This is a genomic window from Hwanghaeella sp. 1Z406 (assembly GCF_048892425.1).
Taxonomy (GTDB): domain Bacteria; phylum Pseudomonadota; class Alphaproteobacteria; order UBA8366; family Aestuariispiraceae; genus Pacificispira.
Map to the genome: position 1 here is coordinate 1 of NZ_JBLZHU010000013.1, position 56754 is coordinate 56754.

Sequence of the window (56754 nt, forward strand, 5' to 3'; positions counted from 1 at the left end):
CCGCGCGAAACAGCCCATTCGCCTCTTCCACCGTATAGGCCCGAAAGTAACGGTCATTCTCAAACTCGACTTTCATTTTCCGGCCCTTTCGTATCGTATTTTCAGGTGGTGTTTAGGACACAACAGGTGCTTTCGCTGAACCAAAAAGAGAGGTGATAGAGCAACCATCCTTAACGGCTATTGTGAGGAATCGCGGGCAAAGCGCCCGCCTTTGAGAATGAGTTCTTCGGCAAAACCGCATTCACTCGTTCTCATGAGTTCAGGCTGATCTAATTTTCTTCCAAACTCGCCGACAGTAACCATGAAATCAGAAAAGTCCGCACCCTCTGCTTGGCGGCGCTTAAATATTTTGTACGTTATATTTTGAGTCTTGAAGAAAGCGCGTTCTTCAAATTCACCACCATATTTTGGAAAGTTCTCATAGGGTAAGTAATAACTAATTTGTACATATACCTTCTTATTTTTTATTTTTATAATGCCGCGCTCTTCAAAGCGTTTTAGGTCATCTCCGTAAGACTCCTTCACAAGTTCCCAAGCCTCATCTGAGAGATCGCCTCGCATCAAATGTATATCATCTATACTTTGCGGAGATACTCTGAAAAGATCTATGCATGCAGGGCGAAACTTCACAAAGGGGACATTGTAAATAATCCATTGAACAGAGAAATATCCTGAAACAAGAATGGTGCCGAGGATCAGTAAGAACCCTGCGCGCCCAATATCTGTTTCAGGATACAGTCTCATAGAATACAGCCTGTCTTAATCCCGGTCCGTCCAAACGAATGCTTCCGGTTCCAGTTTGCCCTCTTTAATTTTAAAGGTGGCCGTCAAATCTTGCTGCCATATGGCGGAATTGCGGTCTTTCTGAGGGGGGCTGAGATTGTTATCCAGCCTTCAGCGGTTCTTGAGGACGTCGACCAACTCATAGGGCGTCTTGCGGGGGCCGCCGATGAAGTCGGGAACTTCCCAGCCTGCGCATTCATACATCCAAGCCAAATTTTTTGGATGCTCGCATCTTTTAGAGGATTTCCCCCAATAGGCATCCAGGTCCTGGATCAGGATATCCAATCCGCCTGAAAGTTCGATAATACGATCAATAAAATCCGGTTCGCCGCCTAACATGGTATAGAAATCCAGATCCGTGCAGATTCCCCAGCTTTCCTCCCGTGAGAACATGAAGCCGCCTGCGCCCATAGAAATGAAGAGTTCTTGAGAATAGGCAATTTCTGCATTTATGGAGCCTGGGGGCGTCGCGATGGCCCCAATGTTTGAGCCCCGTGAGAAAACAGGCATATGGAGGACTTCGTCAATTCCCCGCTCAATCAAGGCAATCCAAAGGGGACGCATAACATCCCAAACATCTGAAGCCTCATTATCTTCGAAAAACACATAATGTTGCGGCAAATCACTTGGCACGCCTGGCGGGGATTCGCTTAGCATAGATTCGTAGGCACAGCTGCTGATCGCAATGCATTTCCAGTCTGGATTGTTAAAGAAGGGCAGTAGGGCATCATTCTTGGTGAACAGCCGCGATTGATGCTGCGGCACGAATATCCGCTCTTTGGCCGCCCGAAACAGCCCATCCGCCTCTTCCACAGTATAGGCGCGAAAGTAACGATCATCCTGAAAGCCAACTTTCATTTCTGTGCCCTTTCATATCGAAATTTCAAATGATGGGTGGTGCGACCATTCCAGGAGATTTGAATCTCGTTGGTGGGTCTGCCGTCGCCAGAGAATTCCCGCGCCGTAATTTTTATGCCATTGCTGGCCTCAAATCGCTTCAAAGGCTGCCCGGTTTCCTTATCTGTGCCGTCTACAATTTCGTCCAAGTGGCCGCCGTGATCCAGCACAAAGTCCCGCATGTCTGCGTACATTTCTGTCGTCGGATTGTTTTTTACACTTTTCGTTACATTGTTTGTTGTCCGATGTGAACCCGATTCCGTGGAGAGGTTTGCATCTTCTGAAATCATTCTCCCAATTGCACGGTGTGATTCCGGGGGTAGTTTTCGGACGAATTTTGTATAGCGGTCCACTACTTTTTTAGGGGCGCCGGATACATCAAGATTATACGGATTTCCATCATCATCCTTCATATTCAGGATGGTGCCCTGCGGCAGGGTGTCGGATTGGTCTTCGGATGGGGGCAGGGTGCCCATATCCTTGTGCTTGCTGCCATCCGGGAAGGTCAGCGTATAGCCACCCAGTGTTTCCTCTGACTGGTCGGGGCGGCCTTTGGGGATTTGATCCAGATCTGGCGCGTCGGCGGGTGATTGGGTTTGATTGGGCAGCGGGTCTGCCGGCGTAACGCTGGTCTGGCCGCCGGTAATGGCATCCCAGGCGTCTTTTATGGCGCGGTCGCCAGCTCTGCCATATTTATCGCCGAGTTGTTGGCCAATTTCATAAGCCGCGATTCCGGCAGCAGCACCTGGGAGTCCTGGAACTGGAACCGCTGCCTGCGCAACTTGCCCCCCAGTCTCTGAAGATTTCGGGATCAGGCCGAGGTGTTCGGCGACGCCTTTGGCAAAGGCATTGCGGGCCTCTGGTGTGGAGGGCGCGCTGGTATTCGGGTTTTGCGGCAGGGTGGAGTTGTTTCCCGCTGTCCGGCCTGCTGATGCCTGGCTGGGCGACGCAGCGTTTCCAGCCTGGTCTGCCCGTCCTGAAGGCGCGCTGGCCTTGGCGGAAAGCGGGGTGGCCTGCATCGGGCCTGGCGCCTTATGCGGGCCGGGCGGCAGCACGCGCTCTTTTTCTACTTGCAGCGTTTTCAGGTCGACAGCCGGATGATCGTTGCGACCCCAACTGCCAGGCTGATAGCGACCGGGATAGCTAATCTGCCACAGTTTCATGACGCCATCGCGATAGGCATCATCCTTGTGTTCCGGATGCCAATAGCGTCGGTCCTGCATCGTGTCCTTCATGAAATCATCAATTTGGGCCTGAGCGGACGCACCGGGTTGGGGTGACGGTTTTTGACGCGCGCGAATGCGCTCAATTGAGGCCTGGATCGGGTCTTCGGCGGTCGATGGCGGGTGTTGCGTCGTGTCGATGGTCTTGGGACCCTGGGTCGGGGCTTTTCCGGTGCTCGCATATTGAATGACGGGTGGGTTCGGCTCCGGGATCGCAATTTTCGCCCGACCATTCAGTATATCGTCGGGGATTTCTTCACGACGTACAAAGCGTCCCAAGCTTGGCACATATCGGTAGCCGTATACAGGTTTGACCCGGGCGACCAGATCATCGACGGACGCACGTGGGAGTGAGTTTTTGAAGGAGGCCATGCTATTTATTCCCTTTTTGTTCCTTTGTGATTACGTAAAAAAGGCGGAATTCCGCCTGTTTCAAGAATACCCTCAGTTTGTGAAGATAATCCTTTTGGTTGCTCTTATTATTTCTATAAACCTATACTATATTTTTTGTCAAGTTATAAAAAGAACATAAAGAATATAAATCATGTTTGGCTGATGCGAATACCGAAATACATGGCGATGAAGGCCAGGATACCGACCAGCAGCACCAGGGCGACAATAACCAGAATATTGGGGCCGGATTTACCAGAACCAGCGGAATTGCCGCCGCCCAGTTCCAGTTCAATTGCCGCGATCCGGTCACGGATTTTTTGCGCCGCATCGTCTTTCTGATCCTTCATGGCGCGCAGCATCATTTGCAGACGCTGTAGTTCTTGTTCTGCGGATTTGCGCGACCGTGCCATGGTAAGCCTATCTGTGTCATGGTTTTGGATATTTCGACCGTTTAGCGTATCAGCCCTTGGGCCCTAATTGAAAGGGATTGGATGTCATTCAGGGTTAGTATCCTGTCCCGCCCGTACCTATACCCCCTTACCAAGGCGCATTGCCGTGATATATCTGTTTCCGATAAACTGTGCACGAAGATGTGTTGAGGGAGGACATTGATCAAATGCAAGGTGATATATCCGCTTCGGAAGCAGCGTTTCGCGCTAAGGCGCAGCAGGATGGATTTTGTGATCCGATACAGAAAATGGTGGAGGCGGATCGATTCAACGCGCCCCACAGCCATGACGAGACATTGTTTCTGTTCATTCAGGCCGGTCAGTTGACAGTGGACAAACCCGAGGGTCCAGTGGTCGCGACGCCTGGCAACACCATCACCGTCGCGGCCGGGCTGGAACACACCGAACTGGCCGGGCCGGATGGCGCGACGATTCTGGTTACGCGGCGCTGATACTCATCCGCCAGCCGGGTTGCCTATCTATCACCGCGCGAACACATCTTCCGGGGAAATCGGGATATTCAGAACATGGCCGGACTGGTTCTGATAGGCGTCGATTTCCACCCGATACACGGTTTTGATTGTCTGTGCCGTCAGCACCTCTTGCGGGTCACCATGACAGTGCAGCGCCCCCTCCATCAGCAGGGCGATAGAGTCGCATTGCCGTGACGCCAGGTTCAGATCATGGATCGCAGCCAGAATGATCGCGTCATTATCCTGTGCATAGGATCGCAAAACCGCCAGGACGGACAGCTGGTGGTGCAGATCCAACGCACTGGTCGGTTCATCCAGGATAACCACACGCGGTCTGCGCATCAGCCGCTGCGCCAACAGCACGATCTGCTGTTGCCCGCCCGACAGCGTCGCGATGGAACGGTCCGCAAAATCCGAAATCATGAAATGTGCCATCACTTGTGTCGCGGCGTTCAGGTCTTGGTCGGAAATGCGCCAACCCAGTGTTTCCCGACGCCCCAGCAGCAGTACTTCCAGCACGGTCAGACGTGACGAAACGCCATGAGTCTGGGGAAGATAGCTTACTGATGCGGTATCCAGGGGTGCATCGTCCAGCCGGATCGCACCCCCATAGGGCAATTGCCCGGCAATCGCGGCCAGCAGGGTTGTCTTACCCGTGCCATTGGGTCCGACCAGGGCGGTCATCGTGCCGCCATACAGGGTCAGATCAAGGGGGGATATAATGCACCGCCCCGCCCGTGCAACGGTTAAGGCCTGAAGCGCTAGATGGGTCATTTGCCTGCTCCCTTATGGCTCAGGATGACGGCCATCAGCATCGGTATGCCGGCAATGGCGGTGATAATGCCAACCGGAATGGCCGTGCCGGGCGACAGCATTTTGCCCAACACCGATGCGCTGATTAGGATGATGCTGCCGGTAATTGCCGATAGGGGGATGGCATAGCGATGATCCTCCCCAATCACGGCGCGGCTGACATGGGGGGCGATCAAACCGACAAAACCGATGGTCCCAACGAAACAAACCGCAGCGGAGGTCAACAAGGCGACAATGATAAATGTGCGCTGGCGCATAGCCTGCAGGTTCAATCCCAGGCTGGCGGCATTTGCATCGCCCAGCCGCATCGCGGTCAGGTTCCAGATATCCCGCAGGACAAAGGGAAGGCAGATCACCAGGATCAGGCCACTGACCGATACACTGGTCCAGTTGGCCTTCAGCAAGGTCCCAAACAGCCAGAAAACGATCTGCTGTAAGACCTCCGGCGACGCCATGAATTGCAGCAGCGATTGCAGCGATTGGAAGAAAAACAGGACGGCTATGCCAGACAGGACCAGCATTTCCGGTGTCGCCCCGCGCCAGATGGCTATGACATAGATGATCGCACAAGCAACCAGTGTCATGATAAAGGCGCTGATCGGGATGACCAGAAAGGAAGGCAGCGGTATCCAGCCGCCATACATAATGGCCAGCGCCGCCCCAAATCCAGCGGAGGCTGAGAATCCTAATGTGAAAGGGCTGGCCAGGGGATTGGCCAATATGGTCTGCATCTGCAGCCCGGCAATCCCAAGGCAGGCCCCCACAATGACCCCCATCACGGTCTGGGGCATTCTGATCTGCCACAGGATGGTTGCGGCGGTGCGGTCTTCCCCCGCTGGTCCCGCCATAAAGGCCTGTGACAGATCAGCCAATGACATGCCCGACGGACCCGTCAACAGATCCAACAGGACTAGTGCGGCCAGAACGAGGATCGCCATCAGGATCAGCACGATCCTGCGACCCTCCGCACGGGCATAGCGCGTGCGAATGCTGGTGTCGGACATGTCGTTTCGCCCTATTTCTTCGCCGGATCCAGGGCCAGGACATAGACGCCCTGGGCTTCAATCGGCAGCCATGCCTTATAATAGGCCTTGATTTCCGCATCCGGATCGACATCCGCAAAGGCGTCTGGATACAGTGCCTTGGCGATATAACGGCCATAGATGAAATCTGACAGGGTGCGTGCTCCCCCATGGTAAATGGCATAGACATTGCCGGATTTTGCAGCCGGCAGATCGGTCCAGCCGGGGCGGGTCAGATAGGCCTGCATCCGCTGACGGGCTAAGGCCGGATCAGCAGAAAATCCCACCTGGACGGATTGGTCCTGATTGATCCATTCGGACCCGGCCAGCAGAATGATGTCAGGTTGCTGGGCCAGGACATATTCCGGGTTCAGGGGACCCCAGTTTTCGATTTGCCCCTTGGCGATGTTGTTCCCGCCCAGCCCTTCGATAACGCCGCCCCACATGCCATTGCCATAGCTGTTGCCGATCGTCTGCGGTCCCTTTTGTGCCAGTTCGACATAGACTTTTTTATCGGACGGGCCTGCTTTCGAAACACGGGCCATTGTATCCTGATAGGCAGTCTCATACAGGGCAGCCAGGGCGTCGGACCGGTCTTTCGTGCCCATCAAGGCCCCTAATGCATGGGTGGATGCCAGATGCTTCTCCAGTGTCTGGGCGTTATAGTCGATCACGACAACTGGAATTCCCGCCTGGTCAAACTGATCCACATTCTGTCCCAGGGCTTTCCAGGACCATGCCGAAAGGATCAGCAGATCGGGTTTCAGGGATATGACTTTCTCAACCGAAAAATCTCCGGTTTCCGTGTCGCCGATATCGGGAATCTCCGCAATTTGGGGCATTGCTTTCAAATAGGCTTCATATTGCTTTGGGCGCCAGTCTTTCCAGGGGCTTCGGGACAGACCGACCACCTTATCGATGGCCCCTGGGCCGGTGATCGCCAGGAAATCTTCATAATAGAAACCCAGTACGACGCGCTTGGCCGGTTCGGGCAATGTGACGGTGCGCCCCAGCACATCAACGGTGCTGACCTGTGCCTGTGCGGCGGAAAGGGGGATAAGCATAACAACGAGCAACGCGGCCCAGCCACGCAATGTGTTTAGGAAGTTCATCGGAAGTCTCCATCAAAATCCAGCCTGCGCCTGAAAACGCGCGGGCCGGACAATCAAACGGGATGGGCCGAAATCGGGCCCGATTTACAGTGTTTGATTGCGCGGTGGAGGACCCCGTGGGGAGGCATTGGTATAAACCGCCTGCCAGGACATATCGTCCGGTGCGGCAAAGAAAATGCGCGCGGTAACGGAAAGCGCGCAGGCTTCAAACAGGTCAGATGGCTGTGGCAGCGCCGCGACGGAAACATTGCGACAGAAATCACATTGCCCCTTGTTGATCTTGACCGGGCCTTGCGTGTCCCCGCCTGCGATACACAGGACAGGAATGGAACCATCCGGCGCGACATAGCCCCCAAGGTCGACAGACCCGTTTGCCGCGGTCAGTGCAAATGTGTTCTGTGCAAAGACAGCGGGATGATGAACAATCGACACGACCAACAGCGACAGCACGCAAAAAATGCGCAGCACTCTGTCTATAGGGCGGGATATTGATGTCATCGATCACTCTTCGTTGCGGCAAAAAGCCCTAGCATAAAGACCGCAGACACCAAAAGGATATAGTGTCGCAGAAGCAATTCTCTAGACGGCTTGTCTGGCATCCAACAGGCCTGTTTCCGACAGTATGGTTTCCCCGTCCAGAGCCAAACAGGTGTCGACCAGATCACAGGATGCCCCGCAATCTGTTACTTTCCGCCCCAGTTCTTCGCGGGTGATGGGCAGAGTTACGGCGGGCACATCGCATGTTTCAGTCTGTAAGGTCCGACCAGAGCGCAGTGTTACTGTGATGGTTTCAACCGTGGTTGGCCCAAATTCACCTGGATCGCCGGGGGGCAGATCATAGGCATCAATTTCAACCAGCTGCGCCAGCCTCTGGCGGTCAGGCTGGTTAAAGCGATGGGGATGGAAATCCTCAGGCGTGACATGGCCCGTCAACAGGCCAACGACCGTACAGTAGCTGACCGAAAACCGCGCCTCCGCCTCATTTTGCGGTACGTCAAAACAGGCGACGCGATAAAAGGGTTCGGGCAGGCGCACTTGAATGCCGATAATTGGGTCATCGTTCGGCACGTCGCGATGCAGCCGCTCCGCACCCAGGATGGCCCGATGCGTGTAGGAGCAACTGGGCCAAAGTTTTCGCGCCACGGGAAAAATGCGCACGGCGTGACCCAACGCCATAGTCTGCATCATCTCAGCAAAGGGAACCGACCCCGCTGCCCCATAGAGATCCATAAAGCCCTGAGGGGCGTCCCAAATCTGTGTGTTGGCTGTGGCATCTGCTTGCGCCAATAGGGCGGCGCGCAGCCCATTCTCCGCGGCCAGTCCGATATGAAACGCCTTGGTATCGGACCCGAATTGACGCTTAAGGCCAGAGGAGGAACTGGTTGCCAGAGCCATGGCGTTGGACATTTGCTGCTGCGTCAGACCCAAAGCACGGGAGGCTGCTGCCGCTGTGCCAATCGGGTCCAATGTCGCACTGGCATGCCAGCCCTTGTCATAATGCCCAAATCCAAGGGCTCGGCCCATCCAGACAATGGTTTCATAGCCAACAATCCAGGCGTTACAAATCTGATTGAGGGAAAGCGGCAGGACCTGCGCCAGACTGAACAGGGCCGCAAAGAGCGCCGCGCTGGGATGGGTGGAGGCAGGGAATTCATAATCATCAAAATCGATGGCATGGGCCCGCACACCATTCAAAAATGTTGCACCCAACAGGGACAGTTTTTCATTGCCCCCAATGGCAAGGACGGGGCCGTGTTCCTGGCCAAAGAGCAGCGCCTCTCGCGCCGCAGTGGGTTGTTGCTCGCGCGCGCCTACGATCATACAGGCCAGTGTATCGATCAGGCTGATGCGCGCGGCCTCATAGGCCTCCGGCGTGGTTGTCAGAACCGGTTGGCTGGCCCAGTCGGCGACTGTGTCAGAAAAACTTTGTAATGGGGATTCCATCGTGTTGGCCTAAAATTGAACCGTTGCGGACATGGCCAGCGCGCCATCCTGACGCCTGGCCCACAAGTCTATCCCGTCTGTTGAGCGACGCCCTTCCAGATGAAATGAGGCTGAGCCAGAGATCGGGGCACTACCCCGAAAGGAAAAGCGCTTCGGGCTTTTCTGCATTTCAGTACGGGCAAGGTCGACCAGTAAGGTTGCAGTCAGCGGCCCGTGAAACACCAATCCCTCATAGCCTTCAACCTGGCGGGCATAGTCCACATCATAGTGGATGCGGTGACCATTGAAGGTCAGCGCAGAATAGCGAAACAGCATCACTTCGGTTGGGGTGATAACTTGAGAGAATTCTGGATTGTCTGGCGCTGGCGCAGGTTGTGGCGTTGGCGCATCCGGCGCTGGATCTTCGCGGTAAACGATGTCCTGCTCTTCCGTCAGGGCGCATTGATCATTCTGGATGATTTCATGCGCGACCGTCACAAAGCACAGGGATCCGGATCGCCCGGATTTCTCTGTGATTGATTTGATGGTGGACCGCTTTACAGCGGCCTGTCCCAATATCAGGGGGTGGTGAAAGGTCAAGCGCCCCCCGGCCCACATGCGCCGGGGCAGGCTGACCGGCGGCAGGAAGCCCCCCTTCTTCGGATGCGCATCGCGGCCCAACTCACTCGCCCGCTTGGCCTCCAGAAAATACAGCCAATGCCATAGGGGCGGCAAGAGGTCGCCATCCTTTAAGGAAGGTTCTCGGTCTAAGGTCGCCTGCATGAATTGCGCCGGCTGCGCCCGCAGAACATCACCCGCCTCCTGGCTTCGCCCAATCCAGTCTTGTAAATCCATGTCAACTGCCATCCCGGAATGCCTCTTTCAGGCCGCAGTCTATCTGTTAATTAGGGGCAATCAATCACGGTTAAAATCCAATTTCATGGATCTTCAGTCAGTCCCATAAATCAGCCTAAACCGTCTGGCAGCCCAACGCACAGGCATCGACCTTTACCGCGAGGCTATATCGAATATGATTGGTGGTCAGGGAAGATAAATGCCTCTGACGGTAGCCCAAGAACGTTTGAATTCTAGGCTGGTTTTAATGCGACTTGACCCCTGTGCCTCGTCCAACAACACTGATTTCATCTGACGGTAGACAAGATGCGAAGGAATGTGGATATGACGACAGAACTCCAGATCGTTCCTGCGCGACGCGGTCGTGCCGTTCGTCTGGACAAGGGACAGGCAATCCAAATCATCAATACCCATGGTCAGCAGGTCGTCGATACCTGGTGCTTCAATGCCGCTGACCTGTCGGAGTTCATGTCGATGGAGCACCTGCATACCAGTCTGCAGAGCATTTTCCCCAGTAAGGGCGATGGTCTTGCGACGAACCGACGTCGGCCGATCCTGATACTGGAGGAGGATACCTCGCCGGGGCGCCATGACACGATTGTCGCTGCCTGTGACGTTCATCGTTATACCATGTTGGGGTGCCGCGACTATCACGACAACTGCACTGACAACCTGCATGCCGCTCTTGGTCAAATGAACCTGAAAGTGCCCGACTGCCCGGCCCCATTGAACCTGTGGATGAACATTCCTGTCGGCCCTGATGGCAAGATCGTCTGGGGAGAGCCGCTCAGCGAACCTGGGGACTACGTTACGTTGCGCGCCGCGATCGATTGCATTGTGGTTATGTCAACCTGCCCACAGGACATGATCCCAATCAACGGCGCTGCGTGCCAGCCGACCGAGATTCATTATCGGCTGTTGGATTGATTAGAGCAAATCCCGAGCAAACGGAATCGTTTGCGATGACGTATTTGCCGAAAAAATAAGTGGTTAGAGTATCATGTGTGAGCTCATGCGAGCGCATGATGCTCTAGCCGATAGTCCCACAATTTCATGCATTTTTTCGATGCTCTACACCCCATCAAACATCCAGATTGGCGACCTTCAGGGCGTTTTCCTGGATGAAGTCGCGGCGGGGTTCGACGATGTCGCCCATCAGGGTGGAAAACACGGTGTCGGCGTCGTCGCCATGGGCGACCTTGACCTGCAACAGGGTGCGGGCTTCGGGGTCCAGGGTGGTTTCCCACAATTGATCGGGATTCATTTCCCCCAGGCCCTTATAGCGCTGGATCGACAGGCCTTTGCGGCCGGTCTGGACGATCTTGTCGATCAGGCTGATGGGCCCGTCGATGCGGAAGGTTTCGTCCTTGATCTGCAGGGTGGCCCCGGTGCTGCCATAGACTTCCTGCAGATGCCCGGCCATGCCGTCCAGTTTACGGGCTTCGCCGCTGCGCTGTAATTCCGGGCTGACATTGATTTTTTCGGTCACGCCGCGATTGATGCGGGTGAAGGTATAGCCGTCTTCTTCCGTCGCGATGCCGGTCCAGCCCCTGGCATGTTCATCGGCCAGACGGTTCAGCACTTTGGCGATAAATTCTGCGGCATTCTGGGCGGTTTCCAGATTCTGCTGCACGGTCGCGCTCATCGCCCCACAGATTGCCAGTTGTTCGATCACCTGGGCACTGCCACAGGACCGCGCCAGCGGTTCGATGAAATGTTTCGCATCCCGGGCCTGATCGGCAATGGCGCGCAGATCTTCACCGCCGCGCTGGGCCCCATTGGCATCGGTCAGAATGGCATCGGTCAGGCCGTTCCCGGTCAGATACGCCTCCAGCGCCTTGTCATTTTTCATATAGTGCAGCTTGCGCTCACCCTTTTTGACCAGATACAGAGGCGGTTGGGCGATATACAAAAAGCCCGCATCCACCAGGCTGCGCATCTGGCGATAAAAGAAGGTCAGCAACAAAGTCCGGATGTGACTGCCGTCGACATCCGCATCGGTCATGATGATGATCTTGTGATAGCGCGCCTTTTCAAAATTGAAATCATCCTTGCCAATGCCGGTGCCCAGCGCGGTGATCAGCGTGCCGATTTCCTGGCTGGACAGCATCTTGTCAAAACGGGCGCGCTCTACATTCAGGATTTTCCCTTTCAGCGGCAGGATCGCCTGATTTTTGCGATTGCGCCCTTGCTTTGCAGAGCCACCAGCGCTGTCACCCTCGACCAGGAACAATTCAGATTTGGCAGGGTCGCGCTCCTGACAATCGGCCAGTTTGCCGGGCAGGGAGGCGATGTCTAAGACACCCTTGCGGCGGGTCAGTTCGCGCGCCTTGCGGGCGGCCTCGCGGGCGGCGGCGGCTTCCACAACCTTTTGAACAATGCGGCGCGCTTCGGCAGGGTTTTCCCCGAACCATTCCGACAATTTGTCATTCACGACCGCTTCCACCACAGGACGGACTTCGGAGGAGACGAGCTTGTCCTTGGTCTGGCTGGAGAATTTCGGGTCAGGTACCTTTACGGACAGGACACAGGTCAGGCCTTCGCGCGCATCGTCCCCCGACATGGAGACTTTCTCTTTCTTGCCGATCCCGCTTTCCCCGGCATAGGCGTTGATCTGGCGGGTCAGCGCGCCGCGGAAACCGGCCAGATGGGTGCCCCCATCCCGCTGGGGGATGTTATTGGTGAAACACAGCATGTTTTCGTGATAGCTGTCATTCCACTGCATCGCGCATTCAACGGTCAGGCCGTCTTTCTCACCCGTGATGAAAATCGGATCGCCATGCAGGCTTTGGCGGGATCGGTCCAGCCATTTCACAAAAGCCTTCACGCCGCCGTCATAGTGCAGATTGACGATCTTCTTATCGGCAGAGCGGGAATCCGTCAGTTCGATATTGACGCCGGAATTCAGGAAGGCCAGTTCCCGCAGCCGGTGTTCCAGCGTGCCGAAATCAAATTCGACCATGGTGAAGGTTTCCTGCGACGGCATGAAGGTGATCTGTGTCCCCTTCGCACCACCACTGGGCCCGACAATCTTCAGCGGCTCCACGGCATCGCCATGCTCAAAGCGCATGCGATAGATATTGCCGCCGCGCTTGATTTCCAGTTCCAGCCAGGAAGACAGGGCGTTCACCACGGAAACGCCAACCCCATGCAGACCGCCCGATACTTTATAGGAATTCTGGTCGAACTTCCCGCCTGCATGCAACTGGGTCATGATGACCTCTGCCGCCGAAATGCCTTCGGTCGGGTGCAGTTCGGTGGGGATGCCGCGACCATTATCCGACACGGTGACGGATCCATCACCATTCAGGGCGACCTTGACGATATCGCAATGACCCGCCAGCGCCTCGTCAATCGCATTGTCGACGACTTCATAGACCATATGATGCAGCCCGGTGCCGTCATCGGTGTCCCCGATATACATGCCCGGCCGTTTGCGCACGGCTTCCAGGCCCTTCAGGACCTTGATGGAGTCTGCGCCATAGGCGTCGTTTTCGCGTTGGACGTCTGTTTGATCGTCGCTCATATCGGTCTTACCTTATTATTTATCATCAACTCAGTCACAATTCGATGGGGCGGACCTGTGCCGCCTCCACCGCGAAATACTGGGCCTGATCCCCAAAGGTGCCAAAGACGTTCTGATCCGTCCCTGTAATCCAGGCCTGTAAGCCCAACCCCAAAATCGTTTCAAACAAAGCATCGCGCCGGGCCTCATCCAGATGTGCGGCCACTTCGTCCAGCAACAGGACCGGTCCTGCACCCCGTTCCGCCCCTTGCAGGCGCGCATGGGCCAGGACAATGGCGATCAACAGGGCTTTCTGCTCCCCGGTTGAACACTGTCCGGCGGGCAGTCCTTTATCCCGATGCGTCACCGCCAGATCGGATCGGTGTGGCCCAATCGCCGCCCCGCCGGTTTCTGCATCACGCCCGCGCCCCTGATGCAAGGCGGCTGCAAAGCGTTCCTCTGCTTCCAGTGCAGACGTTCCAGACAGCCAGGCTTCGACATCCCCCTGAACCGCTAGGTCAGCCCCTGGGAAGGGACCTTCTGCACGGGCACAGGCACGGGCCAAACGATCTGTCAGGCTCAGCCGGGCCGCGGCAATCGCGATCCCCCGCTCAACCATCTGCGATTCCAGTGCACCCAGCCAGGCGGTGTCTGCACCGCCATCTTTCAACAGGCGCGCCCGTTGGCGCAGGGCCTTGTCATAGGCATTGACCCGACCGGCATGGGCTGGGTCAAAGCCGTAAATCAAACGATCCAGGAAGCGACGGCGTTCACCGGCAGATTCCTGAAACAGGCGATCCATCTGGGGCGTCAACCAGACAACGGATAAATGTTCGCCCAGGGCGGCCTGACTGCGTTCCGCCTCTCCATCGATGCGGACCAGTCTGCGTTCCCCTTCCGGGTCTCGCCCGGTGCCCAATTCCACAGGGCCAAAGGGGGTTTCGACAGTGCCCGCCACGGCCCAGGCGGCTCCCGAAACGGGGGGGCTGTCTGGATCAATGCGATCCATTTCCCCGGTTTTGGCGCGCCGCAAACCGCGCCCGGGGGTCAGCATCGACAAGGCCTCTAACAGGTTTGTCTTGCCCGCCCCGTTGGGTCCGGTCAGCACGACCGGGCGCGCATCAGGATTCAGCGCCACCGCCTGATAGTTCCGAAACGCGCTGAGACGCAGCCGCCGAATTCTAAGCGCAGGGGCGGCCGATGATGCGTCGAATGGTTTCTTCGCTGCGGCCATTGTGCTCACGGGTGCAATCACACTCGCATCGGCATGAGGACATACAACGCGCCAGGGTCTTCCGCATCGCGCACGATGGTCGGTGACGCTGCATCGGCAAGATGGAATTCCGCCTGGCTGCTTTCGATTTGATCGGCGATATCCATCAGATACCGGGCATTGAAGCCGATTTCGATGGATTCCTTGTCGTAATCCACCTGCAGTTCTTCGATAGCGGTACCATTCTCCTGGCTCGACGCGCTCAGGGTAACCTGACCTGAATCGATGCTAAGCTTGATGGCGCGCAGTTTTTCGGTCGCAATGGTCGACACGCGGTCTACCGCGCGAGAGAAGGTCTCGCGATCCACTTTCAGGATCTTGTCATTGCCGGTGGGAATGACCCGTTCGTAATCCGGGAAGGTGCCATCAATCAATTTAGATATCAGCACCGCACCATCAAATTCGAAGCGGACTTTTGTTTCGGACAGGGAAATCGTGATCGCCCCATCTGCTTCTTCAATCAGCTTGCGCAATTCCGCGACGGTCTTGCGGGGGATGATGACGCCGGGCATCGTCTCCGCCCCTTCAGGCAGATCGATTTCAACCCGGGCCAGGCGATGGCCATCGGTGGCAACCGCGCGCAGCTTCGGATCGCCCTCTGTGACCGCATGGACATAGATACCGTTCAGATAATAGCGGGTTTCTTCTGTCGAAATTGCAAAGCGCGTACGATCGATCAGGGTGCGCATCGCCCCGGAATCCAGATCGAAACTATGGGGCATATCGCCCCCTGTCATGACCGGGAAATCTTCTGTCGGCAGGGTCTGCAAGGTGAACCGTGACCGTCCAGACGACAGGACCAGGCGATCCCCGCCACCGCTGGCATCCAGATCAACCTGCGCCCCTTCCGGCAGTTTGCGAACGATGTCATACAACGTATGCGCAGGCGCAGTGATCGACCCGGGAGAGGAAACCTCAGCAACCGTTTTCTCAACGATGGAGATATCCATATCCGTGGCATTCAGGCTCAGCATGCCGTCTTTGGCCTCAACCAGAACATTGGCGAGGATCGGAATGGTATTGCGGCGCTCAACGACACTTTGGACGTGGTTTAATGCGCGAAGCAGCGCGGCCCGTTCGATGGTCAGTTTCATGGCTTAAATGATCATTTCCGTGGTTGTTGTCCGATTATGCGCTGTGCAGGGTTAAGAAGCCCTTTCATACAGGCACGCTCCCAAAACTCTCTCTTGCTTCCCATGCCCCGTTGCAAAAAGCGCTTTGAAAAAAGCCTTCCCAGAACGGGATGAAATTCTCGTGCTTCGGATGATCCAGGCTGAATCGCATCGCCGGATTCCGCCCGTCGAACAAGGAAATCCTGCATGTCTGCGCAGACTGTCCGACCGGGATGGGACTATAGCATGCATGCCCGATAACGCCCGCTTTTTTTGCAGAATCAGGGCGCGCCATCACAGATTTCGCGATAAATTTCCGGCGTCACCACAAGTATTTGAAATTACGTCAGTTTTTTGAGTGATCTACAAGATATAGTGGATCGTCTGAGGCAACAGCGGATTGGTGTTTCGTCGCCCAAAAGGATGAAAAATCACCCGATTCGCGAATCACCCTTCCAGCATGCGACGCAGCAGTTCCACATCTTCTGCAAAACTGTGGTCTGATTGGCGCAGTTCATCGACCTTTTTAACGGCATGCATGACGGTCGTATGATCGCGACCCCCGAATTTGCGTCCAATTTCGGGCAGGGACCGCGCGGTCAATTGCTTTGCCAGATACATCGCCACTTGACGGGGCCTTGCGACAGCACGGCTGCGGCGTGCGGAATGCATCTCAGAAATCTTTATGTTGAAATGTTCTGCGACCCGCTTCTGGATTTCTTCTATCGTGGCTTTGCGATCATTGGCGCGCAACAGGTCATGCAGAACCTCCTGAGCGTTTTCCAGATTGATCGGGCGACCTACCAGATTGGCATAGGCGACCAGACGGTTCAGCGCGCCTTCCAATTCGCGTACATTCGATGTGATGCGATGGGCCAGGAACTCCAGAACCTTGATGGGCACGTCGACATGCATCTGGTCGGCCTTGGACTGAAGAATGCCCAGGCGCAATTCATAGGTGGTGCTGTGAATCTCCGCGACCAGCCCCCAACCCAAACGGGATTTCATGCGGTCTTCGATGCCATCCAGCTCTGCGGGAGATTTATCGGCGGAAATGACGACCTGCCGGTTCTGATCCACCAGTGCATTGAAGGTATGGAAGAATTCTTCCTGGGTGTTCTCTTTGCCGGCGATAAACTGGACATCGTCAATCATCAGGACATCAACGGACCGGAACAGCTCCTTGAACGCCATTGTGTCCTTGTAGCGCAAGGCCCGGATGAACTGGTACATGAATTTCTCGGCGGACAGATACAGCACCCGCTTTTGCGGGGCATTGGCGCGGATCTGCCCGGCAATGGCATGCATCAGATGGGTTTTGCCCAGACCCACACCGCCAAACAGGAACAGCGGGTTGAACGGGACATTAGGGGCCTCTGCCACCCGGCGGGCGGCGGCAAAGGCCAATTCATTGGGCTTGCCAACAATAAAGGTTCCAAATGTGAATCGCGGATCGACCGGCGCACACAGATTGGCGGTGGCAACAGCCTCCAGATCGACAGTCTGGTCTCCCGCCTCGGCGGCGACGGCGTCCAGCGCGACGTCTTCCTGGGCCGGGCGTTGACGGGCCTGCCGGACGGAAACGGATTTGACTTCAGAATTTTCAGATGACCACAGCGCAACCAGCCGGGCACCATATTGCGATTCAATCCAGTTGCGCATGAATCGTGTGGGGACGGACAAATGCACCGTCCCATTTTCCACAGCCTCCAGCGTCAAGGGCTTAAGCCAGCTTTTATAGGCGTTTTCCCCAAACTCTTCGCGCAATCCGGCTCGAACGCGCGCCCATTGTTCATTTGTTTTTAAATCCATAAACTTCTGTCCAACCCCCAAAAAATCACGCTGGGGCCAAAGCCCGCAGAATTATGGCCGTTGTCATAACCGCACCGCATCTGAAACTTCCTTCCGCATCTGCCTGCGCAGTGCATGGGACCATCAGACATACGGCATTGCCGCGACGCGAACTCATTTCCTGCCCCTTTCCGTCTGGGATATGTCTTTCGACATAAACCGGACCGGACCATCATCGCCCCTCAGCGATGATGTCACACCGATATGGGGTCAACATCACCCAGACTTGGCTGGCTGGAAGAGACAAAAGGACATCAGTTAGAAGTGCACGGCACATCTTACGAATATTGCCTTTCATCCCAACAAGAAATTTCACCAAACAAGTGAAACCCTTGCCAAAACTCAGCAAGCCACACTAAAACGAGGCCCATAGGAAGTATTATTCCGGCACGTCATAGCCGAAAAAGACGGTATTTCTTACGTTCCCTGGAATTTACCTATCAAATACATGACAGGCATCCCGTTTTTCTGGCGTTAGGTGGGGTTGACCAACCTCATCTGAAGCAATCTTACGCATCCGAATTTGGTCGATCAAGCGAACAACTTACCCGATTCGGAAAATAAATCGGTTGACTCTAAATGGCTTGTTTCCTGGACGTGTGATACAAATACTGATCTTGGGTATTGAAGTGGTAAAAACTGTTTCGAGTCTGCTACATGCGAACCAGAAAATGACAATTCGATGAAATTGCGTGGAGGCGGGTCGGAAATATCGCACTGCACTCTGTGACAGAAGTGCGACAATGAAAAACCGCCATCTATAAAACAAATGGCGGTCTTTCATATCGGCTATTGAGATAGGGCGCGCGCTAACGCCACCCTAAACGAGAATATTAAGCGCTGACGGCTTTCACGCGCTGGGCCAGGCGGCTGAGCTTCCGATTGACGGTGCTCTTGTGCATGATGCCTTTGGACACGCCCCGATGCAGTTCGGGCATTGCCACTTTCAACGCTTCCGTCGCCGCAGCACGGTCACCGCTGACAATCGCTTCCTCAACGCGACGCACATAGGTGCGAATGCGATTGCGACGCGCGGTGTTCAGATCGGTCCGCTTCTTGGTCTGGCGGATGCGCTTCAGCGCGGATTTATGATTCGCCATTGTCTTACATCTCTTATTTCATAGGCCACCCGGAATGCCGGGGGCACGGTGTTGGATCGGCGGCGCTTATACGGAGCAAAAAGGCCCCCGTCAACCCCAACCGAGCGAAAGTCGGTGTTTCTTCTTTATTATCGCTGGGCGTCCCGGATCAGCGGTTGGTCCATTTGGGGGTGCGCTTTTCCGCAAAGGCTGCCATGCCTTCCTTCTGATCGTCGGTGGCGAAGGTTGAATGGAACACGCGGCGTTCGAACCGGATGCCTTCCGCCAGCGTGGTTTCATAGGACCGGTTGACGCATTCCTTGGCCATCAGGACGACAGGGCGCGACAGATTGGCAATCTTACCGGCAGTCTTAAGGGCATCGCCCAGCAGCTCTTCTGCGGGGACAACCCGGCTGACCAATCCAGCGCGTTCTGCCTCTTCCGCGTCCATCAGGCGACCCGTCAGGCACATTTCCATGGCCTTCGATTTGCCGACAAAGCGCGTCAGGCGCTGTGTGCCACCAGCGCCGGGGATCGTGCCGATCGTGATTTCCGGTTGTCCGAATTTTGCGGTGTCGGCGGCGATGATGAAATCGCACATCATGGCCAGTTCACAGCCCCCGCCCAGGGCATAGCCTGCGACCGCGGCGATCACGGGTTTGCGACAGGTCGTCACGCGCTCCCAGCCTTCGGTAATGAAGTTCTGCAGGTAGACATCCATAAAGGATTTACCGGCCATTTCCTTGATATCGGCGCCTGCGGCAAAGGCCTTTTCCGACCCGGTCAGGACGATGGCACCAATGGCGTCGTCCGCTTCCATGTCGTCCAATGCGCGGCCCAGCTCCTTGATCAAGGTCGCGCACAGCGCGTTCAAAGCTTTGGGTCGGTTTAATGTGATGATACCGACAGCGTCCTTCTTTTCTGTCAGAATTTGCTCGTAACCCATCTTCCATTCCCCTTAGTTTGTTCCGTTTCGGTCCGACGCGGTGCCGGTCCAAAGTCATTCCTGGTGGCGCGTTCAGTCTCTTCCAACGCGGTCAACGATGTCCGGGGCATCCTATTCCGGGACCAACGTAAACCGCACATTCAGCGCCCCATCGGCGCCAAAAAAATCGATTACCAGACGCTCCCCTTCGCGATGATAATGCGTTGCATCCAGTGATTTCCACCCCAATTCAGGCAAGGTCTTGATGTAGAAGTCTGTCACGGTATTCCGACTGGTATTGCCATAGGCGATCGCTTCAACAATCCGACCGGAAGGCGAATCGAAAACCACGGCCCCTTCCGCCACCGGTGTCAGCATCGGGGCCAGGGGCAGGTCCTCTGACCCTTCAATAAAGGCCTGTGCGCCAGCGGATGTGCTGCCAGCCAGCCCGATGACGATACCCCCAACAATGCTGGGCCCCAACCCCAAAGAGGTTAGTCCCAGAAAAGCCAAGAATGCGCCCCGCGCCATTGTCTGTTTGACAAAATTCATGGGACGTTTGCTATCCGGTTTTTTTGCGTCACACAATGCTGATATAGATCGGCTTGATTTCACGGCAAAAATTTACTGTGTCTAGCGTTGATGGCGGGGGCAATAATAGCTGGATCGCCCAGATTGGACGATGCGGATCATGGTGCCATCACAGTCTGGACGACGACACAGATCTCCCTCCCTGTCATAAGCATCCCAGGAATGTTGGAAATATCCCAATTCGCCCGTCGCCTGAACATAGTCCCGCAGAGACGATCCGCCTGCGGCAATGGCAGCGGTCAAAACATCCTTTACGGCGGGCACCAAGCGTTCTGCGCGCTGGCCTACGATGGTATGGGCGGAACGTTTCGGGCTGATGCCTGCACGCCACAATGCCTCGCAGACATAAATATTGCCTAAACCGGCGACCAGACGCTGATCCAACAGGGCAGCTTTGATCGGCGTGCGTTTGCCCCGAATGGCGTCTGAAAATTGCCTGGCGTTGAAGGCTTCTGATAGGGGTTCCGGTCCCAGATTCATAAGGTGCGGGCTGGTGGCCTCTCCCCCCGGTGGGATCAGGTCCATATATCCAAAGCGCCGGGCATCATTATAGGTGACCCGCGCACCCGATTCCATTTCGGCGATCAGATGGTCGTGTTTTTCGCCCAGGGCCCAACCGGAATTGTGGCCTGCTTGACCACTGGTGGCCTGACCATTGGTGGCAAGCCCGCCCGGACCAACGGTGAATCGCCCGGACATGCCCAGATGCACCAGCCAGGTCCAGCCATCTTCCAGTCGGATCAGAATATATTTTGCACGGCGGTCGATGGCGGTTATGCGGCGTCCTTCCAACCGGTCCTGAAAGCCCGCAGGGAAGGGAAATCTAAGGTCCGCGCGGCGTTGATCGACCCGTGACAGGCGCAACCCGACCATGGCGGGGCGCAACCCGCGACATACTGTTTCGACCTCTGGAAGCTCTGGCATGGCAGATATGCTTTGATTACTGGTTTCTCAGCGCTATTGTCTGGCTCATCATGACAGAAAAGACCAGCGATAACGCAAGCTTCGGCTACAGAACAGTAAACCCAGAGGAAAAGCCCGGCCTGGTTCAGGGGGTGTTTTCCTCTGTGGCAGGGCGCTATGACCTGATGAACGACCTGATGTCCGGGGGTGTTCATCGGCTGTGGAAGGCGTCTCTGATCGATCAATTGCGCCCGCGGACCGGTCAACACCTGCTGGATGTTGCCGGGGGAACGGGGGACATCGCCTTCCGTTTCCTGGAAGCGGGCGGGTCGCGCGTCACCGTCTGTGATCTGACGGAAAATATGGTTCGCGTCGGGCGCGATCGTGCCATCGACAAGGCCCTTTTAACGTCGCTGGACTGGACCGTTGGCGATGCCCAACGCCTGCCAATCGCGGAGTCCAGTGTGGATGCCTATACAATTGCTTTTGGCCTGCGCAACGTGACGGATATCGACTCAGCCCTCAGCGAGGCCTATCGCGTGCTGCGACCAGGCGGGCGGTTTTTGTGCCTGGAATTCAGCCAGGTTGCGCTGCCGGTCCTGGATAAGGTTTATGACACGTATTCCTTCAAGGTTTTGCCAGCGTTGGGGAAATGGGTCGCCAAGGATGAGGAAAGCTATCGTTATCTGGCCGAATCCATCCGTCGTTTCCCGCCGCAAGACGCCCTGTGCGATAAAATGCGAAATGTCGGGTTCCAGACGGTCACCTATCGCAATCTATCGGGCGGCATTGCGGCTATTCATCAGGGGTGGCGTATCTAAACAATGTTGACGGGTCTCTTACACCTTGGTCGATTGGTGGGTATCGCGCGCAGCCTGGCCCGCCATGATGCGCTGTGGCCGCTGGAACAGGTCAGCCGCCGGTTTGCGCCTCTGCGTGCCTGCGTTTGGCTGTTGCGGGTTATGTTCCGGCGCAAGCGTCCGGGTCGCCCCGGCGAACGCCTTGCTGCCGCCTTTGCGGATCTGGGACCCAGCTACGTCAAATTAGGTCAGGCCCTGTCGGTGCGTGCGGATCTGGTGGGCGAGGACGTGGCCCGGGATTTGGAATTGTTACAGGACGGGCTGGATCCTTTCCCAACCGATCAGGCGATTGCGACCATCGAAGAAACCCTGGCAATGCCATTGATGCAGGCCTTTGCGCAGTTTGACCGGGATCCGGTCGCCGCAGCCTCCATCGCGCAGGTCCATTTCGCGGTAACGCCTGATGGGCGGGATGTCGCAGTCAAGGTCCTGCGGCCCGGTATTGTCGACAAGCTGGATCGCGACGTTGGCCTGTTTCGGTTTCTGGCGAAAATGGCGGAGCGGATTTACCCCCCGATCCGCCGCCTGAAGCCCGTCGCTGTCGTAAATACCTTTGAAGAATGGATCCGGGTCGAACTGGATTTGCGCCTGGAAGGGGCGGCGGCGGCCGAACTGAAAGAGAACTGCGAAGGCGACGAAGGATTCCATGTCGTCGATGTGGATTGGGAACGCACCGGCCAGCGCGTGCTGACGACAGAGCGCATTCGTGGAATTAACATTGATGATGTCGATGCCCTGCGCGCCGCCGGTCATGATGTTGATGATATCCTGGCCCGGTCATCGCGGATTTTCTTTCTGCAGGTTTTCCGGGATGGTTATTTCCATGCGGATATGCATCCCGGAAACATGTTCATTGATGAAAATGGGCGCCTGTGTCCCGTGGATTTCGGGATTATGGGGCGTGTAACCCGGCGGCAGCGGATATTCATGGCCGATACGCTGGTTGGGTTCCTCAGCCGCGATTATCGCCGCGTTGCCGATGCGCATTTTGAAATCGGCTATGTCCCGCCAACGCAATCGCGCGATCTGTTCACCCAGGCCCTGCGCGCGATTGGGGAACCTGTTCTGGATAAATCGTTAAACGAGATTTCCGTTGGCCGATTGCTGGAGCAATTGTTCCGCACCACAGAGCGGTTCGATATGCCCACCCAGCCCGATCTGTTGCTGTTACAGAAAACCATGCTGGTGGCCGAAGGCGTCGGGCGCACCCTGAACCCCACCTTGAATATGTGGCTGCTGGCCAGGCCCTTGATCGAGGAATGGATGATCGTCAATCGCGGACCGGAAGCACGGATCACCGACACGCTGCGCGACACGATGGAGACGCTGGAGCGCCTGCCACGCACCCTGCAAAAGGCGGAAGAGACTCTGGATCGGTTGGCCAAGAACGGTATGAACCCCGATGGCAGTCTGCGCGAGCCTCAAGGTGCCAGCACCAATATCAAGCTGTGGGGGCCGGTTGTCATTATCGCCCTGTTGGCTGCGATTGCCGTGAATTTGGCGGGGTGAATTGCCAATAGTCCGGCGCTTTTGCGGTCCCAGCACACTCTTGTGGTGCGCCTCGGATTAATCTACATAGAGATTCTGTTTTTTAATCGGTCCGGGAAGAGAAGATGGCGGCGCAACACCGCATTGTCTTAATCGTATCAGGGGGCATCGCAGCGTATAAATCGCTGGAATTGATCCGACGCCTAAAGGAACAGGACATTGCTGTGCGCTGTGTTCTGACCCGGGGCGGCGCACAATTCGTCACCCCGCTATCTCTGGCGGCGCTGAGTGAAGACAAGGTCTATCAGGACCTGTTCTCCCTGACCGATGAACAGGAAATGGGCCATATCCAGCTTTCCAGACAAGCGGACTTGATCGTCGTTTCCCCCGCCAGTGCGGATATATTGGCGAAAATGGCCGCCGGGCTGGCTGATGATTTGGCAACCACGGTCCTGTTGGCGACGGATAAGCCGGTCATGGTGGCCCCTGCGATGAATGTGCGCATGTGGGATCATCCGGCCACTCAGGCCAATCTGGCGACACTAAAAGCGCGCGGTGTTTCAGTGATTGGCCCGGATGAAGGGCCCATGGCCTGTGGTGAATTCGGCTTTGGTCGGTTATCGGAACCAGCGGACATCGTCACCGCCATTCAGGCGGCCCTGTCTCCTGATAAGGATTTACCGCTGAAGGGGCGCAAGGCGCTTGTCACGGCCGGGCCGACGCATGAACCGATTGACCCCGTGCGCTATATCGCCAATCGGTCTTCCGGCAAGCAAGGGCATGCGATTGCAACGGCCCTTGCGGCCCAGGGGGCATCGGTCACCCTGGTCAGCGGCCCGACGCATTTGCCCGATCCCCCTGGCGTTTCCACGATTAGGGTGGAAAGCGCGCGGGATATGCTGGCGGCCTGTCAGTCTGCGCTGCCGGTGGATGTAGCGATTTTTGCCGCAGCCGTTGCGGATTGGCGGATCGCAACTGAATCAGATCTGAAATTGAAGAAGCAGGAAGGCGCGGAGTGTCCAACGCTGACCCTGACAGAAAATCCCGATATTTTAAAGACAATCGCCCAGTCACCCTCCAATCGACCGGCGCTTGTGGTCGGCTTTGCAGCAGAAACCGGATCGGTTGTTGAAAAAGCTGTCGCAAAGCGCGCCCGAAAGGGCTGTGACTGGATTCTGGCAAATGATGTATCGCCCGGAACCGGCACATTCGGGGGCGATGACAATACCATCCATTTCATCACGTCATCGGGCACGGAAGATTGGCCGGCGCAGAGCAAGCCAGCGGTGGCGGTCGCTTTGGCGGGTCGCATTGCCGATTACTTTCGGTCTGATGCCGGATCAAAAAATAAAAAGTGAGACAGTCCATATGAGTGCAAAGCCAATAAGCACAAAAATTGATGTTTCGGTTCAGCGTCTGCCCCATGGGGCGGATTTACCGCTGCCTGCCTATGGCAGTGTGGAGGCGGCAGGCTGTGACCTGTTGGCCGCCATCACGGAGACAAAAATCCTGGCACCGGGCGACAGCGCGATCATTCCGACCGGATTAAAATTCGCCCTGCCGCCTGGCTATGAGGCGCAGGTGCGGCCCCGATCAGGATTGGCTGCAAAATTTGGGGTGACCGTGCTGAACACACCCGGCACGGTCGACAGCGACTATCGGGGCGAAGTCGGCGTGATTCTGATCAATCATGGGCGGTCTGATTTTGCGGTAGAGCGTGGAATGCGGATTGCCCAGATGGTGATTGCGCCGGTGGTGACATTGAATTGGCGCGAAACAGATGACCTGGACGAAACTCAGCGCGGTGGCGGCGGTTTTGGGTCGACAGGAATCCGATAAAAAGAGGGGAAAGTCATGCGGCTGACTAAGAAACTGATGTTTGCGATTGAGGCAGTGTTGGACATTGCCTATCACGCGTCTGACCTGCCGGTTCAGTCGAAGGAAATCGCCGACCGCCAGGGCATTCCCCGCCGCTATCTGGAACAGGTGCTGCAGCAATTGGTGCATGCGGAGATTTTACGCGGCGTGCGGGGTCCCAGGGGGGGCTATCGCCTGGCAAAGGAACGCCGTCGCATCACGGTCGCTGATATCGTTGCCGTTGTGCACGAAATGGAAGGCGGGCGCGACCCCCTGACCGATCCGGCAGGCAGCGAATTGGGCCATACCGTCCTGCGCCCGATCTGGCAGGAAATCGAAGAGTATGCGATGGAAACCTTATCTAAGAAAACCGTCGAAGACCTATGCGTCGCCGCCCAACGCGCCGGGATTGAAAGCCAGTCTCAGAACCAGTTCGATTTCATGATTTAGGCAGTTTCGTCCCTCATTCCTGCACAGGCCTATAACGCATTCTCCCCAGGTTGCCGGATCAAGTCCGGGGTGACGTTGATGTATAGGCTTCGCTATTCCCGCGAAGGCGGGAAACCAGGGCCAAGCGCCCCAACCCCACCTGCCGCTCTGGACCCCGGATCAAGTTCGGGGTGACGATGGTGTATAAATCTCGTCTTATCCGTTCCAGTTGATCCGGGAAATGTCTTGCAGAAACGCATGGGCGTTCAAAGGTATTGGCGTATCGGGCATGACAAGAATCCTGCGGTGAGTGGCTTGCTCAAGCGCTATCGTAGGCTAAAGTCGGGCCAGAGAAATTGCAAAAATGACAATAGGGACGAAAATCATGACAGACGCGACGAAAAATCCCCTTTCCTCAACGGGCGAGTTCCGGGGCAAAGTATATGACAGTATCTTGGACACGATTGGCGCGACCCCGCTGGTACGGATGTCGCGGCTGACCGCCGCCCATGGCGTGAATGTCGAAATCCTGGCCAAGCTGGAATATTTCAATCCCCTGTCCAGTGTGAAGGACCGCATCGGATATGCCATGATCCAATCGCTGGAAGCGCAGGGTCTGGCAACGCCGGGTAAGACGGTTCTGGTGGAACCGACATCCGGCAATACCGGGATTGCGCTGGCCTTTGTGGCTGCGGCGCGGGGGTACCGCTTGATCCTGACAATGCCCGAAAGCATGTCGGTGGAACGCCGCCGGATGCTGAAACTGTTGGGCGCAGAACTGGATCTGACGCCTGCTGAAAAGGGCATGAAGGGGGCAATCGCCCGGGCGGAAGAATTGCAGAAGACGATGCCCGATGCGATCATCCCCCAACAGTTCGCCAATCCGGCCAATCCGCAAATCCATCGTGAAACAACGGCGCAGGAATTGTTGAAAGATACTGGCGGCAAGATTGATTACTTTGTCGCAGGCGTAGGCACTGGCGGGACGGTAACGGGTGTCGGGGAAATCCTGAAACAGCACAATCCGAATGTGAAAATCATCGCTGTTGAGCCAGAAGACAGCCCGGTCATTTCCGGCGGCAAGCCGGGTCCCCACAAGATTCAAGGGATCGGGGCTGGGTTCATTCCGGAAAACCTGAATACCGACGTGGTCGATGATGTTGTGCGCATTGCCAATGAAACAGCCTTTGCCACCGCGCGCGAGGCCGCCAAGCTGGAAGGCATCGCCTGCGGGATTTCATCCGGCGCGGCGATTGCCGCAGCCCTTGAATTGGCAGAACGCCCCGGCATGGAAGGCAAAACCATTGTGGTCCTGTTGGCCAGCTTTGCCGAACGGTATCTGTCAACTAGCCTGTTTGACGGTCTCTAGGGCAACGTCAGCGCATGATGTTTGTTTATGTTTAAGCTCATGCGAGCGCATGATGCTTGTATATGCTTAGCTCATGCGAGCGCATGATGTTTGTATATGCTTAGCTCATGCGAGCGCATGATGTTTGTATATGCTTAGCTCATGCGAGCGCATGATGCTTGTATATGCTTAGCTCATGCGAGCGCATGATGCTTAAAGCTTCAAAACTTCCCTCGCGGTGTCGATAAAGGCGCGCAGCTTCGGCGTGCGCCCGGCACTGCGGGTGAAGTACAGGAACAACCCGGATTCCATGGAACTGGTTTCGGGCAGAACCTGTACCAAACGACCGTCGCGCAACGGTTCGGAAATCGAAGGCTCTGCCATATAGGCCAGGCCAATGCCATCCAGGGCCAGTTCGATAGCAAATTGCCCCGTATTGACGATCATGGAAATCGATGTTTCCACCCGGACCTCGACATCATCCTGCATCAATTCCCATTGATAGACGCGCCCGGAACTGGTCATGCGATAGCTGATGCAGGTGTGATGCTTTAGGTCATCAATGGACTTTGGCATACCATGCGTCGCCAGATAATCCGGCGATCCTACGACTACCCATCTAAAGGGCGGGGCCAATCTGACAGTCACCATGTCCTGGGCCATCATGCCCCCCAGTCGGATTCCTGCATCAAATCGATCTGCGATAATATCGGTCATAGCATTGTCGGCAAATAACTCGACAGTCAGCTTAGGGTGACGCCGATGCAGTTCCTTGATCACGGGGGATATCGTCTTATGCAGGGAAAGATATGGCATATTGATGCGCAAGAGCCCTGAAACCTGGCCTTGTGCAATCTTCACCCGTTCCATGGCCTCGGAAATTTCCGTATAGGCCGGCGCAACGGTGTTGATGAAATCCATCCCCCAATCTGTCAATGAAACCGAGCGAGTCGTGCGTGCAAACAACGGCAGCCCCAACCGATCTTCCACCGTCTTGATGGCATGGCTGACCGCAGACGCACTCATGCCCAGATCTTTTGCCGCCGCCGCGAAGCCACGGCACCGGGCAACAGACAGAATTACCGGCAGGTGTATCAATATGTCACGATCCATTCATGCACTATATAGGATAATCTATGCTATTTAAACGAACTTGTTTGTGTGCAAGGGCGGCGTATCTATTCCTTCAAACGCTCATGACAGGGGATTTCACATGACAACATTTACACTCAACGGCGCTCAGATCAGCCTGGATGCCGATCCGGACATGCCGTTACTGTGGGCTTTGCGGGATCATGCTGGCCTGACAGGCACAAAATTTGGCTGTGGTCTGGCGCAATGTGGTGCCTGTACCGTGCATCTGGATGGCATCCCGATGCGATCCTGCCAGACTTTTCTTGGCGATGTCGAAGGGGCCACCGTAACCACCATTGAAGGCGTTACCGGCAATAAAGTCGCTGAAACGGTCCAGAAAGTCTGGGCTGATCTTGATGTTCCGCAATGCGGGTATTGTCAGTCCGGCCAGATCATGTCCGCTGTCGCGCTGTTGGCAGAAAATCCCAAGCCCAGTGACGGCGATATCGACGACGCAATGAGCGGCAATCTGTGCCGTTGCGCCACCTATCAACGCATTCGCGCAGGCATTCATGAAGCCGCGCGTCGATTGGAGGCTTAACCTATGCTCCCGAACAAACTCTCCCATTTTAAACTGCCAGCTCGTGTTGACGCACCCTCGGCATTCTCTGTCTCACGGCGTGGCTTTCTGTTATCCGCAGCGGCGACAGCGACCGGGCTGGCCGTTGGCTTCCGCCCTCTCTCAGGACAGGCGGCGGATGCCGACGTGATTAACCCTCTGGCGGCCTATCTGGAAATTGCTCAGGATGGATCGATCACGGTTCTGTCCTCTCAATTCGACATGGGGCAGGGGTCGTATCACGGCCTCGCCACGCTGGTCGTGGAAGAACTGGGCGCCAGTTGGTCTCAGATCGACGTACGCGGCGTGACGGGTGATGTGGCCCTTTACGGCAACGTCGCCTTCGGTGGGGCGTTCCAAGGAACCGGTGGATCCACCTCTATGATGACATCCTGGGACCGGTATCGCATGGCAGCCGCGACGGCGCGGGAAATGCTGGTCGCAGTGGCGGCGGATCAATGGGCTGTGCCTGCCGGTGAAATAACAGTAGAGGCTGGACAGATCATTCATCAGGCCAGCGGCAAGGCAGCCGGTTTCGGAACCTTCGCCAAGGCAGCGGCAACCCGGCCCGTGCCCAAGGATGTGGCTTTGAAATCGCCTGCGGACTGGACCCAGATCGGCAATGCGGACCTGCGCCGCTATGACCGTGTTGGCAAAACCACTGGTCAGCAGGATTTCACCATCGATGTGAAACTGCCCGGCATGTTGACAGCTGTGATGATCCATCCACCAAAATTTGGCGCGACACTGACGGCCTTTGATGGCAGCAAGGCAAAAGCCCTGAAGGGCGTAGTGGATGTCGTTGCCATTGATCGCGGTATTGCCATCGTTGCACAGGATATGTGGACCGCCTTGAAGGGTCGCGATCTGGTGACCGCTGATTGGGATGAATCAAAGGCGGAAACCCGCAGCAGCGATGAAATTCTGTCAGAATATCGCACCTTGGCGAAGCAAACGCCCCAAGCCATGGCGCGAAACGACGGGGATACCGCTGGCGCGATGGCACAGGCCGATAAAGTGATCGAGGCCATCTATGAATTTCCCTACCTGGCCCATGCATCGATGGAACCACTGAATGCGGTTGCACGGATGTCGCCAGAGGGTGTTCTGGAAGTTTGGGGCGGTCATCAAATGCCAGGCCTGTATCAATACATCGCCTCGCAAATCGCAGAGACGACGCCGGATAAGGTTGTGTTGCATATTCTAAAAACCGGCGGTGGCTTTGGTCGTCGCGGTGTACCGGATGCAGATGTCGTGGCCGAAGCCGTTGCGGTGGCAAAGGCGATTGGCTGGAAAGCGCCGGTTAAGGTCCAATGGACCCGCGAAAATGACATGCGTGGCGGTCGTTATCGCCCAGCCTATGTGCATCAAATGCGGGCCGGGCTGGACAAGGATGGTCAGATCATCGCCTGGGATAACCATATCGTCGGGCAGTCCATTATGGACGGTGGCCCTTTTGCCAGCATGGTCCAGAATGGTGTCGACCCCACCTCTGTTGAGGGGTCCTCAACGCTGCCATATGCGATCCCCAATATGTCTGTCGGGCTGACATCCACGAAGGTTGGTGTGCCGGTCCTGTGGTGGCGTTCAGTCGGATCGACCCATACCGGCTATGCGACAGAGGTCTTTCTGGATGAGATCATTGATGCGGTCGGGGCAGATCCGGTCGAGTATCGACTGGCCTTGTTGAAGGACCATCCTCGTCATGCGGCGGTTCTGAAACTGGCGGCTGAAAAGGCTGGATGGGGCAAGGCTTTGCCTGAGGGACACAGCCTGGGTGTATCCGTGCACGAGAGCTTCAGCTCCTATGTGGCCCAGGTGGCGGAAGTTTCTGTCGACGGCACAGATATCAAGGTACATCGGGTGGTGGCTGCTGTGGATGTTGGTACCGCGATCAACCCAGACACAATCAAGGCCCAGATTGAAGGCGGGGTTGGGTTTGGACTGGGGGCCATCCTTCAGGAAGAAATCACGCTGACCAAGGGTGAGGTGGATCAGGGAAATTACGATACCTATCTGCCGCTGCGCATCGACCATATGCCTCAGGTTGAGGTTCATATCATGCCCAGCACAGAACCCCCGACAGGGGTTGGAGAGCCGGGCGTGCCCCCTATCGGGCCAGCGGTCGCCAATGCGGTCTTCCGCGCATCAGGGCGACGTATTCGGACGCTGCCTTTCAGCAAGGGCATGACCGCATAATCAGATTTATTCTGAAAACGAAAAAGGCCGCGCCAATCCAGCGCGGCCTTTTTTCTGTTGCAGCAATCTTCAGACTGGTTCCAGCACCCGCAGACCATATTCCAGGCTGGATGCGTGCAGCCAATGGTCCATATCCACCGCGAAAGAGCGCGCGGCGTAAACATCGACAGTGTCTTCACCTCGACAATGCAGCACGGTGGTGAAATGGCTCAACAGGGTTCCGACACAGTCGCCGGGTACAAACTGGCTTCGGTCAAAATCTATTGTCGATCCCTTCGCCAGAAGATCGCGCATATTCGGACCCGTGATGCGCCAGCAAACCCGCGAATGGCTCTGATCGGTCAGGGTTGCCAGGTCGACGCTGACATCCGCACTTACCGTTGCGAACAAGTCCCGCGATTCCGGTTCCACGATCAGCCAGCGGTTTGCGCCAACCCACAGCACGGTGGTGTCGTTTTTCTCCACCGCTTTCACGGGCTCGGCTGCCGGGGCCGTGCCGCAGGCTTTCTCTATCGCCTTGCCACAGGCCTTGACCTGATCGGTCCAGGCATCGACATGAACAATGGACAGGGCCCGGCGTTCCTGAATCACGATTCCAGGCACGCCGTCCTTGATCGTACCGAAATCGCCAACATGCCGGTGTCCATCCAGGGCAGAGCGTCGGGTTACTTTTAGCGTAGTATCAGGCATGAAGCCGTTTCCCTTCTGGATCGACAAAGACAGGGTTGGTCACTTTGGCTGGAATGGACAGGCCTTTCAGCGGGCTGGCGACAATCACGATATCGCCTTCACGGGTCAGGCCCCCTTCCAGCAGGGCCAGCGCCATCGGGCTGTCCAGTTCGGGACTGAAACCATTGGCGGTGACATGGCCCAGCATTTTGACGGGCGGGCGCGTATTGGCTTTCTCAATAATTTGGGATCCATTGGGCAGGGAGGATTTCCCATCCACCGGTACCAGCCCGACCAGCTTCTTACGCGGATCGGCGACAAAACCTTCGCGGTAGGCCAATGCCTTGCCGATAAAGTCCTTCTGTTTGGACAGCATCTTGCCCAGGCCCAGATCTTCCGCCGTGGTGCGACCGTCCAATTCAGAACCGGCCACATGGCCTTTTTCAATCCGCATATTGCCCAGCGCTTCCAGGCCATAGGGCACCATGTCGAATTCTTTGCCGGCCTCCAGCAGGGCATCCCAGATATATTGCCCATAATCGCTGGGCACATTGATCTCAAACGCCAGTTCGCCTGAAAAACTGATCCGGAACAGGCGGCTGGGCACGCCTGCCGCCATGCACGGGGCACAACCCATGAAGGGGAAGGCCTCGTTAGAGATATCCAGATCGACAATCTTCTGCATGATCTTGCGGCTGTTGGGCCCGGCAACCGCGATGGCGGCATATTGCTCAGTCACGCTGACGACTTTGACCTTTAGGTCGGGCCAGACGACTTGCAGGTAATATTCCATCTTGGCCATGACCGGCACGGCATTGGCCGTGGTGGTGGTCATCACGAAATGATTTTCTGCCAGCCTGGAGGTCGTGCCATCGTCATAGACATAGCCATCTTCCCGCAGCATCAGGCCATAGCGCGCCTTGCCGACCGGCAATTTGGCAAAGCCATTGGCATAGAGGCGGTTTAAGAATTCAGCTGCATCCGGGCCCTGAACATCAATCTTGCCCAAAGTCGTGACATCACAAATCCCTGCCGATTTCCGGGTCTGTGCGGTTTCCCGAATATAAGCCTCGCGCAGGGTCTCACCCTTATGGGCGGGATAATGACGCGGGCGTTCCCACATGCCCGCTGGCAGCATTTCGCCCGCCCGTTCCAGATGCCAATCCTGCATCGGGGTGCGACGGCGGGGTCGGTAATGCTGTCCAACCTCAGACCCACCCATCGCGCCAATGGCAATGGGGGTATAAGGCGGGCGAAAGGTTGTGGTGCCCACTGCCTGGATCGGTTCGCCGCGCAGGGATGCCATGATCGCCAAGCCGGTAATATTGGACGTCTTGCCCTGATCGGTCCCCATGCCCAGCGTCGTGTAGCGCTTCAAATGTTCGACGGAAACAAACCCTTCCCGATGGGCCAGGCGCACATCATCGGAACTGACATCATCCTGATGGTCGACAAATTTCTTAGGGTGACCGCCAGAATCCGGGGCTTCCCACAGGGCTTCTGTGCGGGCGGGCTTTTCAATCGCAACTGTTGGAACGGTCCAGCTTTTCTCAGATTTAAATCCGGCGGCGACGGCGGCTTCGACGCCCCGCACATATCCTTCGGAGAGGCAGGCGTAGAGCGAGAATTGCCCCGCACTGGCCCCGGCGGATCGTTCCGCCCGTTTGGGGGTGCCCGGCAGGAAGCAACAGGATTCTGGATTCCAGACGGCCTTTGCGCCGGTCTGGCTGGATAAGTGCAAGGCAGGCTGCCAGCCGCCGGAAATCGCCAACAGATCGCAGGATATCTCCCGGGGGCTGCCACCAACCAGCGGCATGACCTCAACCGATTGCAGGGCGAAATGTCCATGGGTGTTTGTCACCGCATGACCCATCAGGATTTCCACGCCCTTTGCCCGAACCGCCTGGATCAGATCGGATTCGGGCGCACTGCGCGCATCGACAATCGCCTGAACGCTGGCCCCTGCTGCCAACAGATCCAATGCGGTGCGATAGGCATCGTCATTATTGGTGAAAATCACTGCGCGGCGGCCAGGCAGCACACCAAAGTCATTGATATAGGCGCGCACAGCACCGGCCAGCATGATGCCGGGGCGGTCATTATTGCCAAATACCAAGGGCTGTTCCAGCGCGCCTGTCGCCAGCACAACCTGCTTGGCGCGGATCTTCCACCAGCGCTGGCGCGGCAGGTTGTCCGGCGGCACAGGGAAGTGATCGGCGACTTTTTCGATGCAGCCGATTAAGTTGTCATCGTAATAGCCAAACGCTGTCGTACGGGTCAGAATGCGGACATTGGGCATGGCCTGCAATGCGACCGCCGTTGCCACGGCCCAGTCATAGGCGGGCTTGCCGTCAATTTCCATCCGTTCCTGGCGTAACCGTCCACCCAGAACAGGATTCTCATCGACCAGAACAACCCGTGCCCCGGTTTCAGCGGCGGTCAGCGCGGCGCTCAGGCCCGCAGGTCCGGCCCCGATCACCATCACATCGCAATGGGCCTGGCTGCGTTCATAACGGTCGGGATCGGCAAGACCACTGGCGGTTCCCATGCCTGCTGCCTTGCGGATAAATCCTTCAAAGATCATCCACAATTTGGTGCTGGAAAACGGACCCATGAAGGTCTTGTAGTAAAACCCTGCTGGAATGAAGCGGGCGATCAATTGATTGACCGCCTGGGTGTCGTATTTCAGGTTCGGCCAGCGATTCTGGCTGTGGGCGACCAGGCCGTCATACAATTCCGCCACGGTGGCGCGGGTATTGGGTTCCTGGCGGGCCCCTTCCCGCACAGCGACCAGCGCATTGGGTTCTTCTGCCCCGGCAGAGAATATCCCGCGGGGGCGGTGATATTTGAAACTGCGCGCGACCAGTTTGACATCATTTGCCATCAGCGCAGAGGCAAGCGTGTCCCCTTCAAACCCGGTATAGGATTTACCATCGAAACTGAATTTAATCGGTTTGGATCGGTTGATGTGCCCGAAGCCACCCAGCCGGTTGGTTTGGTTGCTCATTTATCGGCTCCCCCCTTCCCGGTGGGCTCATCGCTCATCGGGCCGGTGGCGGCCCCATAGGCCAGGATCTCATGGGTCTGTGTATTGCGCTTGATGCGGATCCATTGTCGACAGCCAGCGACATGCTGCCAGAATTCTGTATGGGGACCCCGGGGATTTTCGCGGATATAGACCGCATCGAACCAGGTTTGCTCATCAGCATCCAGATCGGGGACATCGACGGTCGCATCGCCGCCATAATTGAATTCGACCTGATCGCGTGGACCGCAATGGGGGCAGGTTAGCCTGAACATTGTCTCTATTTTCCTTAATGCGCGTTCGGGATGGGGCCGGCGCCGCGTTCATCAACCATGCGACCGGTGCGGAAGCGTTCCAGATTCAGATCGCGGTTGATCCAGTGGGGCTCGTCATTGGCGATGGTATGGGCAAAAACCCAACCGGATCCCGGCGTCGCCTTAAATCCGCCATAGCACCATCCCCCATTCAGATAGAGGCCCTTGATCGGGGTCTTGCCAATGATCGGGCTGCCATCCATCGACATATCCATAACGCCGCCCCAGTGGCGCAGCATGCGGATGCGCCCGATGGCGGGGATCAGGGCCATGCCTTCCTCTCCCAAATGTTCGATCAGCGGCAGGTTGCCGCGCTGGGCATAGGAATTATAGCCGTCCAGGTCGCCGCCAAAGACCAGCCCCCCCTTATCAGACTGGCTGATATAGAAATGCCCTGCACCAAAGGTAACCACCCCATCGATGAAAGGCTTCAGTGGTTCGGACACAAAGGCCTGCAGCACATGACTTTCGATGGGCAGCTTCAGGCCTGCCAGGGCGGCCACCTGACTGGTATGACCGGCGACCGCCATGCCGATTTTTTCAGATTTGATCAGGCCGCGACTGGTTTGCACACCTTTGACCGCACCGTTTTCAATTTCAAACCCGATGACTTCACAGTTCTGGATAATATCAACGCCCAGCCGGTCCGCACCCCGCGCAAAGCCCCAGGCAACGGCATCATGGCGGGCCGTGCCGCCACGGGCCTGCAACAATCCGCCTGTAATCGGGAAGCGGGCATTGTCGGAAAAGTCCAGGTTGGGGGCATATTTGCGCACCTGATCCCGGTTCAGCAATTCCGCATCGACACCATTCAGCCGCATCGCGTTGCCGCGCCGGGCATAGGCATCCAATTGCGCGTCGGAATGTGCCAGGTTCAAGACGCCCCGCTGAGAGAACATCACATTATAGTTCAGATCGACCGACAGGCCTTCCCACAACTGCAATGATTTCTCATAAAAGAAAGAATTGGCCTCCAGCATGTAGTTGGAACGCACAATCGTCGTGTTGCGCCCGGTATTCCCGCCGCCGATATAGCCCTTTTCCAGGACCGCGACGCGGGTGATGCCATGCAGTTTTGCCAGATAATAGGCGGTTGCCAGACCATGCCCGCCGCCGCCGATGACAATGGCGTCATAGCTTTCCTGCGGTTTTGGATCACGCCAGGCGCGGGTCCAATGTTTTTGCCCGGTCAGGCCCCCTTTGAGCACGCTGAACACTGAATAACGAGACATGTATCGCCTGTCGCTTCCTACAGGATGGTCCTGAAAAAGGGGGAGGTTTCCCCGTAACAAGGGACGCGCCGAAGATCATCGACGCGCTGAAATCTTTATAGATCATTTCCTGCTCAAGGCACGCGCTGAAACGCGCCCCGGATCGTTCAATTTTCGACATTGCTGGTAATTTTTAGACAGAACAAGTGTTATGGGGGTACCAGCTACCCCATATCATCCTGTCCCCGCAGGCGATCTGTTTCGCGGCGTTCTTTTTTTGTCGGGCGGCCTGCGCCCTCACCGCGCAGCGCGACGGGGGCCGGATCATCGGTTTTTGATCGGGGCTTGGGAGGCGCCAGATCTTTATACAGGGTCTGGGCGATTGGTGCGGGACCGCGATGATCGGCAATGGCCTGAATTTCGATGACCCTGACATCCTTTTCCTGCAGGAAGGTTAAGACATCACCGGGCCCAACAGATTGGCTGGGTTTGCGCACAGGTTGGCGGTTCAGCCGGACATGACCGCCGGAAACGACCTCCGCGGCCCGCGTGCGGGTTTTAAAAAACCGCGCATGCCATAACCATTTGTCCAGCCGCCCCTTGCGGCCCGTATTGGCGGTTCCCTCTAAATTGCCCTGGGGATATGGGTCATTGGCGTGGTCGGTCATTTCCGGGAAACCAGACCTTTCAAAATGGCGAAGGGGGAATCGGGATTGGGGCGCACCGTCACCGGACGCTGAGGTTTTTGCGTTTTTGCATTCGGCGTTTCGGGTTTGATGGATTTCCGGCGTGCATTGCGATTGCGCGTGGCGGGAACAAAGGCGGGCGGGTCTGCCAGGGCGTCCTGCGTTCCTTCTTTCAAGGGCGCGGGCTTGAAGCCCAAAGCCCGCATCACGCCTGCCAGGGCGGGGTCCTTTTCGGGCAGGCCGATTTGCGCACAGAATTTGCCATCGCCTAGAAATGGTGTCTTGCGCGGATGATGCCGCAGTTTCGCGGTCAGTTGTTCCCAACGATCCAGCCGTAAGGCGATGGGCCCCAAGGGGGTATATCCCAACATCGGCCAGATCGGATCGGAAACGCGATCACGGGGCAGGCTGGGAGATGATGAATTAGGGATTTCAGGGACGGGAGAGCCGGACCAGGCGGACCACAGGATCGCCCTGGCGCGCACTGCCTTGATATCCATCAGCCCGGCCAGATAAATCCAATCGCGCCCAAACCGCAGGCCGATCTTGGTCAGGCTGGCCTGGGCGGATTTACTGAGGGCATCTAGCGTATCTGCGGCCTGCTTGCGGGTCAGGGCACCCAGATTTTCGCGCAATTGATACAGCAGGCCGCGGGCAGCGGCATCCAGACTGTGCGGGTCGATATCCGGGGCCAGCAGAGGCTTTAACCGCCGCAGCATGAAGGCATCCAGGAAGTGCTGCACTCTGACACGCGCGCGTTCCGTCAGATTTGTGTCGGTTAGGCTGTTGCTCAACAAGACAGCGCGGGGCGATAATAGGGAATCCCCCTTATCTGGGCGGGCGATTACCCGACCCCGCCATGTGATGCGGCCTTCCGGGGTCATGCCAAAATCCTGATCCGGGGACTGTTCCAGCGCTTTGATGCGGCGGGGGGCATCCTCTCCCAATGCCCTGTGGGCGGCGGCCAGCAGAGCCTTGGCTTCGCGCCGGTCGGCGGCGTCATGGGGCTTGAAAGACAGGCCTTCGATATGGCCCACGACATGCCCTTCGACGACAACCTCGTCCTTTTTGGTCACGGCCGATAACAGGTCCGCCCCCTCGGCCCCTTTGGACCGACCCAAAACAGCAGCGCGTTTATCAACGAACCGATCCGTCAGGCGCTGATGCAGGGCATCCGACAGGGCATCTTCGATCTGGCGGGTCCGGGCCTGCCAGTCGGCGGCGCTGGTGATCCAGTCAACCCGGTGCGTGATATAGGTCCAGGTCCGGATATGCGCCAAGCGGGCCGTCAGCGTGTCAATATCGCCGTCGATCCGGTCCAGCCGCTCAATCTGATCCGACACCCAATCGGCGGGCAGGCGACCATCTTTATCGACCAGATAGGTAAAGATGTGCCCGATCAGCGTGGCATGGTGGTCCGGCATCACCTTACGGAAATCCGGAACCTGACAGACATCCCATAACAGTTGCACGCGATCCCGGCTGCCCGCTCGCGCCAGAATGCCTTCATCGCGCATCAGGGCGGCCAGGACGACCTGATCAGACGCATCCCGCGCCCGGGTCAGTTCTTCCTGTTGGGGATGGACATTCAGGCTGGCATAAAGCCGCCTGGGGGAGGCGAAATCCAGCGACCGATTGCGCCAGTAAATCTGGCGGACCGGCGGATAATCATGCTCTTCGACGCGGCGCAGGACCTCTTCATCCGGTGGCTTTACATTATTGGTAATGCCAAAGGTGCCATTGTTCATATGCCGCCCGGCGCGCCCGGCAATCTGTCCGATCTCTGGCGGGGTCAAGGGACGCCTGCGGGCACCATCGAATTTGCTCAACTGGGCGAAGGCAACATGGTCAACGTCCATATTCAGCCCCATGCCAATCGCATCGGTTGCGACCAGATAATCAACCTCGCCGGCCTGATACATCTCAACCTGGGCATTGCGGGTGCGGGGGCTCAACGCGCCCAGAACAACAGCGGTCCCACCGCGTTGCTGGCGGATCGCTTCTGCCAGTTCATAGACCTGATCGACGGAGAAGGCGACAACCGCACTGCGCCGCTTCAGTCGGTTCAGTTTCTGTGCCCCGGCATAGCTGAGGGTCGACAGGCGGGGGCGGCTTTCAATCACCGCATCGGGGATCAAATGCCGGATCAGGCCCGCCATACTGTCAGACCCCAGGAACATGGTTTCAAACCGTCCCCTGGCATGCAGCAGGCGGTCTGTGAAAATATGACCCCGTTCCGGATCCGCACAGAGTTGAATTTCATCGATGGCCATGAAATCAACGGTTCGATCCATCGGCATGGATTCGACGGTACAGATGAAATAGCGCGGATTGGGGGGCAGGATTTTCTCCTCCCCCGTGATCAGGGCGACGGCGGACATCCCGACACGGGCGACAATGCGGTCATAGTTTTCCCGGGCCAGCAGGCGCAGGGGAAAGCCGATCATGCCCGACATCTGCCCCAGCATGCGTTCTACCGCTAAATAGGTCTTCCCCGTATTCGTGGGGCCCAGAACAGCGCGTATCTGCGAGTGCAAGGGTCTCATATCAAGACAGCCTAAACCATATGACCGGGTTCGTGAACCGCTGCGGCAAAACGAATTTCCTGCATACGTGATTCCTGTGTGAAGAACCAGCACTATGCGCATCCGTGAAATAATAAATTGATTGACTAATTTATAGATTGAATGATCAATCAACTTATTGAATGATGTGTCACCATATTGAAATACTATAGGAATTCGCCACTTGGCCCGACAGTCAATTGAAGATATTCGAAAGATTGAGCTGATCGATGCGGCCCTGGCCGTGATTGCGGAAGAGGGGCATGATGCCGCAACCACACAGAAGATCGCCGCCCGGGCAGGAATTTCGGCGGGGATCGTGCATCATTATTTCGGGGATAAGGTCAGTCTTTTGCAGGCAAGCATGCGCGCAATCCGAAAGCCTGTGGCCCGCGCCTATATCGAAAATCTGGCCGCCCAGGGACTGACCGCGACGGCGGGACGCCCGGCGCTGGAGGCCTGCCTGGAAGCCCATTTGTCCCCAACCATTCTGACCGTTCGGCGAGCGGCAGCCTGGCTGCAATTTACCGCGCGGGTGGCCTATGTACCGGGTTACGCCAGGGTTCACGCATTGGTCCGCAATCGCCAGGTCGCGGCCCTGACACGGGCGGTTCGGCCCCTGGTGCCACATCAGGGGGATGCTGTTCGGATGGGGATACGACTGGCTGTCGCGCTGGATGGCTATTGGATGGAATGCGCGACCCGCGAAGGGGGGCTGACCGCCAAAGAGGCGCGTTTGGCAATTGATGCCTTATTGTCGGATTCCGTTTGGTAAGAATGCCCAGTGCGGTTTAGACTCCCCCTCATGAAAACACTTCTTTCACGCCTTGGCGGTCTGGGCCTGGCCTGTCTTATGCTGACGGGTTGTTACCTGCCCAATAAGTTCGAACTGACGATGCAGATCGCACCGGATGGGCGATATGCAGCGGCCTATGACGGCACGCTGACGCAGTTACAGTTTCTCCAACGGATCGGGACGGGGGATCTGGTCGGCAATCAGATCGACGAATATGTCGGCATTTATGAAAATGATTTGCGCCGCAATTCCGGCTTTAAGGAAGTCACTTATTTGGGCAAAGCCGAATATCGCGTGAAATTTGACAAGCAGGGCAGTTTGGCGCGGGAAAAGCAGTTCAGCTTCCCGGAACGCAACGGCGTTGTCCTGGGTTTGCGGCGATGGACGGCGGCCAGCGCGGAAGGCTATATGGCCAAATTCCGGGCGACCAATCATCCGGCGCTTCCCGCTCTGGCGGCGGCGAATTTCGCCAATGAACCCAATATTATGGAAGTATTCGGCGATCGCCTGCCCAAAAAAATGCGCGATGACCTTATTGCCAATGGGTTCTGGGTGCGCGGCAGCATTCGCATCTGGACCTCGGCAAAGGTCGGGTATCACAATGCGCAGGAAGTTGTGGAGGGGAATCCGACCCTCTATGTCTGGAACATTGACAGCCTGAATGCCCAACCGCCGGAAATGATCATGGCCTGGACCCCGCCCAGCCAGTAAGTTGGGGCCAGTAAGTTGGGGCCTTTCGTTCAATGCGGTCTTAAAAAAGGGATCATACATGAATTTTGACATCATTCTGGAAAGCGTGATGACGGGCTTTCCTTTCCTGTTCCTGCATTTTGCGCTGACCGTGGCAATCTGGCTGGTGGCGGTATGGGTGTATGCCCTGTCCACCCCCTACGCGGAAATGAAGCTGATCCGGGAGAACAATATTGCCGCGGCTGTGACGCTGGGCGGGGCCATGCTGGGGCTGGCGATCCCCCTGGCATTTGCCATGGCGTCTAGTGTCAGCATGGCCGATATTCTGGTCTGGGGTCTGATCAGCATGGCCTTACAGATTGTCGTTTATCGTGTGATCGACCTTGTGCTCAAGGATTTACCGCGCCGTATAGAGGCCGGGGAAATCGCCCCGGCAATTCTGGCAACAGCCACGAAACTGTCGATTGCGGCCTTTAACGCAGCGGCCATCTCCGGATAGGGGCGGCAGGGCGGAAGCGACGCGATGAAGCTGATCGACAAAATTGCCTTCCTGGTGCTGGGCGTCGTGTCCCTGGCGTCGATCTTTGGCTTTTTTGAAACCAGCCCCGATCCGGATGCACCGCGCCGACCCAGCATCGCCCTGGCCCCACCTCAGGGGGACCCGCTGCCACCCCGCAATCCGACCCGTGACCCGATTGTCGTGGTCGATATGGGGCAAAGACCAACGACCAGTCTGGGAACGGCATTTTCTTTGGAATCCGCCGGTGTCTGGATGACGGCGCGCCATGTCGTTGATGGCTGCGACAAGGTTGGCCTGATGACCGGCCCGTCAAAGGCTGCGAAGGTGAACCAGATTTGGATTCACCCCTCTGCTGATCTGGCCCTTTTGTCGCAATCCTTGCGGCGTCCCGCCCTGAGAATGGCGGATCGAGATCCGGTGATCGGAGAACAGGGCTACGGCGTTGGCTATCCGCAGGGAAAGCCTGGGGAGGTGGTAGGGACCTTGTTGGGGCGCGCGACATCGCGCAGCACGGGGCGATATAAGCTGGATGAACCCGTGCTGATCTGGACGGAAACTGCGCGCTTTCCCAATTTCTCCGGGGATCTGGCGGGGATCAGCGGCGGACCACTTTTCGCACAGGATGGCACTGTTCTGGGTGTCATAGTATCGGGTACCGTGCGGCGGGGGCGTTTCAATACGGTTGCGCCATCCTCCCTGACCCTTGCCCTGCAGGAAGCGCAATTGACGCCAGGAGATATCGGTGACACCGCCCCTGTGCCGGTCCCCATCGAAGCCCAGGCCCTATCAGATCTGGGGCAGCAATTGCGGCAGGATGGCGCAGTTGCTCAGGTTATCTGCCTGGTCAATTAAGGGAATATCCCGATACACACGGAACCATTCCAGCAGGCAGATCCCAGCATCCTTCCTGTTGTGATACATGCCGCCCTGGACCCCGGATCGCGTCCGGGGTGACGGGCGGGATTGTTTCAAATCACAGCCTGGCTAATCCACTCTCCAGGCGATTGAATGCTTCTGATAAGCGGTCGGGGGACAGGGCGAAGCACAGGCGGTACCAGCCCTCCGCGCCGGGGCCAAAGGCGGTGCCCGGCGCGATGCCGACCTTTGCTTCCCGCACCAGTCGCTGACAGGTCTCCAGCGTGCGATCCCCGGTCCCGTCGATGCGGAAAAAGCCGTAGAAGCTGGCGCTGGCCGGGCGATAGTCCCGCACCTTTGGCAGATTTGGAAGGCGTTGGTTGCAGATGTCGCGGCCGATGCGGCAATGCTCGACAATCTGGGCAACGGCCCGCTCCCCCTCCACAATCGCCTGTATCCCGGCGCGCTGGATAAAGGTCGGCAGGCAGGAATAATTGAACTCGATCATATTGCCCAAAACATCGCCCAGCTCTGGCGGATGGGTGATCCAGCCCATGCGCCAGCCGGTCATCGCCCAGCTTTTGGAGAAGCTGTTGACCACCAGGACCGGATCGTCGGACTGTGCGATTTCCAGGAAGCTGGGGGCCGCGCGCCCGTCATAGACCATGCGCGAATAGACCTCGTCAGAGACGATCCAGATGCCCCGCTCCCTAGCAAAGGCCAGCACCTCGACCATTTGCTCCCGCGGCATGACCCAGCCTGTCGGGTTGTTGGGCGTGTTGATGAAAATCGCCCGGGTGCGTTCGTCACATTGGTCATACAGTTTCTGTAAATCCAGATGCCATCCCCGCTGTGCGTCATTGTCCAGCACGGCATAGCGCGGCGTGCCCGACAAGGCGCGGACCACTGATTGTGCATTGGGCCAGACGGGGGAGATGATGACGGCATTGTCGCCGGGATCCAGAATGGTCTGAAAGATCAGCATGATCGCCGACATGCCAGATTGGGTGACGGTGATGCGGTTGGGCGTGATCTGTTGCCCAAACAGGCCGGTGACATAGCCCGCCAGGGCCGCCTGAAACTCTGGCAGCCCACGCTTATGGCCATAGAATGTCTCCCCCGCATTCAGGGAGTTGATGGCGGTTTGGCGGATATCGGCATCGGTCACCAAGTCGGATTCGCCATACCACATGGCGATCACCGACGGATCCCCCAGCGCCAGCTTCGACACGGCCAGGATCTGCTGTTCTTCGATACCGGCAACGGTGGGGCGGATGTAACCAATCGACATGGCGGGCGCTTTCCGGAACGGGAGGGATAAGGGCAACTCTATCGCCAAAGTGGCCGAACTGACGGCGTGCTTCAAGCCAGAAACCGCGCCGCCTGATGAATGATGCGGATCGTCTCGTCCCATAGATGATAGTCCGCCAATTGCGACAGCGGCACCCAGCGCGCCTGAACCGCATCATCGCCAGCCTGCAGCACCCCGCCAACCGGCCGGGCCGCGAAATCAATCAGCGTATAGTGATGCGACAGGTCGGTGGAACCGGGCAGGGGCGTCAGGGAATCCACCACATCGATCAACCCCAAAATCTCAATCTCGATCCCCGTCTCTTCCAGCACTTCCCGGATGGCCGCAGCGCGAACCGTTTCCCCCCATTCCTGCCGCCCGCCAGGAATAGACCACTCCCCCACACGCGGCGCCCGCCCCCGCTGAACCAACAACACATCCATCCCGCCCGTTGCGGGACGCAAGACAACCGTGCCAATACCAATGAGGGGACGTTGATCGGTCATAGGCCTATCCTGTCAAGGAACACACACCCCAACAAGCGAAAACCCCCGGTTTCCCGAGGGTTTTCGATGGTGGAGCCAAGCGGGATCGAACCGCTGACCTCTACACTGCCAGTGTAGCGCTCTCCCAGCTGAGCTATGGCCCCTTATGTGTCGGTCCTGGACTTATTCGACCGGCGGCGCGTGTTATACACGCCGTATCCGGTCTCGCAAGAGTTTTCAAGAAACCGACACAAAGACTTTGGGATTCTTACAGGTCGTCGTCGTCCTTTTTGGTGCCGACAACCGGAACATCATCGTCGTCCAGGTCGGATGTGTCTTCCAGCACGCCATCATCGTCGTCGTCATCAACATCCAGAACGTCCAGATCATCATCGTCATCGTCGCTGTCATCATCCAGATCGCCGGATGATTTGGACGCGACCTTGGCTTCCTTCTTGGGCTTGTCGTCAGGCACCTGGTTGCGACCGCGCTTCAGCTTGGTGGCAGCTTCCGGATCGAAGACAGCCTCGCAGCTTGGGCAGATGATCGGGTCTTTCTGCATGTCATAGAACTTCGCGCCACAGCTGAGGCACAAACGCTTAAAGCCCCATTTGGGATTTGCCATGTCGCTGATCTCCTTCGGATTGACAGTAAAATTAATATTTTCGGAGGCTCCCTATAGAGCAACCGCGACCGATACGCTAGGGCGATGATACACTCATCCCCCTATTGTTCAGCCGATTGCGGGCGGAATTGCCAAATTCCAGCGGCGCTGTCAAAAGATAAATAGGGAGAAACGGTAAATCACGAAACGGGGTTTGTTCGCCGGGGGGCCAAGGTGTAAAACACCCACGCATCAGGTTTGACGATATTCGACTGCCAAAATACCGCTGTGTATAGAATAGGATCGTTCTGAAATGAGCTCTTCTTTAACCGTGTCTGCCGGGTCCTCTTTGATTGGAACGGTGCGGGTGCCGGGTGACAAATCAATCTCGCACAGGGCGGTTATGTTGGGGGGGCTTGCGGTCGGCACAACACAGATCGAAGGTCTGCTGGAAGGGGAGGATGTGCTGGCGACAGCCGCCGCTTTTCGCCAGTTGGGGGCGGATGTCACACGCCATCAGGATGGGGCCTGGACCGTCACCGGCGTTGGCCTGGGCGGATTGCGGGAACCAGAAGATATTCTGGATATGGGCAATTCCGGCACGGCGGCGCGCCTGTTATTGGGTATTCTGGCGGGCCATCCCATCCGGTGCATGATGACGGGCGATGCGTCTCTGCGGTCGCGCCCGATGGGCCGCGTGACTGATCCGCTGACAGCAATGGGCGCGCGCATTGAAACGCGCGACGGCGGGCGTCTGCCGCTGATGATCCAGGGTGCCGATATGGTGCTGCCGATCACCTATGAACTGCCGGTCCCCTCGGCGCAGGTGAAATCTGCCGTGCTGCTGGCGGGGCTAATGGCGCGGGGCGAAACCGCCGTGATTGAATCGGTTGCCACCCGCGACCATACAGAACGCATGTTGACCCATTTTGGCGGCAAGGTCAGCCGTGAGGCCCTGGCCGACGGGGGCAGTCGCATCGCGGTTGCGGGGGAGCCGGAATTGACCGCCGCCGATATACTGGTCCCGGCCGACCCATCCTCTGCGGCCTTTCCTTTGGTGGCGGCCTTGCTGGTGCCGGGATCGGAAGTGCATCTGCCCAATATCGGCATGAACCCGACCCGCATCGGGCTGATCAAAACCCTGCTGGAAATGGGGGCCGATATTGTTGTCGAAAATGAGCGTGTTGCAGGCGGGGAGCCGGTTGCCGACCTGATCGCGCGCCATTCCACGCTGCATGGGATAGAGGTGCCGCCAGAGCGGGCGGCCAGCATGATCGACGAATATCCGATCCTGTGCATTGCCGCCTCTCAAGCGGAAGGAACGACCCGGATGCAGGGCGTGTCCGAATTGCGGGTCAAGGAATCTGATCGGATCGCGGTGATGGCGACGGGCCTGCGCGCCAATGGCGTGACGGTGACAGAAGGCGAGGACTGGATGCAGGTCGAAGGCCGCCCCGGTGATGTTGCCGGCGGTGCCAAGGTCGCCACCCATCTGGATCATCGCATTGCCATGAGTTTCTTTGTCCTGGGGCTGGTGACGAAAAAGCCGGTCACCATCGATGATGCCGCCCCGATCCGCACCAGCTTCCCGAATTTCCTGGATCTGATGGCGGCGCTTAATTCCGGACGGAAAGGGTAATCGATGGGCCGGATTACGACCCGACTGACACGCCAGTTTGGAATCGACCATCCCATTCTATCGGCCCCCATGGCGGGTGCCAGCGGGGGGCAATTGGCCAAGGCTGTCAGTGAGGCTGGCGGGTTGGGCCTGATCGGTGGCGGTTACGGCGATGCAACTTTTTTGAGCCAGGCATTTCGAGATGCAGGCAACACGGCGGTTGGTTGTGGTTTCATCACCTGGTCTTTGGCACAAAATCCGGATTTGCTGGATTTGGTTCTGTCCCACAATCCCTGTGCGATCATGCTCTCCTTTGGGGATCCCGGCCCGTTTGTGGCAAAAATAGCAGAGTCTGATGTCCCGCTGATCTGCCAATGTCAGACCATCGCGCATGTGCGACAGGCCGTGGATCTGGGCGCAACGGTCATCGTTGCCCAAGGGGGAGAGGCTGGCGGTCATGGCGCCCTGCGCGGCACGATGAATTTCGTGCCGGAGGTCGCCGATCTTCTGGCCGCCAACTCCCCCGACACGCTGTTGGTGGCTGCTGGTGGGATTGCCGATGGGCGCGGATTGGCTGCGGCCTTGATGCTTGGCGCAGACGGGGTTCTGGTCGGTACGCGGTTTTGGGCGTCGCTGGAGTCGCTGGCCCCGATGCAGCATCGTAAGGCCGCTATCCCCGCGACCGGGGATGATACCGTGCAGACCACCGCTGTGGATATCGTGCGGCAAAAAGACTGGCCAGCTGAATTCAAGGTTCGGGTACAGCAGAATGCTTTTACCCAGAAGTGGCATGGGCACGAAGAGGAATTGCGTGCGGTTGTGGAAACCGCCGTCCCGGCTTATACAGCGGCGCTGGAAGCGGGCGATCCGCAACAATCCGCCCCGATCTGTGGTGAGGCGATTGGTCTGATCGCCAGCATTGAGCCAGCGGCCCGTATTGTGGAGACGATGGTTGAAGAGGCCCATGCACGGCTGAACAGTCGATTTGAGTGAAGGAGTTTCCAGATATGTCATCCAATGCGCCCATTATTATCGCCGTTGACGGCCCGGCCGCCAGCGGCAAGGGGACTGTGGCGCGTAAACTGGCGACAGAATTTGATTTCGCCTATCTGGATACGGGCAAGCTGTATCGTGCGGTGGGTTTGGCGGTGGTGCGGTCTGGTGGCGACCCGGAAGATGAGGATGCGGCCACTGATGCCGCCCGCGCTTTGGACCTGCAAACCCTGGATGACCCGGAGCTACTGGGCGATGATGCGGCCTCTGCGGCATCCAAAGTTGCCGCTATTGACGGAGTGCGGTCGGCCTTGTTGGAGTTTCAAAGAAACTTCGCAGCCTCGCCACCGGATGGCAAATTGGGGGCGATTTTGGACGGGCGGGACATTGGCACAGTGATCTGTCCGGACGCGCTGGTGAAGCTGTTTGTAACCGCCAGTGTGGATATTCGTGCACAAAGACGACACAAAGAGTTGCTCAATCGGGGTACGCCCAGTATATACCCGCGCGTTCTGGATGAATTGAAGGCCAGGGACGCGCGCGATATGAATCGTGCGACGGCCCCTTTGAAAGCGGCAGAGGATGCTGTGGTGCTGGATACCACGGAACTGGATGTCGATCGGTCTTTTGCTCAGGCTCTCCGCTTGATCGGGGGACCGGTAAGAGAGGCCCTTGAAGATGCAGACGGTGCCTAGGGCGCGGATCTGCGACTGAGCAGACCATAAGGTTAGGTTTGTTATGATGGCGGCACGATAAGCCTCAAGCGTGCAGCCATCCCCATTCATTTTGAGGTGAGACCGCCGGATACAACCGGATGGCCGGAAATGAAACAAGACTGAAAGGAACATCACAACCATGGCAAATGAAAGTTTTGCCCAGCTTCTGGAAGAATCCCTCGGCGAAAACGAGTCGCTTGAAGGGACTGTAGTAAAAGGGATCGTCATTTCTATCGACAATGACATGGTCCTGATTGATGTCGGCCTGAAGGCCGAAGGCCGCGTCGCGCTGAAGGAATTCGGCAGCCCCGGCCAGCCCGCTGATTTGAAAAAGGGCGATGAAGTCGAAGTTTTCGTAGAACGCATGGAAGACAAGAACGGCGAAGCGATGCTGAGCCGCGAAAAGGCCAAGCGCGAAGAAAGCTGGATCAAGCTGGAAGAGCAGTTCAACAAGCAGGAACGCGTCAATGGCGTGATCTTCGGACGCGTGAAGGGGGGCTTTACGGTCGACCTGAACGGGGCTGTTGCCTTCCTGCCGGGCAGCCAGGTCGATATCCGCCCCGTGCGCGATATCACCCCGCTGATGAACACACCTCAGCCTTTCCAGATCCTGAAAATGGACCGCAGCCGTGGCAATATCGTCGTCTCGCGCCGCGCCGTGCTGGAAGAAACCCGTGCTGAACAGCGCGCTGAACTGGTCGAAAACCTGAAAGAAGGTCAAGTCCTGGAAGGCGTTGTCAAGAACATCACCGATTACGGCGCATTCGTCGATCTGGGTGGTGTGGACGGCTTGCTGCACGTAACGGATATCTCATGGCGTCGCATCAACCATCCCTCGGAAGAGCTGACAATCGGTCAAACGGTCAATGTACAGGTTATCCGCTTCAACTCGGAAACCCAGCGCATTTCGCTTGGCATGAAACAGCTGCTGTCTGATCCATGGGAAGGCGTTGACGCTAAATACCCGGTCGGCACCAAGTTCTCGGGCCGCGTCACCAACATCACCGACTACGGCGCATTCGTTGAGCTGGAAGCCGGGATCGAAGGTCTGGTACACGTGTCCGAAATGTCCTGGACCAAGAAGAACGTTCACCCCGGCAAGATCGTATCCACCTCTCAGGAAGTGGATGTCATGGTCTTGGATGTGGACCCGAACAAGCGGCGCATCTCCCTTGGCATCAAACAGTGCCAGGAAAACCCATGGGATACCTTCACGGAGAAATATCCGGTGGGCGCCGAAATCGAAGGCGAGATCAAGAACATCACCGAATTTGGTATGTTCGTTGGCTTGACCGAAGAAATCGACGGCATGGTTCATATGTCCGACATCGACTGGCACAATGCGCCGGAAGAAGCGCTTGCGGCCTATACCAAGGGCGACATGGTCAAGGCCAAGGTCCTGGATGTGGATGTTGAGAAAGAACGCGTTTCTCTTGGCATCAAACAGCTGGAAAATGATCCGTTCGAAGAAGCCATGGATGGCCTGCGCAAGGGTGAAGTTGTCACCTGCACGGTCACCAAGGTTCTGGACAATGGCATCGAAGTGACGGTGAAAGACAATGTTCCAGGCTTTATCCGCAAGGCGGAATTGAGCCGGGATCGGTCCGAACAGCGTCCTGACCGTTTCGCCGAAGGTGAAAAGGTTGATGCCAAGATCACGGCCATCGACAAGACCACCCATAAGCTGACCCTGTCGATCAAGGCGCATGAAACCGCAGAAGAAAAAGAAGCCATGGCGGCTTATGGTTCTTCTGACTCCGGTGCGTCCCTGGGCGATATCCTGGGTGCGGCCTTGAAGAAGCAGAAAGAACAGTCGGGCGACGAGTAAGTCCCCTACTGAACTAAAAGACGAATGATCGGGCCGGTTTTCTATCAGGAAGACCGGCCCGTATCTTTGTGTCGACCCATCCAGATTGAAGAATCAGGTCTTCGCATTTTCCTGAAATATTCAATAAATAGAGCGATATCGGGCGTTTGTCCTTGACTGCAAATCAGGGCTTTGGCACGCTCTTTACCGGTTTGGTGGTTGGATAGTTTTTTAAATTAGAAAAATTGAGTAATGGGGCGATATCATCACGGCTGAGACAGCAAGAGCGCCTGTTTTGACGCGCTGACTGAAATGCCGCGATATCGATAGGACAAAAATTGGCGCAGGAAGAGGATCATCCGATGCGCCCCAAACAGGTGGGAGTAACTATATGACACGGTCCGATTTAATCGCCCGTATCGCTCAGCGTCGGGGATTGTTTCAACGGGATGTGGAACGGGTTGTGTCGACCGTATTCGACGAGGTGACGCAGGCTCTGGCCCAGGGTGACCGGGTTGAATTGCGCGGATTTGGCGCTTTTTCCGTAAAGGCGCGTGACTCTCGCACCGGTCGCAATCCCCGCACGGGAGAGGCTGTTTCCGTCGAGGCGAAGTCGGTGCCTTTCTTTAAGACCGGCAAGCAATTGCGGGAACGCCTGAACGCGGATTGATCCGGCTTTCATTCAATCGATCAGGTCTTTATCGGTCTTAACCCCCGCGAAGTCATGTGACGGCTAGGGCGGGTATCATGGCGAAGGCCGGAGGAACAGATAGGCGAATGCGACAGATTTCAAAGCTGTTTGGTCTAATCATCACCGTGCCAATTCTGCTGGTGGCGATTTCTTTCGCTGTTTCCAATACAGATATCATGACGTTGCGGCTGTGGCCTTTTACCACTGAAGTCACCATGCCCACGGCGTTGGCCTTGTTCATTGTTTTGATTTTCGGATTTCTTATCGGTGCGATCGCGGCCTTTGTTGGCGCGGGTTCCTTGCGCAAACGTCTTCGCAACGCTGAATATCGGCTGCGCCAGATGGAAATGGAACAGGCCCGGATCGCCCGTGAAAAAGAAGCCGCTGCGGCGAAGGCTCAGCAGGAAACAGTTGCCCTGTCACAGCGCAGTTCGACGCCAGCCTTAGCAGCAGAATAGGCGGCCTGCGGCTGTTTATTGGCCCGTTGGGCCATCCTGATCTCAAAATTGCCTCAATTTCAGCCTTAAATCTCCCTGGTCGGATGCTCGAATCGTGCGAAATTCGGCGGGATAGGAAGTTCTGCGCTGATTGGGGCTGCAGATTCAATTTGGGGATACGGACCGGTATGAAAACCGATGGCATGACCGAAGACGAAATCAATCAACGCCACGCCGAAAAGATGGCCAAGAAGAAAGCCGCCCGCGACAAGATGCTGGCGGAAAAGACCATCGAAAAGGGCCTTTTGATGGTCCATACCGGCAAGGGCAAAGGCAAGACCACGGCTGCCATGGGCCTTGCTGCGCGCGTTGTTGGCAATGGTAAAAAGGTCTGTATCGTTCAATTTGTCAAAGGTGTGTGGAACACGGGGGAACGCGAAGTTCTGAAACATTTCCCCGATCTGTGTGTGATGAAGGCGATGGGCGAAGGATTCACCTGGGACACGCAAGATCGCGCCCGTGATATTGCGGCGGCGACGGCGGCCTGGGATTTCGCAAAGGAAGCCATGGCGGACCCCAGTTTCGACATGGTGATCCTGGACGAAATGAACATCGTGTTGCGCTATGATTATCTGGATCTGGCAGAGGTCCTAAACACGCTTCAGGCCCGTCGTGACATGCTGCATGTCGTCATCACCGGTCGCAACGCCAAGGAAGAGTTGATCGAGATTGCAGACCTGGTCACAGAAATGACGCAGATCAAACATCCCTTCCGGTCCGGCGTGAAGGCGCAGATCGGGATTGAATTTTAAGCCGCGTCGCCGTCTGGCGCGCGTTTGCAGGAAAGGATTTAATCCATGCGATCCATAGCACAGTTCATCGGGACGATTGCGCTGTTTCTGGCCGTCAGTCTGACCTCCACACTTCAAGCCCAGGCACGGGTCGAAGATGCCGAACAACTGGTGGTCAAATCAGAATTTACCATCAAGAATATGTGGGATCATCCCGAATTTTCGAAATATGTGCGCCATTATCTGCGCGAATCGAAAGCTGTTGTGGTTATCCCGTCTATGTTGAAGGGTGGTTTTTTGATTGGCGGAGAAGGCGGATCGGGGATTCTGATGGCGCGCGGCGCAAATAATGAATGGAGCTATCCGGCCTTCCTGTCGATTGGGTCTGCCTCTTTCGGGCTGCAATTTGGCGGGCAGTCGTCAGAGATGCTGTTGATCGTGATGACCGGGCGCGGATTGCAAGCCATTCTGGACGATCAGGTTCAGATCGGCGGCGAAATTTCCGGCGCGATTGGTCCCTATGGCAGTGGCGCGGAAGCGTCCACCACCAGCAACATGGATGCGGATGTCATTGCCTATTCCATCTCAAAAGGCGCATTTCTTGGCTTTAATGTTGAAGGAACCGCGCTTGTGCCCCGGGAAACCCTGAACCGCGAATATTATGGACAATCCGTAACGCCCAGTGAAATCGTCTTGAAGGGGGTGGTTGGAAATCCACAGGCGGATCAATTGCGCCAAACCCTGAAGGAATTGATGACCAAACAATAGACAGGGCGGGTTTATGGCGCATGCGCCCCATTGCCCGGCCCTGATGCTTCAGGGCACGGGCTCGGATGTTGGGAAAAGTCTGCTGGTGGCCGGCTTGGCGCGTGCCTATACCCGTCGTGGGTTGCGCGTCGCCCCGTTTAAACCGCAGAATATGTCAAACAATGCCGCCGTCACCCCGGATGGCGGAGAGATCGGGCGCGCACAGGCACTGCAAGCCTTGGCCGCCCGACAGCCCTTGTCTGTGCATATGAATCCAATCCTGCTGAAACCCCAATCAGATTATGGATCGCAAATCATTGTGCAGGGGCATGTGTTTGGCACCGCCAAGGCACGGGATTATTATGGCCTGAAATCCACCTTGCTGCCGAAAGCTTTGGAGAGTTTTGATATCCTGGCCCGGGATGTCGATCTGGTCCTGGTCGAGGGGGCTGGAAGCCCGGCCGAAATCAATCTGCGCGCCGGTGATATCGCCAACATGGGCTTTGCTGAGGCGGCGGATCTGCCGGTAATCCTGGTCGCTGACATTGATCGGGGCGGGGTGATCGCCTCTGTGGTTGGCACCTATATGGTGCTGGAACCCTCTGAACAGGCACGGTTGGGGGGGTATCTGATCAATAAGTTTCGCGGTGATGTTTCCTTATTCGATGATGGGCTGACTGCCATCCAAGGCCGAACTGGATTGCCGTGTTTCGGTGTATTGACCTGGTTTCCTGATGCGCATCTGCTGCCTGCAGAAGATGCTGTGGCGATGGATCGGGGGGCGATGGCAACCCAAGGCAATGGTGCCGCCCCAATTAAGATTGCCGTGCCCAGACTGGGCCGGATTGCGAATTTTGATGATCTGGACCCTTTGCGTGCAGAACCGGATGTTACCCTGGTCGTCGTGTCGCCGGGTCAGGCCCTGCCGGGGGATGCTGACCTGGTGCTGATCCCTGGATCAAAGGCGACAATCGCCGATTTGCAGGATTTTCGGCGCAATGGGTGGGATATCGACCTGTCCGCGCATCTTCGCCGGGGTGGATCGGTTCTGGGCCTGTGCGCCGGCTATCAGATGCTGGGTCAAAGGATCGCGGATCCCGAAGGCATCGAAGGCCCCCCCGGTACAATCGAAGGATTGGGGCATCTGGACGTCGAAACCGTGCTGAAGGGGCCAAAGCGACTGGTTCAGGTGACGGGGGTGGACCTGACGACGGGGGCTGCGATCCGCGGGTATGAAATGCATATGGGCAAGACCGAGGGGCCGGGTTGCGCGGTCCCGATGGTCGAAATCGATGGCAAGCCGGACGGGGCCATTGCCGCATCCGGCCAAATCGCGGGCTGCTATCTGCACGGTATCTTTGCCGATGATACATTCCGCAATGCGTATCTGAACCGGTTCCGCGATGGACGCGTCCAATCCACAGCCTATGATACCGTGGTCGAACGAACCCTGGACGGCCTGGCAGATCACATGGAAACCCATTGTGACCTGGACGCCCTGTTAGCCCTTGCACAAAACCGCGTTGTATAGGTCTGCCTTTGGTTTGAGCGTGTGTTGATCAGGCGTTACGCAGCGGCCTGAATGAACAAGTTGATAAGTCTGGTGTTTACATAATAATTGCTGCGCCCCTGAGTCACTTTTGTCACAAATTCGGCATCGGCCAGCATATCCAAATATTTTGCCGCGGTTTGGCGCGATACGCCAAGATCGTTTTGTATATATTCGATGCGTGTATAGGGGTGTCGAAATAAATTGTTCAGCAAGTCTTGGCTGTAAATCTTGGGCAATTTTTGGCGCAGTGTGTTTTTGTATTCCGCCATCAAATCCCGAATGCCCGTCATGAGCACAAGAGTGGTCTTTGACGTTTCTGCAACAGCCGTCAGGATGTACAGGATCCATCCTTCCCAGTCGCCAGCATCCCGGACTGCCTGCAAGCGGGTATAGTATTCCATCTTGGTTTTGGTGATGTGGCGGCTTAAGTAGAGGATCGGTGTGTCCAGCAATCCCATTTTTGTTAAGTACAGCACATTCAGGATGCGGCCGATCCGGCCATTTCCATCCGGGAAAGGATGTATGCTCTCAAACTGATGATGGATAATCGCCATCCTGATGATCGGGTCCAGTTCCGAAACCGGTGGATCGTTCACATATTGCTCAAGATTCGCCATGCATCGCTGAACGACATCGAACTCTTGAGGTGGAACATACACGACCCTCCCCGTGACCCCCTCTTTCAAAGCGGTGCCAGGTACTCTGCGAAATCCGTCCTCTCTGGATTTCAAGATACGAAACATCGCGATTAAGGTATTGTTGGTTATATTGCCGTGCGATGCGGCAATTTCCTGAAAGCCTACTTTCAACGCCTCACGATATCGCGCGACTTCCTTTGCGGCAGGTGAATCGGGGGAGCCCATAATAGGGTCGGCCTTAAACAGGTCATCCTGAGTCGTGACTATATTTTCAACTTCCGAACTGGCCTTTGCTTCTTGCAAGGTCAGCGTGTCGATCAGAATGCCCTGGTTAGGGATTGAGGCGGCGCGCCCTTTGACTTCAGCAAGATATCGATGTGCCGTCGAAAGCGCTTTCAGAACAGCTTTCGACTCGACATCAATATCCAGGGGAAGTGTGGGTATTTCATAGGATTGTTTTAACATGTTTGCTCGATATGTTAAATAATTCAGAAATTATTAACATATCGATGCTTCCTGTTAAAGAGTTTCCTGTATTCAGTCTTGTCGATCTTTAGCTCCATTTCGGTTTGAACGGAACCGGGCGAGGGGAGCGGCTGGTGATGTCGTGAGACGTTAAGTCCATATGACTGCGGGTATATTCCTGTGTCGCGTCGCGTTTGGGCTGCCAGTCCCAACCGGTATGCTGACCGATGCGCAATGCGGCTGACAGGACGCGGCGGCGGTTCTGGCTGTCCAGCACACGGGCATGGATATCCGCCGGGTCCCAATGGGCCTGTGCCCGGGCGCGAAAGTCGGCCATGCGCGGGGCCTGTTCGGCAGCATCGGCCAGATTGATTTCTTCATTTGGATCAGATGCCAGGTCGAACAATTGATCGGGATCACCGGGACAGCAGATGTATTTCCAGGAGCCATCCCGCAGCATCAGCATCGCCTGACCGGTGCCTTCCGCGGTATATTCTGCCACCGTGGTGTCGCGCTGTGTCGTGCCATCCACAAACTGCAGCAGGCTGGTTCCATCCAATGGATCGATGGCGTCCGGAATGGGCGCGCCGGTGGCTTCATGGGCTAATTGCAGCAGGGTTGGGGTTACGTCCACCTGACTGACCGGATTGGCGATGCTGACACCCTGCCCGGCGCGGCCTGGCACATGCAGCACCATGGGAATACGGCAGGCCCATTCGCGGAAGGTCATCTTGTACCACAGGCCCCGTTCGCCCAGCATATCTCCATGATCGGAAACCAGCAGGATCGCGGTATCGTCCGCCTGACCGGTTTCCACCAGCGCGGCGCCCAGCTTGCCCAGCCAGTCATCGACATAGGATACATTGGCCATATAGGCCCGGCGCGCGCGGCGGATATCAGCATCATCAATATCAACGGCATCCAGTGCAATGGCATGTTCCAGGCGCAGGCTGTGGGGGTCGTTATCAGCAGCATTGGGGCGGGGCGCGTGCGGCATGGGAATATCCGCATCGTCATACAGATCCCAATAGCTGGGGCGCGCCGCATAGGGATCATGGGGATGAATAAAGCTGGCGACATAGCAGAAGGGGCGTTCGTCTTCTGTCCGGGCTGCATCATAAATCGCCCGCAGCGTCGCCGCCCCGACCTCATCATCATAGGCCAATTGATTGGTAATGGAGGCCGGACCTGCCTGCACCACTGACGACATATTATGATACCACAGGTCAATCCGCTTTTCTGGTGAGCGCCAGTCTGGCACCCAGCCGAAATCCGCCGGATACACATCCGTGGTGTGGCGCTCTTCAAAGCCGTGAAGCTGATCTGCCCCCACAAAGTGCATCTTGCCCGCAAGCCCGGTGCGATACCCCATCAGGCGCAGATAATGGGCGAAGGTCGGCACGGTCGACGGCAAATAGGCCGCATTGTCCCATCCCCCAAAGCGGGAAATATACTGGCCCGTCATAAAGGCATAGCGACCAGGTGTGCACAGCGGGCTGTTGCTATAGGCCGCATCGAACCGCACCCCCTGTG

The 56754-nt window shown here is 56.8% G+C and carries 53 protein-coding genes and 1 tRNA gene (1 of these 54 only partly in view); 23 read left to right on the plus strand and 31 right to left on the minus strand.

All coding sequences use genetic code 11. The annotated features are described in order from the left end of the window. Positions 1-177: 177 nt before the first annotated feature. The 4 genes from ACOSDR_RS19175 to ACOSDR_RS19190 form a co-directional block, all read right to left on the minus strand. Positions 178-744 (minus strand): hypothetical protein, encoded by a 567-nt coding sequence (locus ACOSDR_RS19175; RefSeq protein ID WP_420732275.1) that lies wholly within the window; start codon positions 742-744, stop codon positions 178-180. A 150-nt stretch (positions 745-894) separates the two neighbouring features. Beyond that, positions 895-1641 (minus strand): hypothetical protein, encoded by a 747-nt coding sequence (locus ACOSDR_RS19180; RefSeq protein WP_420732276.1) that lies wholly within the window; start codon positions 1639-1641, stop codon positions 895-897. Then, positions 1638-3275: a hypothetical protein gene (locus tag ACOSDR_RS19185; RefSeq protein WP_420732277.1), complete on the minus strand. Its 1638-nt coding sequence runs from the start codon at positions 3273-3275 to the stop codon at positions 1638-1640. The genes ACOSDR_RS19180 and ACOSDR_RS19185 overlap by 4 nt, the downstream gene beginning before the upstream one ends. Before the next feature lie 170 nt (positions 3276-3445). Beyond that, a complete protein-coding gene (locus tag ACOSDR_RS19190) occupies positions 3446-3706 on the minus strand; it encodes a hypothetical protein (RefSeq protein ID WP_420723409.1) in 261 nt (86 codons plus the stop codon). A gap of 206 nt (positions 3707-3912) precedes the next feature. Between ACOSDR_RS19190 and ACOSDR_RS19195 the strand changes: the two genes are divergently transcribed. Beyond that, complete coding sequence (locus tag ACOSDR_RS19195; protein WP_420723410.1) at positions 3913-4197, plus strand: cupin domain-containing protein; 285 nt, start codon at positions 3913-3915, stop codon at positions 4195-4197. Between the two features lie 30 nt (positions 4198-4227). On the opposite strand, the gene ACOSDR_RS19200 is transcribed toward ACOSDR_RS19195, so the two are convergent. The 6 genes from ACOSDR_RS19200 to ACOSDR_RS19225 form a co-directional block, all read right to left on the minus strand. Continuing rightward, positions 4228-4992 carry an ABC transporter ATP-binding protein gene (locus ACOSDR_RS19200; protein WP_420732278.1) on the minus strand — a complete coding sequence of 255 codons (765 nt, stop codon included), beginning with the start codon at positions 4990-4992 and terminating at the stop codon, positions 4228-4230. Next, positions 4989-6035 carry a FecCD family ABC transporter permease gene (locus tag ACOSDR_RS19205; RefSeq protein ID WP_420732279.1) on the minus strand — a complete coding sequence of 349 codons (1047 nt, stop codon included), beginning with the start codon at positions 6033-6035 and terminating at the stop codon, positions 4989-4991. Before ACOSDR_RS19205 ends, ACOSDR_RS19200 begins: the two co-directional genes overlap by 4 nt. An 11-nt stretch (positions 6036-6046) precedes the next feature. Then, the gene (locus tag ACOSDR_RS19210) at positions 6047-7165 is read right to left on the minus strand and encodes an ABC transporter substrate-binding protein (protein WP_420732280.1); all 1119 of its coding nucleotides are present in this window, start codon (positions 7163-7165) and stop codon (positions 6047-6049) included. Positions 7166-7249: 84 nt separating this feature from the next. Next, on the minus strand, positions 7250-7663 hold the full coding sequence (locus ACOSDR_RS19215; protein WP_420732281.1) for a hypothetical protein: 414 nt from the start codon (positions 7661-7663) through the stop codon (positions 7250-7252). A gap of 81 nt (positions 7664-7744) precedes the next feature. Then, entirely contained in the window at positions 7745-9109 is a 1365-nt protein-coding gene (locus ACOSDR_RS19220; RefSeq protein ID WP_420732282.1) for an MmgE/PrpD family protein, read from the minus strand. A gap of 9 nt (positions 9110-9118) precedes the next feature. After that, positions 9119-9955: an FAS1-like dehydratase domain-containing protein gene (locus ACOSDR_RS19225; RefSeq protein WP_420732283.1), complete on the minus strand. Its 837-nt coding sequence runs from the start codon at positions 9953-9955 to the stop codon at positions 9119-9121. A 312-nt stretch (positions 9956-10267) separates the two neighbouring features. Between ACOSDR_RS19225 and ACOSDR_RS19230 the strand changes: the two genes are divergently transcribed. Beyond that, positions 10268-10870, plus strand: a complete 603-nt coding sequence (locus ACOSDR_RS19230) for a DUF1989 domain-containing protein (protein WP_420732284.1) — start codon at positions 10268-10270, stop codon at positions 10868-10870. A 154-nt stretch (positions 10871-11024) separates the two neighbouring features. Here ACOSDR_RS19230 and gyrB read toward each other — a convergent pair whose 3' ends face one another. The 8 genes from gyrB to mutM form a co-directional block, all read right to left on the minus strand. Then, positions 11025-13469, minus strand: a complete 2445-nt coding sequence (gyrB, locus tag ACOSDR_RS19235; protein WP_420732285.1) for a DNA topoisomerase (ATP-hydrolyzing) subunit B — start codon at positions 13467-13469, stop codon at positions 11025-11027. A 34-nt stretch (positions 13470-13503) separates the two neighbouring features. Continuing rightward, the gene (gene recF / locus ACOSDR_RS19240; protein WP_420723638.1) at positions 13504-14682 is read right to left on the minus strand and encodes a DNA replication/repair protein RecF; all 1179 of its coding nucleotides are present in this window, start codon (positions 14680-14682) and stop codon (positions 13504-13506) included. A 17-nt stretch (positions 14683-14699) separates the two neighbouring features. Next, a complete protein-coding gene (dnaN, locus tag ACOSDR_RS19245; RefSeq protein WP_420723419.1) occupies positions 14700-15815 on the minus strand; it encodes a DNA polymerase III subunit beta in 1116 nt (371 codons plus the stop codon). Positions 15816-16280: 465 nt separating this feature from the next. After that, positions 16281-17645, minus strand: a complete 1365-nt coding sequence (dnaA, locus tag ACOSDR_RS19250) for a chromosomal replication initiator protein DnaA (protein ID WP_420723420.1) — start codon at positions 17643-17645, stop codon at positions 16281-16283. Positions 17646-18517: 872 nt separating this feature from the next. Then, entirely contained in the window at positions 18518-18784 is a 267-nt protein-coding gene (gene rpsT / locus ACOSDR_RS19255; RefSeq protein ID WP_420723421.1) for a 30S ribosomal protein S20, read from the minus strand. Positions 18785-18932: 148 nt separating this feature from the next. Continuing rightward, complete coding sequence (locus tag ACOSDR_RS19260) at positions 18933-19709, minus strand: enoyl-CoA hydratase (protein ID WP_420723422.1); 777 nt, start codon at positions 19707-19709, stop codon at positions 18933-18935. Between the two features lie 111 nt (positions 19710-19820). Next, on the minus strand, positions 19821-20240 hold the full coding sequence (locus ACOSDR_RS19265) for a hypothetical protein (RefSeq protein ID WP_420723423.1): 420 nt from the start codon (positions 20238-20240) through the stop codon (positions 19821-19823). An 81-nt stretch (positions 20241-20321) separates the two neighbouring features. Next, a complete protein-coding gene (gene mutM / locus ACOSDR_RS19270; RefSeq protein WP_420732286.1) occupies positions 20322-21203 on the minus strand; it encodes a bifunctional DNA-formamidopyrimidine glycosylase/DNA-(apurinic or apyrimidinic site) lyase in 882 nt (293 codons plus the stop codon). A gap of 50 nt (positions 21204-21253) precedes the next feature. On the opposite strand from mutM, the gene ubiE reads away from it, so the two are divergent. From ubiE to cysK, 6 genes are all read left to right on the plus strand, one after another. Further along, entirely contained in the window at positions 21254-22003 is a 750-nt protein-coding gene (gene ubiE / locus ACOSDR_RS19275; RefSeq protein ID WP_420723425.1) for a bifunctional demethylmenaquinone methyltransferase/2-methoxy-6-polyprenyl-1,4-benzoquinol methylase UbiE, read from the plus strand. Positions 22004-22006: 3 nt separating this feature from the next. After that, positions 22007-23551 (plus strand): 2-polyprenylphenol 6-hydroxylase, encoded by a 1545-nt coding sequence (gene ubiB, locus ACOSDR_RS19280; protein ID WP_420732287.1) that lies wholly within the window; start codon positions 22007-22009, stop codon positions 23549-23551. Between the two features lie 104 nt (positions 23552-23655). Continuing rightward, positions 23656-24888, plus strand: coding sequence for a bifunctional phosphopantothenoylcysteine decarboxylase/phosphopantothenate--cysteine ligase CoaBC (coaBC, locus tag ACOSDR_RS19285; protein WP_420732288.1), 1233 nt, complete (start codon positions 23656-23658; stop codon positions 24886-24888). A gap of 10 nt (positions 24889-24898) precedes the next feature. Beyond that, entirely contained in the window at positions 24899-25369 is a 471-nt protein-coding gene (dut, locus tag ACOSDR_RS19290; protein WP_420732289.1) for a dUTP diphosphatase, read from the plus strand. 15 nt (positions 25370-25384) lie between these two features. Further along, complete coding sequence (locus ACOSDR_RS19295; protein WP_420723429.1) at positions 25385-25837, plus strand: RrF2 family transcriptional regulator; 453 nt, start codon at positions 25385-25387, stop codon at positions 25835-25837. A 364-nt stretch (positions 25838-26201) separates the two neighbouring features. Beyond that, positions 26202-27185, plus strand: coding sequence for a cysteine synthase A (gene cysK, locus ACOSDR_RS19300; protein ID WP_420723430.1), 984 nt, complete (start codon positions 26202-26204; stop codon positions 27183-27185). 192 nt (positions 27186-27377) lie between these two features. Here cysK and ACOSDR_RS19305 read toward each other — a convergent pair whose 3' ends face one another. Next, entirely contained in the window at positions 27378-28277 is a 900-nt protein-coding gene (locus ACOSDR_RS19305; RefSeq protein WP_420732290.1) for a LysR family transcriptional regulator, read from the minus strand. Positions 28278-28377: 100 nt separating this feature from the next. Here ACOSDR_RS19305 and ACOSDR_RS19310 point away from each other — a divergent pair, with 100 nt between their 5' ends. After that, the gene (locus ACOSDR_RS19310) at positions 28378-28839 is read left to right on the plus strand and encodes a (2Fe-2S)-binding protein (RefSeq protein ID WP_420723432.1); all 462 of its coding nucleotides are present in this window, start codon (positions 28378-28380) and stop codon (positions 28837-28839) included. Between the two features lie 3 nt (positions 28840-28842). Further along, positions 28843-31056, plus strand: coding sequence for a molybdopterin cofactor-binding domain-containing protein (locus ACOSDR_RS19315; RefSeq protein WP_420732291.1), 2214 nt, complete (start codon positions 28843-28845; stop codon positions 31054-31056). Positions 31057-31125: 69 nt separating this feature from the next. On the opposite strand, the gene ACOSDR_RS19320 is transcribed toward ACOSDR_RS19315, so the two are convergent. The 6 genes from ACOSDR_RS19320 to ACOSDR_RS19345 form a co-directional block, all read right to left on the minus strand. Beyond that, on the minus strand, positions 31126-31746 hold the full coding sequence (locus tag ACOSDR_RS19320) for a sarcosine oxidase subunit gamma (RefSeq protein ID WP_420732292.1): 621 nt from the start codon (positions 31744-31746) through the stop codon (positions 31126-31128). Then, on the minus strand, positions 31739-34732 hold the full coding sequence (locus ACOSDR_RS19325) for a sarcosine oxidase subunit alpha family protein (RefSeq protein ID WP_420732293.1): 2994 nt from the start codon (positions 34730-34732) through the stop codon (positions 31739-31741). Before ACOSDR_RS19325 ends, ACOSDR_RS19320 begins: the two co-directional genes overlap by 8 nt. Continuing rightward, entirely contained in the window at positions 34729-35025 is a 297-nt protein-coding gene (locus tag ACOSDR_RS19330; protein WP_420732294.1) for a sarcosine oxidase subunit delta, read from the minus strand. Before ACOSDR_RS19330 ends, ACOSDR_RS19325 begins: the two co-directional genes overlap by 4 nt. 14 nt (positions 35026-35039) lie before the next feature. After that, the gene (locus ACOSDR_RS19335; protein WP_420723437.1) at positions 35040-36296 is read right to left on the minus strand and encodes a sarcosine oxidase subunit beta family protein; all 1257 of its coding nucleotides are present in this window, start codon (positions 36294-36296) and stop codon (positions 35040-35042) included. Between the two features lie 203 nt (positions 36297-36499). Further along, positions 36500-36943, minus strand: a complete 444-nt coding sequence (locus tag ACOSDR_RS19340; RefSeq protein ID WP_420732295.1) for an RNA-binding S4 domain-containing protein — start codon at positions 36941-36943, stop codon at positions 36500-36502. Then, the gene (locus ACOSDR_RS19345; protein WP_420732296.1) at positions 36940-39507 is read right to left on the minus strand and encodes a helicase-related protein; all 2568 of its coding nucleotides are present in this window, start codon (positions 39505-39507) and stop codon (positions 36940-36942) included. Before ACOSDR_RS19345 ends, ACOSDR_RS19340 begins: the two co-directional genes overlap by 4 nt. 202 nt (positions 39508-39709) lie before the next feature. Here ACOSDR_RS19345 and ACOSDR_RS19350 point away from each other — a divergent pair, with 202 nt between their 5' ends. Genes ACOSDR_RS19350 through ACOSDR_RS19365 form a run of 4 tightly spaced genes read left to right on the plus strand, consistent with a single transcriptional unit; the run spans position 39710 to position 42383 of the window. Next, a complete protein-coding gene (locus tag ACOSDR_RS19350) occupies positions 39710-40300 on the plus strand; it encodes a TetR family transcriptional regulator (RefSeq protein WP_420732297.1) in 591 nt (196 codons plus the stop codon). A gap of 30 nt (positions 40301-40330) precedes the next feature. Further along, positions 40331-41032, plus strand: coding sequence for a hypothetical protein (locus ACOSDR_RS19355; RefSeq protein WP_420732298.1), 702 nt, complete (start codon positions 40331-40333; stop codon positions 41030-41032). 58 nt (positions 41033-41090) lie between these two features. Beyond that, positions 41091-41510 (plus strand): DUF350 domain-containing protein, encoded by a 420-nt coding sequence (locus ACOSDR_RS19360; RefSeq protein WP_420732299.1) that lies wholly within the window; start codon positions 41091-41093, stop codon positions 41508-41510. A 24-nt stretch (positions 41511-41534) separates the two neighbouring features. After that, entirely contained in the window at positions 41535-42383 is an 849-nt protein-coding gene (locus ACOSDR_RS19365) for a S1 family peptidase (protein WP_420732300.1), read from the plus strand. A gap of 121 nt (positions 42384-42504) precedes the next feature. Here ACOSDR_RS19365 and ACOSDR_RS19370 read toward each other — a convergent pair whose 3' ends face one another. The 4 genes from ACOSDR_RS19370 to ACOSDR_RS19385 form a co-directional block, all read right to left on the minus strand. Then, positions 42505-43800 (minus strand): pyridoxal phosphate-dependent aminotransferase, encoded by a 1296-nt coding sequence (locus tag ACOSDR_RS19370; RefSeq protein WP_420732301.1) that lies wholly within the window; start codon positions 43798-43800, stop codon positions 42505-42507. Next, positions 43749-44183 (minus strand): NUDIX hydrolase, encoded by a 435-nt coding sequence (locus ACOSDR_RS19375; RefSeq protein WP_420732302.1) that lies wholly within the window; start codon positions 44181-44183, stop codon positions 43749-43751. Before ACOSDR_RS19375 ends, ACOSDR_RS19370 begins: the two co-directional genes overlap by 52 nt. A 67-nt stretch (positions 44184-44250) precedes the next feature. Further along, positions 44251-44326 (minus strand) — tRNA-Ala (locus ACOSDR_RS19380). Positions 44327-44430: 104 nt separating this feature from the next. Next, positions 44431-44787 (minus strand): FYDLN acid domain-containing protein, encoded by a 357-nt coding sequence (locus tag ACOSDR_RS19385; RefSeq protein ID WP_420723447.1) that lies wholly within the window; start codon positions 44785-44787, stop codon positions 44431-44433. Positions 44788-45079: 292 nt separating this feature from the next. On the opposite strand from ACOSDR_RS19385, the gene aroA reads away from it, so the two are divergent. From aroA to ACOSDR_RS19430, 9 genes are all read left to right on the plus strand, one after another. After that, the gene (aroA, locus tag ACOSDR_RS19390; protein ID WP_420732303.1) at positions 45080-46405 is read left to right on the plus strand and encodes a 3-phosphoshikimate 1-carboxyvinyltransferase; all 1326 of its coding nucleotides are present in this window, start codon (positions 45080-45082) and stop codon (positions 46403-46405) included. Between the two features lie 3 nt (positions 46406-46408). Next, positions 46409-47377 carry an NAD(P)H-dependent flavin oxidoreductase gene (locus tag ACOSDR_RS19395; RefSeq protein ID WP_420732304.1) on the plus strand — a complete coding sequence of 323 codons (969 nt, stop codon included), beginning with the start codon at positions 46409-46411 and terminating at the stop codon, positions 47375-47377. Positions 47378-47391: 14 nt separating this feature from the next. Beyond that, the gene (cmk, locus tag ACOSDR_RS19400) at positions 47392-48072 is read left to right on the plus strand and encodes a (d)CMP kinase (protein ID WP_420723450.1); all 681 of its coding nucleotides are present in this window, start codon (positions 47392-47394) and stop codon (positions 48070-48072) included. Positions 48073-48232: 160 nt separating this feature from the next. Beyond that, complete coding sequence (gene rpsA, locus ACOSDR_RS19405; protein WP_420723451.1) at positions 48233-49921, plus strand: 30S ribosomal protein S1; 1689 nt, start codon at positions 48233-48235, stop codon at positions 49919-49921. Between the two features lie 370 nt (positions 49922-50291). After that, positions 50292-50570, plus strand: a complete 279-nt coding sequence (gene ihfB / locus ACOSDR_RS19410; RefSeq protein ID WP_420723452.1) for an integration host factor subunit beta — start codon at positions 50292-50294, stop codon at positions 50568-50570. Positions 50571-50677: 107 nt separating this feature from the next. Further along, positions 50678-51049 carry a lipopolysaccharide assembly protein LapA domain-containing protein gene (locus ACOSDR_RS19415; RefSeq protein ID WP_420723453.1) on the plus strand — a complete coding sequence of 124 codons (372 nt, stop codon included), beginning with the start codon at positions 50678-50680 and terminating at the stop codon, positions 51047-51049. Positions 51050-51216: 167 nt separating this feature from the next. Beyond that, positions 51217-51840, plus strand: coding sequence for a cob(I)yrinic acid a,c-diamide adenosyltransferase (gene cobO / locus ACOSDR_RS19420; protein WP_420723454.1), 624 nt, complete (start codon positions 51217-51219; stop codon positions 51838-51840). A gap of 45 nt (positions 51841-51885) precedes the next feature. Then, positions 51886-52587 carry a lipid-binding SYLF domain-containing protein gene (locus tag ACOSDR_RS19425; protein WP_420723455.1) on the plus strand — a complete coding sequence of 234 codons (702 nt, stop codon included), beginning with the start codon at positions 51886-51888 and terminating at the stop codon, positions 52585-52587. 13 nt (positions 52588-52600) lie between these two features. Further along, positions 52601-54097, plus strand: coding sequence for a cobyric acid synthase (locus ACOSDR_RS19430; protein WP_420723456.1), 1497 nt, complete (start codon positions 52601-52603; stop codon positions 54095-54097). A gap of 35 nt (positions 54098-54132) precedes the next feature. Here the strand turns inward: ACOSDR_RS19430 and ACOSDR_RS19435 are convergent, their stop codons facing one another. Further along, positions 54133-55221, minus strand: a complete 1089-nt coding sequence (locus ACOSDR_RS19435) for a Fic family protein (protein WP_420732305.1) — start codon at positions 55219-55221, stop codon at positions 54133-54135. Positions 55222-55309: 88 nt separating this feature from the next. After that, a protein-coding gene (gene betC / locus ACOSDR_RS19440; RefSeq protein ID WP_420732306.1) for a choline-sulfatase crosses the window boundary here: on the minus strand, positions 55310-56754 show its 3' portion. It continues 109 nt past the right edge of the window; 1445 of the gene's 1554 nt are visible here — the last part of the coding sequence; the start codon falls outside the window, past its right edge — the gene reads right to left on this strand; its stop codon occupies positions 55310-55312.

Bases quoted from the DNA above. Each gene is read 5' to 3' on its own strand.
- ACOSDR_RS19430 (WP_420723456.1), top strand. From the start codon at position 52,601: ATGGCGCATGCGCCCCATTGCCCGGCCCTGATGCTTCAGGGCACGGGC.
- ACOSDR_RS19185 (WP_420732277.1), bottom strand. From the start codon at position 3,275: ATGGCCTCCTTCAAAAACTCACTCCCACGTGCGTCCGTCGATGATCTG.
- mutM (WP_420732286.1), bottom strand. From the start codon at position 21,203: ATGCCAGAGCTTCCAGAGGTCGAAACAGTATGTCGCGGGTTGCGCCCC.
- ACOSDR_RS19320 (WP_420732292.1), bottom strand. From the start codon at position 31,746: ATGCCTGATACTACGCTAAAAGTAACCCGACGCTCTGCCCTGGATGGA.
- recF (WP_420723638.1), bottom strand. From the start codon at position 14,682: ATGGCCGCAGCGAAGAAACCATTCGACGCATCATCGGCCGCCCCTGCG.
- ACOSDR_RS19425 (WP_420723455.1), top strand. From the start codon at position 51,886: ATGCGATCCATAGCACAGTTCATCGGGACGATTGCGCTGTTTCTGGCC.
- ACOSDR_RS19215 (WP_420732281.1), bottom strand. From the start codon at position 7,663: ATGACATCAATATCCCGCCCTATAGACAGAGTGCTGCGCATTTTTTGC.
- ACOSDR_RS19295 (WP_420723429.1), top strand. From the start codon at position 25,385: ATGCGGCTGACTAAGAAACTGATGTTTGCGATTGAGGCAGTGTTGGAC.
- ACOSDR_RS19210 (WP_420732280.1), bottom strand. From the start codon at position 7,165: ATGAACTTCCTAAACACATTGCGTGGCTGGGCCGCGTTGCTCGTTGTT.
- ACOSDR_RS19205 (WP_420732279.1), bottom strand. From the start codon at position 6,035: ATGTCCGACACCAGCATTCGCACGCGCTATGCCCGTGCGGAGGGTCGC.
- ACOSDR_RS19355 (WP_420732298.1), top strand. From the start codon at position 40,331: ATGAAAACACTTCTTTCACGCCTTGGCGGTCTGGGCCTGGCCTGTCTT.
- coaBC (WP_420732288.1), top strand. From the start codon at position 23,656: ATGGCGGCGCAACACCGCATTGTCTTAATCGTATCAGGGGGCATCGCA.
- ACOSDR_RS19190 (WP_420723409.1), bottom strand. From the start codon at position 3,706: ATGGCACGGTCGCGCAAATCCGCAGAACAAGAACTACAGCGTCTGCAA.
- ACOSDR_RS19385 (WP_420723447.1), bottom strand. From the start codon at position 44,787: ATGGCAAATCCCAAATGGGGCTTTAAGCGTTTGTGCCTCAGCTGTGGC.
- cysK (WP_420723430.1), top strand. From the start codon at position 26,202: ATGACAGACGCGACGAAAAATCCCCTTTCCTCAACGGGCGAGTTCCGG.
- ACOSDR_RS19365 (WP_420732300.1), top strand. From the start codon at position 41,535: ATGAAGCTGATCGACAAAATTGCCTTCCTGGTGCTGGGCGTCGTGTCC.
- ACOSDR_RS19415 (WP_420723453.1), top strand. From the start codon at position 50,678: ATGCGACAGATTTCAAAGCTGTTTGGTCTAATCATCACCGTGCCAATT.
- ACOSDR_RS19315 (WP_420732291.1), top strand. From the start codon at position 28,843: ATGCTCCCGAACAAACTCTCCCATTTTAAACTGCCAGCTCGTGTTGAC.
- gyrB (WP_420732285.1), bottom strand. From the start codon at position 13,469: ATGAGCGACGATCAAACAGACGTCCAACGCGAAAACGACGCCTATGGC.
- ACOSDR_RS19375 (WP_420732302.1), bottom strand. From the start codon at position 44,183: ATGACCGATCAACGTCCCCTCATTGGTATTGGCACGGTTGTCTTGCGT.
- ACOSDR_RS19335 (WP_420723437.1), bottom strand. From the start codon at position 36,296: ATGTCTCGTTATTCAGTGTTCAGCGTGCTCAAAGGGGGCCTGACCGGG.
- ACOSDR_RS19330 (WP_420732294.1), bottom strand. From the start codon at position 35,025: ATGTTCAGGCTAACCTGCCCCCATTGCGGTCCACGCGATCAGGTCGAA.
- ACOSDR_RS19260 (WP_420723422.1), bottom strand. From the start codon at position 19,709: ATGGGTTACGAGCAAATTCTGACAGAAAAGAAGGACGCTGTCGGTATC.
- ACOSDR_RS19180 (WP_420732276.1), bottom strand. From the start codon at position 1,641: ATGAAAGTTGGCTTTCAGGATGATCGTTACTTTCGCGCCTATACTGTG.
- dnaN (WP_420723419.1), bottom strand. From the start codon at position 15,815: ATGAAACTGACCATCGAACGGGCCGCGCTGCTTCGCGCATTAAACCAC.
- ubiB (WP_420732287.1), top strand. From the start codon at position 22,007: ATGTTGACGGGTCTCTTACACCTTGGTCGATTGGTGGGTATCGCGCGC.
- cobO (WP_420723454.1), top strand. From the start codon at position 51,217: ATGAAAACCGATGGCATGACCGAAGACGAAATCAATCAACGCCACGCC.
- ihfB (WP_420723452.1), top strand. From the start codon at position 50,292: ATGACACGGTCCGATTTAATCGCCCGTATCGCTCAGCGTCGGGGATTG.
- ACOSDR_RS19195 (WP_420723410.1), top strand. From the start codon at position 3,913: ATGCAAGGTGATATATCCGCTTCGGAAGCAGCGTTTCGCGCTAAGGCG.
- ACOSDR_RS19220 (WP_420732282.1), bottom strand. From the start codon at position 9,109: ATGGAATCCCCATTACAAAGTTTTTCTGACACAGTCGCCGACTGGGCC.
- dnaA (WP_420723420.1), bottom strand. From the start codon at position 17,645: ATGGATTTAAAAACAAATGAACAATGGGCGCGCGTTCGAGCCGGATTG.
- ubiE (WP_420723425.1), top strand. From the start codon at position 21,254: ATGACAGAAAAGACCAGCGATAACGCAAGCTTCGGCTACAGAACAGTA.
- ACOSDR_RS19395 (WP_420732304.1), top strand. From the start codon at position 46,409: ATGGGCCGGATTACGACCCGACTGACACGCCAGTTTGGAATCGACCAT.
- ACOSDR_RS19370 (WP_420732301.1), bottom strand. From the start codon at position 43,800: ATGGGACGAGACGATCCGCATCATTCATCAGGCGGCGCGGTTTCTGGC.
- ACOSDR_RS19310 (WP_420723432.1), top strand. From the start codon at position 28,378: ATGACAACATTTACACTCAACGGCGCTCAGATCAGCCTGGATGCCGAT.
- ACOSDR_RS19340 (WP_420732295.1), bottom strand. From the start codon at position 36,943: ATGACCGACCACGCCAATGACCCATATCCCCAGGGCAATTTAGAGGGA.
- ACOSDR_RS19175 (WP_420732275.1), bottom strand. From the start codon at position 744: ATGAGACTGTATCCTGAAACAGATATTGGGCGCGCAGGGTTCTTACTG.
- dut (WP_420732289.1), top strand. From the start codon at position 24,899: ATGAGTGCAAAGCCAATAAGCACAAAAATTGATGTTTCGGTTCAGCGT.
- ACOSDR_RS19360 (WP_420732299.1), top strand. From the start codon at position 41,091: ATGAATTTTGACATCATTCTGGAAAGCGTGATGACGGGCTTTCCTTTC.
- ACOSDR_RS19345 (WP_420732296.1), bottom strand. From the start codon at position 39,507: ATGAGACCCTTGCACTCGCAGATACGCGCTGTTCTGGGCCCCACGAAT.
- ACOSDR_RS19435 (WP_420732305.1), bottom strand. From the start codon at position 55,221: ATGTTAAAACAATCCTATGAAATACCCACACTTCCCCTGGATATTGAT.
- rpsA (WP_420723451.1), top strand. From the start codon at position 48,233: ATGGCAAATGAAAGTTTTGCCCAGCTTCTGGAAGAATCCCTCGGCGAA.
- ACOSDR_RS19265 (WP_420723423.1), bottom strand. From the start codon at position 20,240: ATGAATTTTGTCAAACAGACAATGGCGCGGGGCGCATTCTTGGCTTTT.
- rpsT (WP_420723421.1), bottom strand. From the start codon at position 18,784: ATGGCGAATCATAAATCCGCGCTGAAGCGCATCCGCCAGACCAAGAAG.
- ACOSDR_RS19230 (WP_420732284.1), top strand. From the start codon at position 10,268: ATGACGACAGAACTCCAGATCGTTCCTGCGCGACGCGGTCGTGCCGTT.
- ACOSDR_RS19200 (WP_420732278.1), bottom strand. From the start codon at position 4,992: ATGACCCATCTAGCGCTTCAGGCCTTAACCGTTGCACGGGCGGGGCGG.
- ACOSDR_RS19225 (WP_420732283.1), bottom strand. From the start codon at position 9,955: ATGGCAGTTGACATGGATTTACAAGACTGGATTGGGCGAAGCCAGGAG.
- ACOSDR_RS19305 (WP_420732290.1), bottom strand. From the start codon at position 28,277: ATGGATCGTGACATATTGATACACCTGCCGGTAATTCTGTCTGTTGCC.
- cmk (WP_420723450.1), top strand. From the start codon at position 47,392: ATGTCATCCAATGCGCCCATTATTATCGCCGTTGACGGCCCGGCCGCC.
- ACOSDR_RS19325 (WP_420732293.1), bottom strand. From the start codon at position 34,732: ATGAGCAACCAAACCAACCGGCTGGGTGGCTTCGGGCACATCAACCGA.
- aroA (WP_420732303.1), top strand. From the start codon at position 45,080: ATGAGCTCTTCTTTAACCGTGTCTGCCGGGTCCTCTTTGATTGGAACG.